Source organism: Nitrosomonas sp. Nm132, assembly GCF_900100485.1.
Classification (GTDB): domain Bacteria; phylum Pseudomonadota; class Gammaproteobacteria; order Burkholderiales; family Nitrosomonadaceae; genus Nitrosomonas.
The window spans coordinates 1-44,196 of record NZ_FNDH01000021.1 but is presented as its reverse complement, the minus strand read 5'-3'; the positions used below and the strand labels follow the sequence as shown (position 1 = coordinate 44,196).

At 46.3% G+C, this 44,196-nt stretch carries 37 protein-coding genes and 4 pseudogenes; 21 read left to right on the top strand and 20 right to left on the bottom strand.

Annotated features, from left to right (window positions below; genetic code table 11):
- Positions 1-219 precede the first annotated feature (219 nt).
- Both BLP80_RS09095 and BLP80_RS09090 read left to right on the top strand, forming a co-directional pair.
- Entirely contained in the window at positions 220-1,179 is a 960-nt protein-coding gene (locus BLP80_RS09095) for a 2-hydroxyacid dehydrogenase (RefSeq protein ID WP_090542491.1), read from the top strand.
- A gap of 259 nt (positions 1,180-1,438) precedes the next feature.
- On the top strand, positions 1,439-2,170 hold the full coding sequence (locus tag BLP80_RS09090) for a hypothetical protein (protein ID WP_090542489.1): 732 nt from the start codon (positions 1,439-1,441) through the stop codon (positions 2,168-2,170).
- A gap of 33 nt (positions 2,171-2,203) precedes the next feature.
- Here BLP80_RS09090 and BLP80_RS16520 read toward each other — a convergent pair.
- From BLP80_RS16520 to BLP80_RS15660, 3 genes and pseudogenes are all read right to left on the bottom strand, one after another.
- Positions 2,204-2,306: pseudogene (locus BLP80_RS16520) on the bottom strand (PhnA domain-containing protein); the annotation flags it as partial.
- A gap of 64 nt (positions 2,307-2,370) precedes the next feature.
- Positions 2,371-2,916 (bottom strand): endonuclease V, encoded by a 546-nt coding sequence (locus BLP80_RS09085; RefSeq protein WP_090542487.1) that lies wholly within the window; start codon positions 2,914-2,916, stop codon positions 2,371-2,373.
- Between the two features lie 13 nt (positions 2,917-2,929).
- Positions 2,930-3,079 carry a hypothetical protein gene (locus tag BLP80_RS15660; protein WP_176754325.1) on the bottom strand — a complete coding sequence of 50 codons (150 nt, stop codon included), beginning with the start codon at positions 3,077-3,079 and terminating at the stop codon, positions 2,930-2,932.
- Between BLP80_RS15660 and BLP80_RS15655 the strand changes: the two genes are divergently transcribed.
- A complete protein-coding gene (locus tag BLP80_RS15655; RefSeq protein ID WP_176754324.1) occupies positions 3,078-3,248 on the top strand; it encodes a hypothetical protein in 171 nt (56 codons plus the stop codon). The two genes, BLP80_RS15660 and BLP80_RS15655, sit on opposite strands and share 2 nt — an antisense overlap.
- Here BLP80_RS15655 and BLP80_RS09080 read toward each other — a convergent pair.
- From BLP80_RS09080 to BLP80_RS09065, 4 genes are all read right to left on the bottom strand, one after another.
- On the bottom strand, positions 3,198-4,763 hold the full coding sequence (locus BLP80_RS09080; RefSeq protein ID WP_090542485.1) for a hypothetical protein: 1,566 nt from the start codon (positions 4,761-4,763) through the stop codon (positions 3,198-3,200). The genes BLP80_RS15655 and BLP80_RS09080 overlap by 51 nt on opposite strands.
- A gap of 643 nt (positions 4,764-5,406) precedes the next feature.
- Positions 5,407-6,264: a class I SAM-dependent methyltransferase gene (locus BLP80_RS09075; RefSeq protein WP_090542483.1), complete on the bottom strand. Its 858-nt coding sequence runs from the start codon at positions 6,262-6,264 to the stop codon at positions 5,407-5,409.
- A gap of 3 nt (positions 6,265-6,267) precedes the next feature.
- Positions 6,268-7,437 (bottom strand): dTDP-4-amino-4,6-dideoxygalactose transaminase, encoded by a 1,170-nt coding sequence (gene rffA, locus BLP80_RS09070; protein ID WP_090542481.1) that lies wholly within the window; start codon positions 7,435-7,437, stop codon positions 6,268-6,270.
- On the bottom strand, positions 7,434-7,865 hold the full coding sequence (locus BLP80_RS09065; RefSeq protein WP_218120416.1) for a GtrA family protein: 432 nt from the start codon (positions 7,863-7,865) through the stop codon (positions 7,434-7,436). The genes rffA and BLP80_RS09065 overlap by 4 nt, the downstream gene beginning before the upstream one ends.
- Positions 7,866-9,923: 2,058 nt before the next feature.
- Here BLP80_RS09065 and BLP80_RS09055 point away from each other — a divergent pair.
- The 3 genes from BLP80_RS09055 to BLP80_RS09045 are packed head-to-tail and all read left to right on the top strand — an operon-like array spanning position 9,924 to position 12,153.
- Positions 9,924-10,871, top strand: coding sequence for a glycosyltransferase family 2 protein (locus BLP80_RS09055; RefSeq protein ID WP_090542477.1), 948 nt, complete (start codon positions 9,924-9,926; stop codon positions 10,869-10,871).
- Positions 10,868-11,440 carry a PglD-related sugar-binding protein gene (locus tag BLP80_RS09050; RefSeq protein ID WP_090542474.1) on the top strand — a complete coding sequence of 191 codons (573 nt, stop codon included), beginning with the start codon at positions 10,868-10,870 and terminating at the stop codon, positions 11,438-11,440. Before BLP80_RS09055 ends, BLP80_RS09050 begins: the two co-directional genes overlap by 4 nt.
- Before the next feature lie 2 nt (positions 11,441-11,442).
- Positions 11,443-12,153: a WbqC family protein gene (locus BLP80_RS09045; protein WP_090542472.1), complete on the top strand. Its 711-nt coding sequence runs from the start codon at positions 11,443-11,445 to the stop codon at positions 12,151-12,153.
- Positions 12,154-12,574: 421 nt separating this feature from the next.
- Here the strand turns inward: BLP80_RS09045 and BLP80_RS09040 are convergent, their stop codons facing one another.
- On the bottom strand, positions 12,575-15,292 hold the full coding sequence (locus BLP80_RS09040) for a cation-transporting P-type ATPase (RefSeq protein ID WP_256325028.1): 2,718 nt from the start codon (positions 15,290-15,292) through the stop codon (positions 12,575-12,577).
- Between the two features lie 77 nt (positions 15,293-15,369).
- Between BLP80_RS09040 and BLP80_RS09035 the strand changes: the two genes are divergently transcribed.
- Positions 15,370-15,894: a protein tyrosine phosphatase family protein gene (locus BLP80_RS09035; RefSeq protein WP_090542467.1), complete on the top strand. Its 525-nt coding sequence runs from the start codon at positions 15,370-15,372 to the stop codon at positions 15,892-15,894.
- 141 nt (positions 15,895-16,035) lie between these two features.
- Here BLP80_RS09035 and BLP80_RS09030 read toward each other — a convergent pair whose 3' ends face one another.
- The 4 genes from BLP80_RS09030 to BLP80_RS09015 are packed head-to-tail and all read right to left on the bottom strand — an operon-like array spanning position 16,036 to position 20,423.
- A complete protein-coding gene (locus tag BLP80_RS09030) occupies positions 16,036-16,986 on the bottom strand; it encodes a polysaccharide deacetylase family protein (RefSeq protein ID WP_090542465.1) in 951 nt (316 codons plus the stop codon).
- 10 nt (positions 16,987-16,996) lie between these two features.
- Complete coding sequence (locus BLP80_RS09025) at positions 16,997-17,776, bottom strand: class I SAM-dependent methyltransferase (RefSeq protein WP_090542463.1); 780 nt, start codon at positions 17,774-17,776, stop codon at positions 16,997-16,999.
- The gene (locus BLP80_RS09020) at positions 17,748-19,103 is read right to left on the bottom strand and encodes a putative O-glycosylation ligase, exosortase A system-associated (RefSeq protein WP_090542461.1); all 1,356 of its coding nucleotides are present in this window, start codon (positions 19,101-19,103) and stop codon (positions 17,748-17,750) included. Before BLP80_RS09020 ends, BLP80_RS09025 begins: the two co-directional genes overlap by 29 nt.
- A 54-nt stretch (positions 19,104-19,157) precedes the next feature.
- Positions 19,158-20,423 (bottom strand): prenyltransferase/squalene oxidase repeat-containing protein, encoded by a 1,266-nt coding sequence (locus BLP80_RS09015; protein WP_090542460.1) that lies wholly within the window; start codon positions 20,421-20,423, stop codon positions 19,158-19,160.
- Between the two features lie 418 nt (positions 20,424-20,841).
- Here BLP80_RS09015 and BLP80_RS09005 point away from each other — a divergent pair, with 418 nt between their 5' ends.
- The 4 genes from BLP80_RS09005 (at position 20,842) to BLP80_RS08990 (ending at position 24,544) form a co-directional block, all read left to right on the top strand.
- Positions 20,842-21,807: a GNAT family N-acetyltransferase gene (locus BLP80_RS09005; protein ID WP_090542455.1), complete on the top strand. Its 966-nt coding sequence runs from the start codon at positions 20,842-20,844 to the stop codon at positions 21,805-21,807.
- A gap of 45 nt (positions 21,808-21,852) precedes the next feature.
- Positions 21,853-22,932, top strand: coding sequence for a hypothetical protein (locus tag BLP80_RS15180; RefSeq protein ID WP_176754323.1), 1,080 nt, complete (start codon positions 21,853-21,855; stop codon positions 22,930-22,932).
- Between the two features lie 122 nt (positions 22,933-23,054).
- Positions 23,055-23,702, top strand: a complete 648-nt coding sequence (locus BLP80_RS08995) for a hypothetical protein (RefSeq protein ID WP_090542451.1) — start codon at positions 23,055-23,057, stop codon at positions 23,700-23,702.
- Positions 23,703-23,809: 107 nt separating this feature from the next.
- Complete coding sequence (locus BLP80_RS08990) at positions 23,810-24,544, top strand: class I SAM-dependent methyltransferase (protein WP_090542449.1); 735 nt, start codon at positions 23,810-23,812, stop codon at positions 24,542-24,544.
- 225 nt (positions 24,545-24,769) lie between these two features.
- Here the strand turns inward: BLP80_RS08990 and BLP80_RS08985 are convergent, their stop codons facing one another.
- Both BLP80_RS08985 and BLP80_RS08980 read right to left on the bottom strand, forming a co-directional pair.
- Positions 24,770-26,206: a lipopolysaccharide biosynthesis protein gene (locus BLP80_RS08985; protein WP_090542447.1), complete on the bottom strand. Its 1,437-nt coding sequence runs from the start codon at positions 26,204-26,206 to the stop codon at positions 24,770-24,772.
- Between the two features lie 90 nt (positions 26,207-26,296).
- Positions 26,297-28,501, bottom strand: a complete 2,205-nt coding sequence (locus BLP80_RS08980) for a VanZ family protein (protein ID WP_090542445.1) — start codon at positions 28,499-28,501, stop codon at positions 26,297-26,299.
- Between the two features lie 460 nt (positions 28,502-28,961).
- On the opposite strand from BLP80_RS08980, the gene BLP80_RS08975 reads away from it, so the two are divergent.
- Complete coding sequence (locus BLP80_RS08975) at positions 28,962-29,375, top strand: CopD family protein (protein ID WP_090542443.1); 414 nt, start codon at positions 28,962-28,964, stop codon at positions 29,373-29,375.
- Positions 29,376-29,398: 23 nt separating this feature from the next.
- Here the strand turns inward: BLP80_RS08975 and def are convergent, their stop codons facing one another.
- From def to ligA, 4 genes are read right to left on the bottom strand one after another with little or no spacing between them, the layout of a single operon-like run.
- Positions 29,399-29,932: a peptide deformylase gene (gene def, locus BLP80_RS08970; RefSeq protein ID WP_090542441.1), complete on the bottom strand. Its 534-nt coding sequence runs from the start codon at positions 29,930-29,932 to the stop codon at positions 29,399-29,401.
- Positions 29,922-30,668: an S-methyl-5'-thioinosine phosphorylase gene (locus BLP80_RS08965; RefSeq protein WP_090542439.1), complete on the bottom strand. Its 747-nt coding sequence runs from the start codon at positions 30,666-30,668 to the stop codon at positions 29,922-29,924. The genes def and BLP80_RS08965 overlap by 11 nt, the downstream gene beginning before the upstream one ends.
- A gap of 13 nt (positions 30,669-30,681) precedes the next feature.
- Positions 30,682-31,227, bottom strand: coding sequence for a hypoxanthine-guanine phosphoribosyltransferase (locus tag BLP80_RS08960; RefSeq protein ID WP_090542437.1), 546 nt, complete (start codon positions 31,225-31,227; stop codon positions 30,682-30,684).
- A gap of 7 nt (positions 31,228-31,234) precedes the next feature.
- Positions 31,235-33,277, bottom strand: a complete 2,043-nt coding sequence (gene ligA / locus BLP80_RS08955) for an NAD-dependent DNA ligase LigA (RefSeq protein ID WP_090542435.1) — start codon at positions 33,275-33,277, stop codon at positions 31,235-31,237.
- 286 nt (positions 33,278-33,563) lie between these two features.
- Here ligA and BLP80_RS08950 point away from each other — a divergent pair, with 286 nt between their 5' ends.
- From BLP80_RS08950 to BLP80_RS08935, 4 genes are read left to right on the top strand one after another with little or no spacing between them, the layout of a single operon-like run.
- Entirely contained in the window at positions 33,564-35,765 is a 2,202-nt protein-coding gene (locus tag BLP80_RS08950) for a GMC oxidoreductase (RefSeq protein WP_218120415.1), read from the top strand.
- Positions 35,766-35,801: 36 nt separating this feature from the next.
- Complete coding sequence (locus tag BLP80_RS08945; protein WP_090542433.1) at positions 35,802-36,827, top strand: esterase/lipase family protein; 1,026 nt, start codon at positions 35,802-35,804, stop codon at positions 36,825-36,827.
- 16 nt (positions 36,828-36,843) lie between these two features.
- Positions 36,844-37,743: an acetoacetate decarboxylase family protein gene (locus BLP80_RS08940; RefSeq protein WP_090542431.1), complete on the top strand. Its 900-nt coding sequence runs from the start codon at positions 36,844-36,846 to the stop codon at positions 37,741-37,743.
- An 11-nt stretch (positions 37,744-37,754) separates the two neighbouring features.
- A complete protein-coding gene (locus BLP80_RS08935) occupies positions 37,755-39,263 on the top strand; it encodes a patatin-like phospholipase family protein (RefSeq protein ID WP_090542429.1) in 1,509 nt (502 codons plus the stop codon).
- Between the two features lie 174 nt (positions 39,264-39,437).
- Here the strand turns inward: BLP80_RS08935 and BLP80_RS08930 are convergent.
- Positions 39,438-39,782: pseudogene (locus tag BLP80_RS08930) on the bottom strand (transposase); the annotation flags it as partial.
- A 102-nt stretch (positions 39,783-39,884) separates the two neighbouring features.
- Here BLP80_RS08930 and BLP80_RS08925 point away from each other — a divergent pair.
- From BLP80_RS08925 to BLP80_RS08910, 5 genes and pseudogenes are all read left to right on the top strand, one after another.
- Positions 39,885-40,439, top strand: a complete 555-nt coding sequence (locus BLP80_RS08925; RefSeq protein WP_090542425.1) for an acyloxyacyl hydrolase — start codon at positions 39,885-39,887, stop codon at positions 40,437-40,439.
- A gap of 217 nt (positions 40,440-40,656) precedes the next feature.
- Positions 40,657-41,295: a hypothetical protein gene (locus tag BLP80_RS16300; protein WP_256325027.1), complete on the top strand. Its 639-nt coding sequence runs from the start codon at positions 40,657-40,659 to the stop codon at positions 41,293-41,295.
- A gap of 25 nt (positions 41,296-41,320) precedes the next feature.
- Positions 41,321-41,806 (top strand): annotated as a pseudogene (locus tag BLP80_RS16295) (HD-GYP domain-containing protein).
- Positions 41,758-42,081, top strand: coding sequence for a hypothetical protein (locus BLP80_RS08915; protein WP_143002263.1), 324 nt, complete (start codon positions 41,758-41,760; stop codon positions 42,079-42,081). The pseudogene BLP80_RS16295 and the gene BLP80_RS08915 overlap by 49 nt, the downstream one beginning before the upstream one ends.
- A gap of 254 nt (positions 42,082-42,335) precedes the next feature.
- The gene (locus tag BLP80_RS08910) at positions 42,336-43,409 is read left to right on the top strand and encodes an alkene reductase (protein ID WP_090542421.1); all 1,074 of its coding nucleotides are present in this window, start codon (positions 42,336-42,338) and stop codon (positions 43,407-43,409) included.
- A 231-nt stretch (positions 43,410-43,640) separates the two neighbouring features.
- Here BLP80_RS08910 and BLP80_RS08905 read toward each other — a convergent pair.
- A pseudogene (locus BLP80_RS08905) lies at positions 43,641-43,999 on the bottom strand (Tn3 family transposase); the annotation flags it as partial.
- Positions 44,000-44,196: the final 197 nt, after the last annotated feature.

Genomic DNA, 44,196 nt, shown 5'->3' with positions numbered 1-44,196 from the left:
TCCGCACGTCCCATGGAGTGGCGCTTTACGAATGATGACGCTCGGGTAAAATTGAAGAAACTTTACCCGACTTTAGAAGAATGACTGAGTACTAGATCAGCATGAATTATTTGTTGACTTTAGACCTGCCTCCCACTTCCAAGCGTTTGACAACCCATCGGGCTTTCATTACATTTCATCAAGGCATGAATTATTCCTCTACTCACCAAAGGCAATCATATGAGTGCAGTTTTTCTTGATTTTGGTTCCGTCACCCGTGGTGATATGGATTGTATGATGCTGGAACAGGCTATCTCGCCTTGGCGCTATTATGATGAGACCACCATGGAACAGGTTGCAGAGAGAATTAAGGAAGCAGAGGTGGTGGTCAGCAATAAGATATCACTGGATCGTGCAGCAATATTTGCTGCGAACCGCCTGAAATTAATTTGCATTGCCGCTACTGGCTATAACAATGTTGACCTCATCGCAGCGGCTGAACGCAATATTCCTGTCTGTAATGTACGGGGTTATGCCACAAATTCCGTCGTGCAGCATGTGTTCATGCTCATACTGAATCTTTCGCGCCGTTTTGTAGAATATCAGCAGCTGGTAAAAAATGGCGGCTGGCAGACGAGTATCCATTTTTGTCCCCTCGATTTCGGTATTGAGGAATTATCAGGCAAAACCCTGGGCATCATCGGATACGGCGAGTTGGGTAAAGCAGTGGCTGAAATAGCCAAGGCATTCGGCATGCAATTATTGATTGCCGACCATAAGGGCATGCCCGCTCGCCCTGGGCGAATAGCCTTTGATGAAGTCATCCGACAGGCAGATTTTATTACTCTGCACTGCCCGCTCTCAGAGGAAACCCGCGACCTGATCAGTCAAAGGGAATTTGAGCTGATGAAACCCTCAGCCTATCTCATTAACACTGCACGTGGCGGACTGGTGAATGAAGCGGATCTGCTGCATAGCTTGTCCTCCGGCCGCATCGCCGGGGCTGCCACTGATGTTTTGCAAAAAGAACCGCCTGTTAATGGCAATTTACTATTGGAATACCCGCAACCCAATCTGATTGTTACCCCGCATATCGCCTGGGCCAGCAAGGAATCCAGGCAACGCGTACTTGATCAGACTGCGAACAATATTCAGAATTTTCTCCAGAACCAACCATTCAGCCAAGTCAAGGACGCTTAAATCCGGTCCACTATGCAGACTCAATGGAATAACTGCCCCGCGATAGGGGGCACGTTCATTTCCTTGGTTGATTGATTGATTGCACTAACTGACTGGCTCAATACTCCAAATTAGCATTACGCACTGATCACGGCTGGCTATCGTATCTGCGACCTTATGACCAGGATGCTCCAGCGGTCATATCTGTTGCTATTGCTATTGCTGATCTGTTTCATAACACTGCTCAAACAAATACATCCTTTTTTACAAAAACACTGACATGACAAGCCTCTCGTTAATCAAAACAGAAGCCCAAGAGCTGATCAGGCGATTACCCGAGTCACAACATCAAGCACTGCAAGCTGTGCTGATTGAACTTTGTGAAGCACATTGGCACACACTGCGTGGACCACAGCCGGCAACACGGCTGGCACAGGTACTATGGTCAATCACTCCACCGCTGGCAGATTTGTTTATCGATCTGTATGCCACAGGAAGTGCACGGTTGAATGATGTACTGCCTGGCTGCAATTTGGCAACAAGTCTAGCGCTGCTCGTGCTGGTAGAAATCCGGCACGGCAATGAATTTGGCGTGCACATTGCCCATGAGCCGATGAAGGCATTCGAAACAATCCCGCCACCCATCTCATGGCTTCATCGCATTGCTGCATTGCTGCGTGGAACACTCGACGTACCCTACTTGCATCACCACGACCGGCATAATTCGCTGTGGAAAGCACTGGCTGTAATTGCTTCACACACCAAGCGCCTCGATTTGCCCGCGATGCAGGAAGTGATTCGTTTACTTGCGGAATTTCCGGATCAATCTGCTGCAACCACCGATACTGCATTGGAAAAGCTACGCCATGATGTGGAGGATGCGGGCATTCACTTCCTGGAAATCGAAAATAGCCTTATTCACTTTGAGCAACATCATCATGCACACAAACCTGTACGCATCAGGCAACTGGGCGAGCTGTTGATGGAAATCAGACAGCAGTGGTTAAGGTGACAGAAAAAGAAGTAAAAATCAGGAAACCCTAATCTATATCTTCCTTACAAACTCTGCTTTCAGCTTCATTGCCTCAATACCATCAATCTTTACAGTCTATGTCATGATTACCCTCGATTAGGCGAATGTTTTTGATTTAGCTCCGACGTCACCTGATTGAAGGATGCACTCAGCAGTAAATTAAGCGCTCAGCAAATGATTTATCCGGATGTAGGTGTTGATCCGTTTAAACGGCATAATTGATCAACTTTTTTTAGCATGGTTGGAATTCTATGCACGCCATGCATGGACATAATATGCAATTTTGCGGCAGAGAGTGTTTCACCGGCGCTTGTAATATAGCGTGGTTTCTTGCTGGACCCTCTAAAGATCGCATATTCTTCGCTAATTCCAACATACGACCTCTTTGCGACACCAATAACCTTCACCTTGCCATGCAATGCATCGTACAGCTGCTTACCCAGGCCCGGCTTTGAACAACCATCTAAATAAACGTAACCATCCACCACAATGTACTCTGGTCTCAAACTGTGCTCATTCAACAGCTTGAAAATGCAGGGAAGCTCTCGCTGATAAAACTGCCCAGGAAGGTAGTCATCGACATTCTCAATCTTACTGACGTAAATATTGCTTGGACTGGCATCAGTCCAGCTTTTAAGGGCAACTCCTGCAACCAAGCCATTAGTTTTGTCGTATTGAACATCTATAGCTAATATCAAAGAATAGCCCAATCCTTCAAATTCCATGCAATTTTTACATCTAATCCTCCAGAAGCGATCTACCGGCAAGCTTCCATACTGCCGCCTTGTGCTTGTTCCCATAAAAAAACAGCCCAAGCGTACCTCTGGTTTGACCCACAAAATCTGTGCGAGAGATATTAACCGCGCCATCCTCGGAAGGAATGGCCATGATCAGCATGCATCTGGTTGATGGTCATGCCCCCGGGTTGCCCGAAGCGGTTGATGCAAGCGGTCAGCCTGGCGCCAAGTGGCAAGGTGTTCCGAGTCGCCCTTTGGATGAAATATGCTTAGCGCTTGAGCGAATAAATGTTGATTCCAGGTATCTCATTGCTGTCTGAAAGCTCGTATCTGGAGGTGAGCCATCCGTAAGTTAGCGGGTGCATGCGGCTATATCGAAACTCTGGATTTCCGTCCAAGGCGTGGTCTGATAGAAATACCCGTTCTGGTAGAGATGATTCCAGCCGCCTAATTTCTCTGATTTCAAAATTGCTATCTCTTGGTATTAGCGGATAAATTTCCCAAATTGCCATCTGGGTACGAAAAATTGCGTGAATGCTCGGCATATTGGGCAAGGCCAGAAAACTGACTGAATTGTGCGTTAGCTCTTGTACCTCCCTGGCTATCAACTGCAATTTCTCGGACAGACTTCGTTTTATCCACAGTTGCTCACCAGCAATATCAGTTTTCACATAATCCTCTTTTAATACACTGTGCAGCAGGTACCCTTTGGGAACGGTAACCAACGATACCATGAGCAAGCTAACGGCCAGCACCAGAGGACGCAATTCTTTCATTAATCCACCCGCAGCCAATAGGCCGATCAAGGCTGGATATATCCCTAGCGTGAGGTGGACCAGGTCTGATCGGGAAAAGGCATAGTGCGCATAGGGAATGGCGGCAGCAATCGCTGCCACCAAAACCTTTCGCGCATCGCTGCTCAAATCAAACCGGCTAAATGCCAGCACCAGAATTCCAATCAGAGGAAAAACCAGTAAAAATACAAAACCAATTCCGATCGCCAGTTCTACTACAGACATCAAAATTCCAATTTCCCCCACTCTCACAGACCAAGGCCAGGGAACTGGTAGAGAAATATTGGTCGCTCCATACTTAAACATCAGGGTGATGCTGTCTATGAATGCTGCCGCAAAACCATCAATGGCAAGCATCATAATCAGCGTCGGCGAAAATCCAATCAAAACGCCCAAAATAAAATAACCATACAAGCCAGCCACAGCCTTCCGCGATGGCGCTTTTAACAAAATCACCGATAGAACAAAAATGGATGCTATCGCGCCATATAGACCGTGATTTCGACCTACAATGGCTGCAATGCCAAGACATATGCCAGCGAACAGCCACGCAGCAGGTTTGGTAGTTTTCAGCATGAGCACCAGCATTGCGACTATCGCAATGCTGGTAGCGTGATCGTATGCCTTGTAATACGGTTTCACCCAAATGGTAAGAATACAGGCCGTCAGCAGCGCAAATAGCCATCGTACAGCGCCTTCTCGCTGCAAGGCCAGCAAGCAGATGAATACTCCCAGCAGGACCCCAAAAGCTTGATAGACGGCAGCACTCACACGCGCCGCGAAAATTCCGTCATCTCCCATGAGATACATAAAAGCTGCAGTCCAGTAATATCTACCGATGTCATAGGACATAAAATCGCGTAGCGGCACTTCTCCCTGCAGCACGCGTTGCGCCCCATACCAGTAAAAACCTTCATCGGCCAAATCAAAATCGTATCGCCATGTGAGCCAGAACCATAGCCCTGAAATACCAAGCGCAACCACTGCCGCCAAGGAAAAGTTTGTGCGATACGAATTAACAGTCAATGTCACTGGTTTCATAATATTTTCGGGCTTCAAATAGCAATTGAGCTTAGTTCGTCAAATCAGTCCGGAAAGAATGCCTGGATCAGGTCAGTCTATTAACCCGAATATTTCATAAATTCGCGTGATGATCACGTAGGATTTTGATTAATAGGGAAGTTTTGGGAAGGAGTGGTGTAGTGATTCATACACCCGACTGAGCAAAATCTTTCTTATTAATCAAAAGACAAGTGAGGACACGTGCCAATTTATGAAATATTCGGGTTAATTCGAGAACGGTTTGAATAGCCAAAATCCGAGCTAAGCTAGCTTAGCTGATCAGCTCAAATAATTAGTTCATATGATTAATTTTTTATCATAGCACTTTTTCTTATTGATCCAGCACCATGATATTCGGAATGCGTCACCACAGAAGCAGATGCACTGTAGGTTCATTCACTTCAAACATCACCTTGCCGATTCAACCTAAAAACAGCAGTTGGATAAGATCAAGTGTGCAACGATCCAAGTGCGAGGCAAGGCGCGATGGCGCCAGAGTAACAAAGTGACAGAAGAAACCCGTAAACCCTATTCTAGGTGCTGAATGAAGCATCTGGAGAACGGTAACTATCACCAATAACCAATACGAAATCCTATCGAATCATTCTTTCTGGAAAATCACTCATCGTTTGAACACAGCTAAGATCGATGTGCCCCACGGGAAATCGACGAAATCGACCATGAATGCTTCAATTGAAAGCGCCATGGTAAGCATGTTGTTCAATGGCTTCGCTGGAATTCTGTGAGTTCGCGCCAAGTGGTCACGGAGTTGCTCGGGAGTGGCCAGTGCTGGGGGTCGAAATAAGATACGGCTTAGAAGCAAAGCTGGACTAAGAAAGAACATGAAATACTCAGTCCGTAGGACTTCAAGATCTGTGCACTCACCCAGAGCGAAGAAATCCTGTTTGGAGTAGCGTCGCTGGTGGTGTGCCAATTGATCGTTGTACGTCCAGAAGAAATTCAGCGCCGGTGTTGTCACGAACACCAATCCTCCCGGTTTCACAATCTTGTACACCTGCCGAAGAACCTCGTCATGATCTTTGATATGCTCAAGCACATCAAGCAGAAATACAACGTCCCATTCTCCAATCCAGGAAAGATCTAGCAGATCGATCTGGTAACGTGTTGCAAAGGAGCCAACCACCGGCTCAGCCAGAGTCAGAGCTCGCATTGAACTATCGCCAAGTGCAAGTTCTCGAAACATCGAGGCATCGTGAGTATGGAGGTATTCTAGCCACCCGCCGCACCCGCCGCCCAAGTCGATCGCACGCAGACCAGTTGTTGCTCCAGGATGCTTCGCAATTTCTTCCTTCAAAAGGTTCAGCAGAATCTTGTGGCGTCCACGATACCAGAAGTGCTCACGCTGCATCTGAATGAGCACATCGAATCCACTTTCGTCATACTCATCATCTCGATGATGAGGTCGTCGAGTGGGGATGATGATGCCCTGCTCATAGTTACACTGAATCTTGTCTGTCATGGGTCACTTCACCTTACTTGATATTTCAGCTCGGGTTGACTCGATACTTCGCGCCGCCTCGAACACCGCCTCGACAACTGCGTACTGCTGCTTACCCAGGTCAGGCCACAATGGAAGCCGAACCAACCGGTCGCTCAGCGCATCGGTATACAGCATCGTCCCCGCCGTGCGTCCGTACTTCTGTCCTGCCGGCGCGCGGTGGAGCGGAACATAATGGAACACGGCCTGGATGTCTTTTTCTCGCAACGCCGCAATGAATTTTGTACGCGCATCCAGACTGGGCAGCAGCAGATAATACATGTGTGCATTGTGTTCGCAGTCCTGCGGGACAATCGGACGGCGCACCTTGTCCTGTGCTTCCAGTTCTGCAAAAGCCTCGTGGTAGCGCTCCCACAGCAGCAGGCGCTGCGTGGTAATGGGCGTGGCGTCCTCGAGTTGCGCCCAGAGAAACGCTGCGATGATCTCGCCCGGCAGATACGATGAGCCGACTTCGACCCACGTGTATTTATCCACCTGGCCGCGAAAGAACTGACTCCGATTCGTGCCTTTCTCACGGATGATTTCCGCGCGCTGGACGAACTCCAGGTCGTTGATCAGCAATGCCCCTCCTTCCCCCGAAATGATATTCTTTGTTTCGTGAAAACTTAATGTGGACATCTGCCCAAAGCTCCCGAGAGCTCGGCCCTTATATCGCGCCATCAAGCCTTGCGCGGCATCCTCAATGACGAATAGCTTGTGCCGATCTGCGATCTCCATGATCGTGCCCATTTCACAGCCCACACCTGCGTAATGCACTACAACGATTGCCTTGGTTCGTGGGGTAATCGCCGCCTCGATCCGGGCCTCATCGATGTTGAGCGTGTCCGGCCGGATGTCTATGAACACAGGAATAGCGCCGCGCAGCACGAACGCGTTGGCAGTCGACACAAAGGTGAAGGATGGCATGATCACTTCGTCTCCTGGCCCGATATCCGCAAGCATCGCCGCCATTTCCAGTGCGGCCGTGCAGGAGTGCGTCAGAAGAGCCTTATTTGCGGAAGTGCGCATCTCCAGCCATACATGACATTTCTTAGTAAACGGCCCATCTCCCGCCAGTTGCCCTTCTTGATGCGCCTGGGCGATATACCAGAGTTCCTTGCCGGTCATATGAGGCTTATTGAAGGGAATATTCATGAATGTATCCTCGCAGAAATTGACAAAGATGGGTTCGTGCGGAAAACCCAGAATTTCTGTAGCAGAAACAACATTGCCGCTAGCCAGAAAATCATCGCACCCTGAACGATCTGGTGTGGGTAATGTAGACAATCGACCAGCACATACAAGACCAGCAAGTTGATGAAGTAACCGAGCGCATACGAAATGCAGTAGCGCACAAATGCAGATCTGTGCGAGCCATCATGGCGAAAAGTCCAACGCTTGTTAAAGATGAAGGTTTGCGCAACGCCTACGGCGTAGAGAACAGTCATAGCAAGCTTTGTCTCTACTCCCAAGGCAGTCAAGGCGAGGTAAGCAAGATAGAGAATCGCATTAGACAACAAACCAATAAATGCATAACGAACGAGTTGCCAGGTGGGAGACATAACTATCATCACGTCCGTCACATGATTTTCCACTTACTCACTTAATTGCCTGGAGCGAAGAGTTGAACAAGTTGAGCACCTAAAAAATAGCGATGACAGGTGCTAAGAAGGGAAAGTTGGGAATACTGCTGTCTTGGAGGAGATAATTTTCTAACACATCCAAGCGAATTGAAAAAACCCATACCACCGAGAAATAGCCTTAGAATGCTGGCAATCCGTAATGGCAGCGACACTATGTTCCCAAAAAAGCCACGGATTTCGCTCTTTGGCGACCCGTAGACAATGTCGTAGCCTTCGGTCAGTCTAATCTCGAATGCCGGCTCAACGAACTCCTGGACTGTCACGATGCGACGATGTAACTCGACCAATATCTCCTGAGAACGATATACGGGAATGACTATAGATAAAATAACGGACAAAACAGCACCTCACTTCTCATCTATATGCATGGACTCCCCAAAAAATTGGCTCTCTTCCGTTTTGGGTGGATTAAAACCTCATCATCCTGGAAGCCTATGCGACGCAGCAAGGAATGGGCTGAACGGTAGATGCTTGAGCTTGTCAGCGATCAGTAGCCCATGTCGATGAAATGGGCAGAAATGCCGTTACCGCAATCACCAACCACGCGTGATCAATGGCAGCTCTGACACTCAAACAGCAGCGATAGCGCGCACTCACACTCATAAAAAACAAACATTAATGCTAGAAAATGGCTATCTACGGCTAATATAAAATCAATATAACCGCAATAGTATTTCCGTGTCAATGAGCCTTTAAAGCACACCAGAAAAGTGTCACGTTAACCCCAATAGCCAGCAGCAGATAGCTCGGTGAGACACAACCTTATCGATCTGATAGTCTCGACGCTCTGGATAAGCTCTTGATTGGCGCCAGTGGCACACCAAACGCGCGGCTATGCTGCATCCAAATCTCATGCTTGGTAAAAAATTAAAGAATCGATTTAAAAAAGTCTTGAACAAGTAATTACCCTTAAGTTTCTATTTCCCTTGAATTGCAGTTCTAGACAAGGATTCTCCTAAGAAATCGCCTGGCAGTGCAGAAAGTTATGCAGTATTTTTGACAAGACCACGATGGCGCACTCTGGCATAACCAAATTGCCATTTCAATATTCTAAATGGATGCTCACCGATGGTACGGATTCTGGCAACTGCTTTATTGAACTCTTTTGTCCCTGTATCTACTCCCTTGCCCGAGTTTGCTTTTGCCCTCCAAGTTAGCGTTTATGCCGCCAACCTGGGCAAATACTAAGAGTGATAGCGAAATAGCGGAAGGCGGTGTCGATAAATATCCTTGACTCAATGCGTTCTCAGGGAGTATCGGCTTTCGAGGGACAGTGGTTGAATTAGTAGCTAATGGACTAGGCTTCGCCTTGCATATTTCAGAAAAAATCGAAGGTAAATGAGCTGTTCTGATGAAGCGGTGGATGTCAAGCGCACGTTCTTCTGATTGGATAATTTTCACCATTTATCCAAGGATTCCGAGATTCTGACCAGCCCCCGCCAAAAATATGATTTGAATCGCCATGATCAAAATAACTCTTGCAAAATATATTTAATGTTTTTCCAGGCAGCTTTTTAAACAAAAACAGACCAAAAGTAGGTATTCTTCTGATCGTCCAAAAGCATGTTTGACCAAACATCCTACTTACGTATAATGAACTTTAGCAAAAAGGACGTTTATTTTCCCTACACTTCATCATACTTTGTTCAGACTCATTTCTATATTGGAAAAATTGACTCTAGCGACATTGAGCAAAATGAAAAAAATATCCGGACCTAACATCGCGCTCTATTGCATCCTCCCCTTCATCAGCCTTTGTTATGGCGTTCAGTATCGATTCTCTAATGCGCGATTAGAAAGCCACTTCCGTATCTCGTCCTTATCATTTCTATTCAGTCCAAACTGTAGCGCTCTTGACTGTCATGTTCTAGCTGTACCGCCGCAAAATCGATATTCCTGCTCTTCTTTTAATCACTGGAATAGTCTACGTCTGGGCTGTGTACTTCCCCGGCCTGCTTTTGCTGGCAGTTGGAATGACATTGTGCCTGGGAATATGTAATGCAACCAAAACCTGATAACGTAAGTATCTCTATCGTGGTCCCAGTCTACCGCTCCGCCGGCATGCTGCCAGAACTTCACCGCAGACTGACGGAGGCGCTGACACAACTGAATGAAGACTATGAAATTCTGCTTGTTGAGGACTGTGGAGGTGATAACTCCTGGGAAGTAATTGAAGCAATATCTCAGCGCGACGCTCATGTGCGTGGCATCAAACTGTCACGCAACTTTGGTCAGCATGCAGCAACAATATGTGGAATATCAAAAGCTCAAGGCAAATATATCATCACACTTGATGATGATCTAGAACACCCACCGGAAGCGATTCCACAGCTCATTGCAAAAGCACGCGAAGGCTACGCTTTGGTCTATGGTGTATTCAGGAACCGTACTCATTCAACCTGGCGCAACCTTACTTCGGAATTGGCACGGCGCGCCTTCAATCGTGCCATCCCGACGCTGAATTACGAATACACCTCGTTCCGGATCATCGAATCTGGCATTGCGAAAGCGCTTGCTGAATTCGATTCACCGTTCCCCTTCGTAGATGGTTATCTGTCTTGGCTGACCAATAACTACGCCAAAGTAGAAGTGCCCCATTGCCAGCGCGCCGAAGGAACGAGCAATTATAACTTTCGCAAGCTGCTTATCCATACCATCAATATTTTCGTTACCTTCTCCGATCTACCGCTACGCATGGCCAGTTATATTGGCTTTATTTTTTTCCTGATCGGCATGGCATGGCTAGGTGTGATCCTCTTCGGCAAGTTGTTCGGCATCATCACCGTGAGTGGTTTCGCCTCGATTATGGCCGCCATTGTTTTATTTGGCGGCATCCAGCTACTTATTCTCGGGGTTTTTGGTGAATATATTGGGCGCATGAATTTCAAGTCGTCAAAAAAACCACTGTTCCTAATCTCCCGTGAAGTCGGCGGAGGTAAAGAGTGAGCTCTGCGAAACCGATACTCATCTACGGTGCAAGCGAGTTCGGTAAAGTCGTCAAAGATTTGGCGGGACAGTGCGGTTTCAAAGTCCTCGGCTTCGTCGATGACTGGAATGCAGGTAGCGATATTCTCGGACCGTGGTCGAGAATGCGGGATCGATTCCCTCAAGGCAGCGTTGCGATCGCCTTGGCGGTTGGTTATCGGCACATGGCAGCGCGGCTTACCCTTTTCCGCCAATTAACCAGCGAGGGCTACTCACTGCCAGCTCTTATCCACCCTCGAGCTTATGTACGCGACCCGTCGTGTATCGGTGCGGGAAGCCTGATTATGGCAGGTGCTGTAGTTGATACCTATGTGCAAATCGGTCCTCTATGCGTGCTCTGGCCAGGCGCGGTGATCAATCATGACAGTCAGATTGGTGGCAATTGCTTTATATCGCCCAATGCCACGATCTGTGGGGCAGTGACGATGGGGGAAAGCTGCTTCATTGGCGCCGGCGCGGTCGTTGTCGATCACATCGATATGCCGGCCAGTAGCTTCGTCAAGGCCGGCACGGTCTATCATTTGAAATAAATATGAAAAAAATTGCTATTCTTCAGTCCAGCTATATTCCGTGGAAGGGTTATTTCGACATTATCCATGATGTCGATCTGTTTCTTTACTTCGATGACGTACAATTCACGCCACGCGACTGGCGCAGTCGCAATCGCATCAAGACGCCTCAAGGCCTCTATTGGCTCACTGTTCCCACGGGATCTAATCGCAACCGCCGTATCTGCGACGTGATTCTCACCAATATGGAGTGGGGCCGAAAACATTGGGAAAATCTGCGTCATCATTATGGTAAAGCACCCTATTTTAAGAATTATTGTGGTTTTCTCGAAGACATCTATTTAGGTCGAAACTGGGAATCACTTTCTGAGCTAAACCAATATTTGACAACAAAAATTTCGCAGGATTTTCTTGGGATAAATACTGAATTTCATGATTCACGCAATTACCATGGTGAAGGCCAAAAGCAAGAACTCATTCTGGATCTGGTCAAGAAATCTGGTGCAGGACTCTATTTGAGTGGGCCTTCGGCCAAGAGTTATATTGAGCCGTCTCGCTTCGACGAAATTGGCGTGCAACTCGTTTTTAAATCATACGATGGTTATCCGGAGTACTCCCAGCTTTATCCCCCTTTCGAGCACGCCGTGACTATTCTTGACCTGCTGTTCCAAACAGGACCAGATGCGCCTTGGTATATTTGGGGATGGCGTGAAACCGGTCCTACCATCCTATGAACCTCTACAGGGCAATCTTTTCGTTACGCCATCGCCTGATTAAGCTCAAACGGATTCTCTTCTTGTTTATCTAGCGTTAACTGAAGGCAATATTGGTCATAAGCCCTCATAATATTGCTTCATATTGCTGGAGTATTACCCCGAATATTTCATAAATTGGCACGTGCCCTCACTTGTCTTTTGATTAATAAGAAAGATTTTGCTCAGTCGGGTGTATGAATCACTACACCCCTCTTTCTCAAAACTTCCCTATTAATCAAAATCCTGCGTGATCATCACGCGAATTTATGAAATATTCAGGTTACAAACCTTTCTCTTTAACAGGAGGCGGTCGTTTTCCCATGATGGTGCACATCATGGTTCATTTATTGGTTTTTCCGGAAATTATAGACGTAGGTATGTAAATGCTGCTGGCAAAACATCATAATCGTGCAATTCTGTAGCGTCGAATCAAATATTTTTCAACCTCAATCACCAGAAAAAGCAGTACCCCAAATGACACTATTTTAGTCCATGCAACCGTATCAATCGCCACCGTACCAAACAATTGCTGCATCAAAGGGTTGTAAGTAAACAAAAGCTGAATCACTACCAGTACACTAATGGCAAGCAGTACATAAGGACTTCCCATTAATCCTTTATAGGATAATGCAGGAGACAACAGGTAACGGCAATTGAGTAAATACCAGATCTCCCCCATCACCAGCGCATTGACTGCGATCGTTCGGCAGGCCTGAATACTGCCGCCCTGGGCTTGTTCCCATAAAAATAACCCCAGCGCACCGCTGGTAAGCAGCAGGGACACAAACACAATGCGCCACAGCATAAACCGTGACAGGATAGGCTCACCTGGGTCGCGGGGCGGCCGCTGCATGATGCCTGGTTCTGCCTTCTCAAAGGCAAGTGACAATGAAAGCGTAATCGCAGTAACCATATTGACCCACAAAATCTGCACGGGAGAAATTGGCAGCGTTATCCCCAGGAGAATGGCGATGACCAGCATACCTGCTTCCCCACCGCTGGTTGGCATGACATAAATAATCGTTTTTCTGATGTTATCGTAAACCGTACGGCCTTCCTCCACCGCATGCGTAATCGAGGCAAAATTATCATCAGCAATGACCATTCCAGATGCTTCCTTGGCCACTTCGGTACCTTTCTTACCCATCGCCACACCGATATCCGCTCGTTTCAGGGCAGGTGCATCATTCACGCCATCACCGGTCATGGCAACGATCTCACCATTGGCCTGTAGCGCCTTCACCAATCTCAACTTGTGTTCTGGACTGGCACGTGCGAAGACATCCGTCTTCGTAACTTCCTCTCGCAATTGGACATCATCCATTCGATCCAGGTCAATCCCACTCAGTGCCGCCCGACCATCCTCAATCCCGAGTTGCCTACCAATCGCACGCGCTGTTGCAATATGATCACCCGTAATCATCTTGACGCGTATCCCGGCTGATCGACATCGCAGCACAGCCTCAATCGCTTCCTCCCTCGGCGGATCGATGATTCCGACTAAGCCAAGCAATGTGAAATCAGTACGAACATGATTGAAACTCAAGGTCATCTGACCACTTTCAGCAGCCTTGACCGCAATGGCAAGTATCCGTTGTCCCAATGCAGCCGCTTCCTGCATTTTTGTCAACCAATAGCTGCTATCCAGCGGACGGTCCACAGCTGCACTCCATTCCCTTGTGCACATAGCCAAAACTTCTTCAGGTGCCCCTTTGAGATAAATATAGCCATGCCCTGCATGATCATGATGCAGGGTAGCCATAAAACGATGTTCAGATTCAAAAGGAATGGCATCGGTACGTGGCAGTGATTCATGTTCGAATAATGGATCCAACCCCGCTTTCAAAGCGAGCGTAATCAATGCACCTTCCGTTGGATCCCCCTCAACTATCCAGTTGCCCTCATACTCACGTAATTGAGCATCATTACACAGCACTCCAGCTCGAACGAGATCGAGTATCTCCGCATGCTCATTCATGAGAATCTCACGACCTTGCAAACCGAATCCCCCAATAGGCGCGTAACCTGCCCCACTGACTTCCAATTGGTGATCAGCTGTGATAATGCACTGCACAGTCATCTCGTTACGTGTCAACGTTCCTGTCTTATCGGTACAAATAACCGTTACCGCACCCAAAGTTTCCACTGCTGGCAGGCGGCGAATAATAGCATGCCGCCTGGCCATCTTTTGCACCCCTAGCGCGAGTGTGATAGTCATAATGGCAGGTAATCCTTCCGGAATAGCTGCGACAGCCATACTGACCGCGGACAGAAATATCTCACTCAGGCCATAATTACCCTGAAGCAAACCATAGATCAGCATGCAGACCGCCACAACCATGATCACGCCAGTCAACCAGTGTCCAAATGTCGTCAACTGTCTAAGTAACGGCGTTTCTATGGTATCGACGCGCTCGAGCAACGTGCTGATTCGTCCTATTTCGGTCTGATCACTCGTCGCCACCACAATACCTGTTCCTTGACCATAGACAACCAACGTACTCGAATAAGCCATACAAAGGCGATCCCCAATAGTGACTTGCGCCGACACTGTTTCAATTATTTTTTCTACCGCCTCGGATTCTCCAGTCAGGGCGGCTTCTTCAATACGCAAATTTTTGACACTGAGTAAACGCAGATCGGCAGGTACCTTATGTCCAGATTGCAGCCACACAACATCACCAGGAACCAATTGTTCCGCAGGAATCTGCTGGCGTTTACTATCACGCAAAACAATGGCATCCAGCGAGAGCATCCGGCGGATGGCATTCAATGCTTTTTCTGCCTTACCTTCTTGGATGAAGCCGATCAATGCATTGATGGCTACCACGCCCACGATTACAGCCGTATCGACCCAATGGTCAAGCCATGCAGTAATCATCGCAGAAACTAGCAACACATAAATCAACACATTATGAAATTGCAGCAAAAACCGTATCCATGCGCTGCGCTGCCGAGGAGGCTTCAGCCGGTTAGAACCATACTGTCTGAGCCGCTGCTCCGCTTCTACCTGAGAAAGACCACTACGGTTGGTTTGAAGGATTGCCATCACTTCATCTGCTGATTGGCTATGCCATGCGGTGTCTGAATTAGAATTGGAAGTCGCCAAATGTTTCACCTTTTACAGTTAAATTGCTCTTCAGTTTGTGCTACCTTAAACAATTATTCACTCTAAAACCATTATACGAAGTCATAATGAATTCGACACATTACATCATTGCATGGTTGCTTATCTTGCTCACAAGCATTACCCATGCCGCCAATCAAACGCCATTTGGTAATCAGATAAAAGCCGTCACCAATTACAATCGCGCCACGACACAAGTCGCCACTGCTGGCATATTGAGTGAGGGAGGTGTGCAGGAGCTCGCTGGACAGGGTTTCAGAACGATTATTGATTTACGTACCGAAGCTGAAGGCATACTTGCAGAAAAACTGGCTGTCGAAGCAGCTGGTATGCGTTATATCAATATCCCCATAACCAGCGCCGGTATTAACGATGAGCAGTTGGTTACTTTTACCGGTGCGATTGAGCAAGCTGCCACGCCAGTGTTGCTTCACTGCGCATCAGGTAATCGTGCCGGCGCGATGTGGACGGCTTATCGCCTTAGCAAAGGGGTTGCGCCAGATATTGCTTTTGAGGAAGGCCGTACCGCCGGCATGCAAATCAGTATGGAAGAAAAAATCAAAACCATGTGTCGTATGAAAAACCTGTGCTAAAGATCAGATTAATTAATCTTGACGGGGTTTTCAATCCCAACCGAATTACTTGGATGCTCCCGGCTCATGCATCTGCCAGTGACGATCACTTAACCCGAATATTTCATAAATTGGCACGTGCCAATTTATGAAATATTCGGGTTAAGCGACTTCAATCTTGTGGAATATATTTCGTACCATACGTGACACATAAAAGAATTCACTTTTGTCCCATGGTGTAAAGCGCGGCAGTTGAAAGCAATCATCACTATCTCTTGCAGCACCCCATGCTGTAGAAACAGCTGCATCGAATCCCAACTGTCTGACCATGTTGACATGATCTACCTGATAATCTTTACCTGGCTTACCATTCGGGTAGGCAAAGAGTCGAACAGGGGCGCGTATAATTCCTTCGAGTATTTCTTTACCCTCAGCAATTTCAGTACGCGCGACAGCATTTCCAATGCTGGTCAGAATGGGGTGATTGATAGTATGTCCTCCTATTCCCATTCCAGCATGATGTAATTGTCTAACCTGATCTGAAGTCATCATAAGATTGTCAGGCAAATCTGCAGAAATCAAAGCCCTTACTTTCTCTACCTGGGATTGCCTTGCTTCTTGCGGCAAATACTTGAGTGCTCCAATCAGGAAAGAAAGAGCCCGTCTACGCTCATCAAGTGAGGTCATTGCATGAGTACCCAGGTCAATTTCATTAAGATCAAGCACTTCCCCCTGCACCTGACGTATTGACTCAATCACTGTGTCATTCCACATTCTTCCACCATCAAGAAAGCCAGAAGCCACAAAAAATGTTGCCGTAATCCCGTATTTCAGAAGAATCGGCAGAGCGATTTCGGCATTATCTGCATAACCATCGTCAAAAGTAATGCTGACAGCGCGACTTGGCAGCGTGCCGCTACGCAACCTTTTCACGGCCTCAGATAAGGGAAGAATATTGAAGTTTCTGGTCAAATACTTTAGCTCTGTCTCAAAGCTTTCCACATCACTTCCACCCAGCAAAGGATCCGGCTTAGGTAAGACACGATGGTAAATAACGATGGATAATCTTGCGTTCTTACCAGCAGGGGAAAACAACAGAGGCAGCATCTTCATAGAATTGGCATTAACGTTTTTGTAAAGGCCGTTCGCCATACACTATAAATGAATGACTAAACAAAAGGCCTATCCCTGGTAGATAGTAAAAAATCCATCTGGCTAACGAAGTTTCCAACAACCATTGGAAGCGAACCCAACGCGAAGGCAGTATCGGCAACCAATATAATTGAATATTAACCAAACCATTAGCTTTCATAATCGCTTTGATGCGACGCCATGATTCATAACGCAAATGCATAGGACGGTCACTAAGCCTGCGGTAACATCGCTCCCAAAGATGAGGTATACAGGCCCCATTCAATGCATCGATCCATATCTGCCCTCCGGGCATTACTACATTCACAAGCTCATTAGTGACTGCCGATGAATTCTCAAGCGCCTGCGTCACACCGAAACAAATAGCGCCATTAAAAGATTCTGGCTTTATAGGAAGCCTAGAAGCGTCGGCTGCACACCAGTTTATTGAGGAATTTCCTCTCACTTTAGCTTTTTGTAAAGTTGGAAAAGAATAATCCAGGCCGATCACGCGCATACCTCGTTCAGCAATAAACCTTGAGTAGGTACCCGCACCACATCCCAGATCTAGCCACAAGCCAGGATCATGATGATTCTTATCCCAGAAATGGATGAAATAGCGTAATCGCGTTTCCAGTCCAGTAGATGACCAACCTGCTATCCCTGCATCATCATCTGAACAAACCGCAAATTTCTCAAAATTTTTGCGCCAATTTTCCTCAAATCGATGTCTGGTGTTTAGTTTAGGTATTTTGTGCTTTTCTTGCCTCATTAACCATTCGTCTTCTAGGATTGATAGCTGCTTGATAAGCGATTCCAGATATCCGGCTTTGTTGATGATTTGTAGCAAACTGTTGCTGCACAATCCGCGATGTCAGGATAAGTATAACCAAAAAATGATAAGGAAGATCGAAGTACGACAAACCTAGAAATGCTCCGCCTACAGCATAACCTACCAGGCCTACCTGAATCATTGAAGCAAGATCATATGCCCATCTGTGATCGGCAGATTGCTTAGTTAATCCCATTATTTTGTTGGCAGTTCTCCAGGCAATCAATCCCAAAATCAGAAAAATGGCCAGACCAACAAAGCCTTGCTCACCCAGCATTTCAAAATAAATACTATGTACATCAGGATAGTGTAAACTCACACTGGTATTCACTAAACCAGGTGCATAATATTCATAATTCGCTTCGTTAAAACTTTCGAACCCTCCCCCAGTTAATGGCCGTGCACTGGCCAGTTTATAGGCAAACGTCCAGGCCGTAATTCTCCCCATTGCGGAGCCATCCTCTTCATAATTCTTAATTGTCTCCATGCGTTCATGCCATTGCTGGGGCATGAACATGAAAACAAAGGGGATCATGAAAAGTATTGCCATCAGTGGAACAAGCTTCTTCCGGCTTTTCAACCAAAGAAAAAAAGCAATAGCCGCAATAGCCAAAAGCGCACCGCGCGATTGTGTACCCAAAATAGCTATTGATATAAGCAGCATAGCGACAATTAATCCAAAACGAATCCATTTATTGGCGGTATGAAGGAACAAGTACCAAACCAAAGGGACAATCATGACTAATGCCAAACCAATCTCAGTATTGCCTGAGATGAAGCTCGTTGCCGGACCCAGTACGTGATGAGCGCCTCCGGTAGCAAGTGTAAAAGCTCCCCCCTTTACGCCATAGAAACCGATTGAAATCACGATAATCCATATCAAACTTTCGATCTTTTTTCTATCGCCCATCACCCACAAAGTAACAAAAACGAAGAATTGAATTTTTATTACCTTATTCCACTGAACCCATGATTCCTCAGGTTGTAGAGAAAAAATCGTGGTAATGAGAAACCAAATATTTAGCAATAAAAGCCAGCCAATAGCAGGGGTCCAGAAAAAATCCAGTTTCTTTCTGGAAACAAGCAAGGACACTATGACCGTTCCTGCGATAATCAGGGCAAAAGGAAAATTATAGGCAAATCCCCATCCCAGCCGATGGGGATTCATGTAGCCAATCCATGACCAAAGAAGCACACCGATATGAGGATTAGAAAGCACAAATGGTAGCGCACCAAAGACTATGCCAGCGACCAACAAATCTCTCATGTGGAATGATCTCCTAATTCTTAATAAGAAATCGAACTGATATGTTAGTACTCATTAACTACATTGATGCTGCAATAACAAGGCATCAATAAAATACTTGGTGGCCCAGTTTGGATAGCCTGCTCGCATGTATCCGCCAAAAATGGGAAATGAACCGGCAATTGCACCATTGAATGCTGAATTGGGTGAATTAATCACTTGTAGCGCTTTTAGAGCATTTACGAGCAAATCTGCAGCTTGCTTATAGTGCATCAGGCCAGTCACCTCATAAAGACGGAAGCAGACAACTGCTATCTGAGCATTGCCTGTCAAGCAAGATGATCGTACTGCAGGCACCCAATCAGCATAAAAGCGGCCTGACAGCAGGCCACAACGATCAATACGTACTATCAACGGATCAACCCCGGCTTTTGCTGCAGCAATGAAATCTGAGCATTGGGCAAGTATCCCTACCTCAAGTATGCCCTGCAAGGTATAGCCTATTGTATGGGTAAGTGGCGCTGTAGATCTCGTCAGGCAATTATGTGCAAACCAACCATTTGAATGTTGTTGACTTACTGCCGCTTCAATTACCTTTACTGCAGCCTGCTGATAGCGCTGCTTCCCTGAGAGGGTCCCAAAACGATACATTGCCCAAGCACACAAGCAAGTATAGGTTTTAATTTCATCAGTACTTACATAATGACCATTAGTTCGAAAGTAACCTGCTTCGTTAATATCGGCCATCAAAAAATCAGCCGCTCGACCGGCAGCTTCCAGAAAAATTTTATTACCTGTTGCACTATACGCAGAACACCACCCGTCTAGCACCATACCAGTATTAAATGCTGCCGGAGTTTGTTGCTCCGGTGGACAAACCGGCCCACCCTGCACTGCTCCCGATGGCATTTGAATCGCGACTTCCCAATACGCCATTCTAAGCGCAGCGTCTCGAACACGGCTATCCTCAAAACGCTCGGCATAGGACAGTAGCGTGCTAATAATATAACCTGTTGTTTCAGGATAAGACGGCATCCACTTTTCTGGTTCACTACGGCAAGGAAAATAGCCAAGCGACACGCCATCATCAGGCGTTTCCCGCTGCGCTCGCAGCAGCCAATCAACTGCCGACTGAATTCGAAGAGGGGATTCATCACTGTCAGAACGAATCGAGGAGGTAATATAACGCCATAAATCTTGTAAAACATGTTGCATAAATTCTCGATTGCTGCGCTCAAATAATCGCAGCACCTCACTTGCCAGGCTCCTGATCTCCCAGTATTTTTGACGTGGACCTGCTTTGCTATCACGCAAAAAACGTATGGCTGTAGTAAACTTCAATTTCTCACCTTCTTTCCATTATGTAGAGCTCAAGCCTGAATCATCCTAACCTAAAGAAATCCGACAAAACACTAAGCATAGATCTATTTCGCTTCATCATTTGATCGAATTCAATCAACTGGAATATATACTTTTGGGCCTCATGGGCGCAAACAAATAAAAAATTGATGCTTCTTTAATTGCACTCTATCGTCTCGTAATAGTAAGCGCGCACTTCAAGCTCCAATTTTTTGATGCGATGAGAGCACCCTTTCATTTAGTAACAGCCTACCATAAACAAACTTAAAATCTTTATCTAAAAAAATAAGCAAGATTAGGTTTGTTTTCTCTTTGGTTTTGAAAAAGATTGATTGATACTTCTTGATTTTCCGTAAAATATTATTTGGTGACACTCTCGAATCCATCTTTTATAAATAAAATGACTGAAATATTTGCAGCGGCAATCGATACAACATCACCTCAGATTCAAGAAGTAGTCACGCTTAATTCACATAATCCATTCTATACAAGCGAATATATTGCCTATCGGCGCCTCCAGGGATTTACACCCTGGTTACTAAGCAATAATTTTACCCAATCAAAAACTTACTGCCTTGCATTTATGAAAACCGGGCGGTTGAGACGCTCAGTAGAAATTCCCTCTGTGCCCGATATCCCGGCTGATGAACCATTCTGGCAGAATCTAATAAATTTTTGTCACAATAATGGGGTTACTGCTTTATCAGTAAACAGCTTTTGCTCCCCGGGTGGAATAATTCCAAATCTAGTGCATGAAATAGAACGTAAAACCAGATGGGAGTTTGCATTAAGCCTAAAGCATCCAGACATACTGAAAAAAATGTCTAAAGGGCACGCTTACAGGATAAAACGCGCAAAAAAAACAGGCGTAGAAATGCAACGCAGAAAAGATCAAGAAGCGATTGCAACACATGCCCGTTTAATTAGCGCTTCTATGCATCGACGCAAAGAACGTGGAGAGAATGTCCATACCTCGGTCTCAATAGAAAATTTTTCTAAGCTCATTGATTCTGGTGCTGCTGAAATTTTTTGCGCAGTCGCTGCCGATCAAATACTTTCCTCGAACATCATATTGTTAGCTGAAAAAACCGGCTACAGTCATACCCAGGGAACCAGTCTGGAAGGAATGGAATGTGGCGCAGCTCACTTTCTCATTCATGAAATTGCTTCTACGCTTCGTGATGAAGGTAAGGAATCATTCAATCTAGGAGGAACTGATGATCCCAATCCTGAATCAGGATTAGTCAAGTTTAAAACGGGTTTTGGTGCCGCAACAGAGCAGATAGAACTTCAAGCAGCTAGATTTATACCAAATGGCGTTATCTCCGGCTTTCTCCAACGCATGTTATCCTCCATGAGGAAATAAAACTTGCATTCACTCAAATCCTTACTTCGGGAATTGCATGCTGCCTTGCCAGCCAATTTTCGCTATCCGATAGATGTTGCAACAATAAGCATTCAGGATACCCTGCAAAATTGGTCCATACCCGCTTACCGCATACACGCGCCTATCCCATCTAACGCAGGAGAAGGTACTGTCATTTATTATGGAAATAAACCTCAGTATGCATCTTGGACACACAAACTATTGGGTCATGTGATTGAACCCCTTCCAGTAGGTAAATTTTCACTTCTCCAGATACTGAGAGGGAGAAATAAAGCATTAGCTGCTGATATATCACTATGCCCTCTGAATCCCCTGACTCTACCATTATATGCCTCCCGCGGATGGCATATTATTCCCTTATTTGTAAATTGCCGTATTAACTTGAATAAACCAATTACGGAAATCATTACCAGCAAAGGAGCAAAGGATGATTTGCGTATAGCACGCCGTATAGGATATCAATTTACACTATTGAGAAACGACAAAGCGATTCACGAATTTTTTCATCAAATGCTTATTCCAACTGTCAAAACACGGCATGAAGATCGGGCATTCTTATCGAAATGGGAAAATATCGAACATACATACCAGAATGGTTTTCTTATAGGTGCATATCTGGGAGATCATTGGATTGGCGCTATTTTGCTTGCGCTGGAAAGTGCGGATACTGTTCGCATAGCTAATATTGGCTGGCGAAATGGTGATGTTACTTGGCTAAAAAAAGGTGTTGTAACAGCTTTGTACAATCAATCTTTCATTTGGGCGCAAGAAAATAATTTTAAATATGTCAATTTAGGTTCAAGTAATCCATTTGTAAACGATGGCCCGCTTAATTTCAAACTTAAATTAGGCGCCAACCTAGTCACGCCGGCTTCTGAAATTGAACGCGGTCAGACCCATATGATGAATTATTTCGTGGGGGTAAAAATCAACTTAGCATCACCGATAGCTCAATCTATGCTGGCATCCACGCCACTACTTGCGTATAGAGAAAACAAATTAAGGGCCATTGGCTGGAATGCTGAAATTCCACCCCTATTTCGCCGACAAATTGACTTAGGTATTGAGTGGATTAATCTTGCTGATACCCCGATCACAGATTAAGTATCCATTAAGAACCAGTAAAATCTAATGAAGATTTCCATTTCTGTTCAAATTATCTAGCGTAAACTGCTTCGTTATGATTCTTGATGCCAAGCATATTCCTATTTCCACTAGGTAATCCTATGTTGACAGTACAGGCGCTCCCCAAAAAGGTAATTACCCTTACCAAATCCGCTTTAGGGTATCTTATGCGGGCAAAACAAAACTTTTCTGGCTTTATTATTGACTTTAACAGATTAGAGCTATTCGGTTGCAACTATAGTGAGATGATACCTTTTAATCCCCGATCCGATCTGAATGTTAAAAAGCTAACCGGTAAAGATTTAATAGCGCTCACACTTGATACTGGGAGATTCTCGGAGCAGGCAAAGCTATATTATGTAACGCGTGGAATTGAAACTGCCTATGGCGCTTACAAGGATGGAGAATTGGTCCATATCAGCTGGGTATATACCGCCAGCGAATATTCAAAAGAGCCTTTTCAACGATTGGTTCTCAAAGATCATGAAGTAGAAATTGTTAATTGCTTTACGTTAGAAAAATGCAGAGGTCTTGGAGTGTATCCTTATATGATCCAATTTTTATCACATTTACTCTTTCAAAGCGGGATAGAGCGTATTTACATGATGGCGGACCATAAAAACCTTGCATCGCAACGTGGAATAATCAAGGCCGGATTAAAACATCTGGGTCAGGTCATCTACATCCGCATTCCGGCAACGTCAAGTAAGAGCATTTATTATCGGCGGTATCAAAACAAAAACATCTAGCTTATTTTATAAGATCAAAAAAGTGAAAATGAAATCAGGTGCAATCCAATCTATAAATTGCAAAATAGATGTAGATCTTTTCTGAGAAATAACCACGGAGTAACGATATGATCCCCTGGCGTATCAAAGCCTTTTTCTCTGAACATTTCCCGCTTGGTTACCACTTGTTGGCAAACATGCATGCTGAGCATAAATCAGAAGAATACTGGGATTATGCTTTTGATGTGAGCTGGCAAGCTGGAAGTCGTGACTGGCCAACCAAGAACAGGTTAATAAAAGCGCTGACATCACCAGCAGACCGCATACTGGATGTTGGTTGCGGTACCGGCACACTACTTCAATATCTAAAAGAGCACGACTATAGAAATCTTGAAGGTCTCGAGATTTCAAGACGGGCTGTCGAAGTTCTCGGTAAACATGGGATTACGATGCATCATGCCAAACTACCTCATCTCCCGCCCCTTGATCAACAGTACGATGTTGTAATTGCATCTCAGGTACTTGAACATATCATTAGGCGGCAAAAATTCCTGCGTGGATTGCAGCAAATTCTTAAGCCTTCGGGCTCATTAATCATTTTTGTTCCTGACAATTGTCTGGGGCCAATAGACGAGCCCAGCCATGTGATTAAATTTACCAGGAAGAGTCTGATGAGGGAGCTTTCATCTTGTTTCCAATCGGTATTTGTAGAAAGCATGAAAGATGAAAATTTCGATATGCCTGTTTTATTTGCATACGCTCGAAATAAAATTGGAAAATATTCTCATGAGGAACTTACCGATATACTTTCTCTAGCTACTCTTGACAGTCCTCCTCGCCTAAAGGCGGGAGATTCCTACTAAGGCAAGACGCAAGCCTTACGTACTTCGGTGGATTCCTGGCTCCTGGAAGAATCTGACCGCACCGCTTCTCCACAGGCTAATACGCGGCCGCTCCGACTACATCTCCATGGTTTGTATCGCCACATTCGACACCTTCAAACTCCTTTTGTATCTAGTGATTCTCCCTGGCTGGGTAACCGCAGCATAGACATGTCCGATGCATTCTGATAAGGAATATCACGCACACTATTTCTGCCAAACCAAGTTCATCACTTCTTGATAGCCCTGCCTGTTAAAAAATAAGGTAAGACCGCCATATGCCATCACACCCGTAGCAATCATGATTAACAGTTTTGCCCATTGATTGATATCTTCTCCAAGTAATAAACCCATCATCCAGACGGCCAGATACATTCCTGTTGCTGAACTTACTGCTGGCGTAATGGCATGAAAAAGATCGCGTAATTGTAATTCCATAGCACGCAGCATGCGATGAATATTAATGGCAAGTACTACTGGGTATACTGTAACCCAAGCCAGCGCCACCCCAACTATCCCCCATTGACTCCCAATCAAGAAAGCAATTGGCATAACAATCGAAGCCAAAAACGCATTCTTCACACCAATGTCAGGCCGACTCAGTGCATTGATAGCAGAAGGCAGGAAATTTGCAATCATGCGGAATGGCATCATCAATGTCAGCAGCTGCAACGGCAAGACCGCGCTTTGCCATTTTTGCCCTAGAAACAGGAGAACTATTTCATTGGCTATACTGGAAATTCCCCATAGCACTGGAAAAGCGATTAGGCTTAATACCCGTATAGCCTTGAGCACGAAACTGCGAAATTGCTCGCGATCATTTTGAATCTTACTAAATACCGGAAATGCAACCTCGCTTACGATAACTGAAACCCGCTGCACCGGCAGTGAGGCCAAGTGCATCGCGACCGAATAAAAGCCAAGCATCTCCTTGCCAAGCAACTTACCGACAATGATCACATCGATCTGGGTTAAGAAGAACCAGAGCAAGCGCGATAGCGTAATATTTCCTCCAAAGGATAAAAAATTTCGCATACCTCGTAAGGAGAATTTGGGGAGCAAATGAAATGGCGCCAACGCATTAAGCACGACCGCCTTCCAAATAGCCCCAAAAAGATTACCGAAAACGAGTGCCCATACTCCATAACCGGCAAAAGCCATGGCAAGCGTTAATACGCTACCAGCAATCGAGGCTGTCAGTTGAATCAGCGAAAGATTTTTGAATTTAAGCTCACGATAAAGCAATACTTCCGGAATGGTAGCCGCAGTCGTGATCAGAAACTGCAACGATAAAACGTGCAGGATCGGAATCAAGCGCTCATCGCCAAAAAAACCGGCAATGGCAGGCGCAAGCAAGTTCAATATCGCCAGGAGAATCAGGTTAACCAAAATAATAATGGCAAAAACCTGCCGTAATGAAGCTTCATCTAGCTCCTGTTTCTGAACAAGCGCTGGCGCAAGTCCCGCTTCAGCCAATAAGAGCATGAAAGCAACAAATACTGTCGCCATTGCTAGCAGGCCATAATCCTCAGGTGTCAGTAAACGTATTACGATAAGAGTGATACCCCAGGTAATGATTTGCCCAGCCAGTTTTCCACCTGCTGTCCACTTGAGACCTGTTAATGCTTGTTCCCGTATTGTCATGAAAGTGTTGATTACCGCTTAGCGTTTTATGTATTTATATATACTTGATGTAGGAAGTAGCAGGAAGTATGAACCGAGCCCTGGCTTTTTTCACTTATTCAGTCTCTTCATAGTGCTAGATCCGGATTCTCGGAATCTGAGCTGCTGGAAACAGCGTATCCCGATACTCGTCATTATGACGAAGCTTGTCTGGACCAGGCACCATCGCAAGAATAATTCGATTTCTGATAACAGATGCTGGCGGTCAGGTCCGAGCAGAAATTGCGTACCCGAGAATACATGCCCATACTTTTCCACTTCAGACTCCAGTCCCTGAGACAACAGCCACCATCCCATCGGCAGCATCGCAATAGAGAATAATACGACAAACGCTAGCTGTTTAATATGGCTAAGGGCATTCGCCAGAATGACCGCATTGAAACAAACGATTGCCAGCAGACCATAGAGATACCCACCACCGCCCCAGCCCATTGGCCCGTCACGAGCAATCAATTCGTTCAGATTATCAGTGGATGACCAGTCAAAGACAATTGCTTTTGCCAGCCACAACCAGGGCAAAGCGCCGATGATAAGCGGAAAAATATGGCGAATAGCCAGTCTATTATGTTCATAAAAATTAAAGAAGCTTACGATCCATGTCAGAAAAACGATCAATGGCGTATATAGGGCAGCATAACGCACTGGCCGCTCCAGTATCATGACCATATTCGGTCCAATCCATTCAAAAATGTGTCGCCAGCTCTCGCCCCAGATATCACGGTTGATAACATACCAGTATAAATTGTTAGAACCGGCAATATCGGCAATACTCTCTTGAGTTACACTCATAGAAAGTAATACAAGACTAATAAGACTCGCAGCAAATATCCATGCAGGAAACACTAAATAAGGTACTCTGCTGGATACAATTTTATTACTTACCCATACTGCCCCAGCACCAACCCAGAGCAAGGCCAACACAAAAATAAATATGATCAAGAAATGACCATCACCTAAAAATAATTCTCTAAGGTTATAAGGAATGCCAGGCAAACGGAGCATCAACCAAAGTAATCCCGTCATCCCTATCATGAGTAATAGTGGAATAACCCAGCTTGCTCTAAGGGTACTGATATCCCTGGTCGCTAATGGCGCCGCCTCAATAGATGGTTTATGCTTTTCCGAGGCAGATTGTGATTGGGTGTGCTGCAAGTAGCTTTGAGTTTCTGATAATGCCCACGCAACCAGGAGAACGAGCAATGGCTCGGTAATATCAGCTGTGCGGCCCAAGAGGATCATTTGCGTCAATTCGAGTAGAATCGACCAGACAATCACCCCTGTTGCTATCCCTCTCAAATTACCCCCCATTCCCTGCGCAAGCCATAGTAAAGCAGTATAAATAAAGAGCGATTGAGCCAAGCCAGTTACATTGGTTTGCATTGACCCCTCCAGCATGGTGGCAAAGGGAATCAGGTTGATAGCTCCATCTGATGCGACTATAAAAGGTGTTATCCTCTCGATCGTCCAAGCCAAGAGCAGTGACCAGAAGCTTACATCAAATAATTTCTCCGCATTCTGTCGCAGTAAAAATACACAAGTTAAATAACCTGCCAATAACCCCAATATAACCGTTGTATCTAATACCAGATTAACTATGGCGACTTTGCCGGCAAGAACAACCAATATCAGGCTTGTTAGCCAAATTAATGGCTTTTTACTCAACACGTAAACAACAGCGCCGGCAGCCACAACACCTGCAGCATGTAATATTAGGCCAGAAAGGGAAAAATCGAACTGCAATAAAAGTGGCTTTATGGCATCTTTGAGTTTTTGCAAATCCAATGTAGGAACTAACGGCAATAACTCGGTCAGCAGCCACAAAACCAGTATTGCAGAAGGAACAATTAGTTTGGAATCAAATGATGGCAGCACGCCTGCTCGCAAACATTTCTTCATCAAAAGTGCTATTACAATCCCCAATAGCATACCAACCACGTTCCAGACAACGTCAGCGAGTGCTGCTGATCGAGAAGGTAACCATACTTGTGCTAGCTGAAGGATAAAAGCAAGCAATAAACCGAAAACAAATAACCCAAGCATACGAACGATCGTATCGCGGCCGCTTCCCGTAACCAATCCGCTGGCAAGACCAAATGGGATAAACAACACAACGTTGCCAAGCATATCACTTAGAGAAGTCATCCAACGCCAATCAGAAAAAAAGTTCTCCAATACCCCTGGTTCAGGTTGAGAAAAATTTCCTGGGTAAAGTGACCCATAAATGATGAGCAGGGCTATCACCAAGAGTATGCGCATTTCATTCCATCAAAATTTTATACTTTTATCAGTTAGTGAAGATGATCACCAGGTTAAACGCATTCTTAACTTTGCGCAGTAAGTACTTAAGTTTTCTATATAGATTTCTTTTCCAGCAAAAACGGTAGACATAACCAATAATATGAAAAGTCCTATGCCCAGCCAGTTAAATCTGGCTAACCAATGGTTATATTATAATTACACAAGAATGCGATCATTTTTCAAATAGCCTGATCGCATCTATTAACCCGAATATTTCATAAATTCGCGTGATGATCACGCAGGATTTTGATTAATAGGGAAGTTTTGAGAAAGAGGGGTGTAGTGACTCATACACCCGACTGAGCAAAATCTTTCTTATTAATCAATAAGACAAGTGAGGGCACGTGCCAATTTATGAAATATTCGGGTTAATGGTGCCTCGCCAGCTTTTATTTTTCTCAAAAATAAGGATCACCCTATGCTCTGGATAAAATCATTACATATTATTTTTATGGTTACCTGGTTTGCCGGCCTATTTTATTTACCCCGGTTGTTTGTTTACCACGCCATGTGCACTGATCAAGCTGGGATTGATCGTTTCAAAGTGATGGAACGTAAACTCTTCTACGGTATCATGACACCTGGCGCGCTATTGACGCTGCTATTTGGAATCTGGTTATGGCTCGGTTACGGTTTCTCTGGGATCTGGCTGCATGCTAAATTAGCTCTGGTCATCCTGTTGATTGCCTACCATATATACTGCGGCAAATTACTGATCGATTTCAAACATGATCGCAATCAACACGGTCATGTTTATTATCGCTGGTTCAATGAGATCCCCGTCATTATTTTATTTGCAGTAGTCATGCTCGTCGTGGTCAAACCCTGGTAATGTCACCCATTTTCGGGCGTAATTTACTCATCCATGACTTCTTCACCAGGAAACAGCACTTCTGTAAAGCCAAACTTGCGAAGATCAGTAATACGCATTGGGTAGAGTATTCCTTGCAGGTGGTCACATTCATGTTGCACCACACGCGCATGAAAACCGTCCACACTCCGATCGATTACATTACCGAACTGATCGACCCCCTGATAACGTAGCTGGGTATAGCGCGGTACTATACCGCGCAGCCCGGGAACACTTAAACACCCTTCCCAGTCTTCTTCCATTCTTTTTGTCAATGGCGTCAAAACAGGATTGATCAATACAGTGAAAGGGACTGTTTCCGCCCTTGGATAGCGTGGATTATATTCCACGCCAAATATAACCACTTGCTGATCAACACCAATTTGCGGTGCAGCCAAGCCCGCACCATTGAGCGCTGCCATCGTATCCTGCATATCCTGAATCAGTGCTTCAAGTTCGGGTGTATTGAATTTGCCCACTTTCTTCGCTACTTGCAGCAGACGTGGATCACCCATTTTCAAAACAGTTCTAATCGTCATTTATTTTTACCAAATGTTCTAATATGTTTCGTACGCTTATCATGGTTTCTTCCAAAACAGCGTAAACTTCCTTTAGTGGAATTGCATGTGCGCTTGCACCACGCCCTGCCGCATAGTTCGCAACAGCCGCAATCGCAGCATAAGGCAGCCCTAGTTCCTTGGCGAGCACAGCTTCCGGCATACCCGTCATGCCTATCATATCTGCCCCATCTCGCTCCAATCGATTCACTTCTGCAGCCGTTTCAAGCCGCGGCCCTTGAGTCACCGCATAAACTCCCCCATCGATAATGTTCTCGTTCGCCTGTTTTGCTGCTGACAAAAGATGGCTGCGCGTTTCCAGACAAAAGGGATGGGTAAAATCAGTATACGTAATGGGTCTATCGGTTTTATCAAAATAAGTGAATTTCCGATCATAGGTATAATCAATGATTTGATCCGGCACAACCAACCTGCCAGGTATCAAATCTGCACGGATGCCACCTACCGATACGACCGCGATAATTCGTTTTGGTTTAAATAAATGCAGTGCCCAAAGATTAGCTTGGTAATTGACAGCATGAGGTGGAATGGTATGGCCATGACCATGTCGTGCCAGGAACACGATCTCCTGATCCTGGATTTTGCCAAAGGTTAAGGGTCCAGATGGTTCACCATAAGGCGTTCTCACGATCTGGCGATGTGATATTTCCAGGCAAGCAAGCTTAGTCATTCCGCTTCCACCAATAATTGCGAGCATATTTCTTTCTACCTCATTCCTTAATGGCATAGATTGCGGGTAAATTTCGCCATAACCCCTGTATATCCATGCCATAACCAAATACATACCGATTTGGCAATGTCATGCCTATAAAATCTGCACGAATCGGTTTTGCTTGACCAATAGCTTTATCTGCGAGTACGGCACTATAAAATGCTTTTGCTTTTCCTTCCATCATGCGCTCACGAATCGCGGCAAGTGTAACACCTTCATCCAGCACATCATCCAGAACCAGCACGACTCTTTCCTTTAAATCAATTTGGGGCGGCACTTTCCAGTCAATGCGCCCGCCTCGAAGGGTACGATTATAGCGACTCACGTGCAGATAATCGAAATCCAGCGGAAAATGAAGCAAGGGCAGTAATTGCCCAGTAAAGACCACGGCACCGCCCATCACACAGAATACCAATGGATATTGACCCGATAATGCCAGCGTAATCTCTTTAGCCATACGTTCTATCGTTTCCATCAGCACTTGAGCGGAAACGATCAGTTCTGCATTCTTCAGGAGTTGTTCTGCTTCGTTAGCGGTTAACATGTAAATATCAAATACTGAATCCGGCGCTATCCTGCAGCAATTTCACCAGCCCTGCTTCATCCAGTATCATGATATCCAACTCGACAGCCTTGTCATATTTGCTGCCTGGATCGACACCCACCACTACATAATCGGTTTTTGAGGAAACACTACTCGTGACTTTACCCCCCAGATGCTCGATTTTTTCCTTTGCTTGCTCGCGTGCCATGTTGGGTAATGTCCCAGTCAGAACAAAAGTCTTGCCATGAATGGAGCTACTAACAGGTGTAACCACTTCTGAGCTTTCTTCCCATCTGACGCCACAGCTACGTAATTGCTCGATCACTTCGCGATTGTGTTGTTCGGCAAAAAAGTCGGCAATACTCTGAGCAACCACTGGACCGATATCGGATACCTGCTGCAATTGTTCCCTATTGGTAGTCATTAATCGATCGAGTTGACCAAAATGACGTGCCAGTTCTTTGGCCGTAGACTCGCCCACATGACGAATACCCAGTGCGTAAATAAAGCGGGCGAGCGTGGTCTGCTTACTTTTTTCAATCGCCAGCAGTACATTATTCGCAGATTTTTCGGCCATACGCTCCAAATTGACCAACGCTGTAATACCCAACTTATAAAGATCAGCAGGGGTACGCACGACAGAGTGATCCACCAATTGATCTACCAGTTTTTCACCCAACCCCTCGATATCCATGGCGCGGCGCGAAGCAAAATGTAAAACCGCTTGCTTTCGCTGCGCAGGACAAAACAACCCGCCGGTACAACGCATGACTGTTTCTCCCGGCAGGCGCACTGCACGGGCACCGCAAACTGGACAGTGATCAGGCATTAAAAAAGATTTTACGTGAAGTGGCCGTTGCTCAGGGATAACCGCCACCACCTCTGGAATGACATCTCCCGCTCGACGCACGATGACCTTGTCGCCAATCATAATTTGCTTACGCTTGATTTCATCTTCGTTATGCAAGGTTGCATTGGTCACGGTTACGCCGCCAACAAAAACCGGCGCCAATCGCGCAACCGGTGTTAATGCCCCTGTTCTGCCGACTTGCACATCGATTCCCAGTAACTCGGTCATCGCTTCCTGCGCAGGGAATTTATGCGCAATTGCAAAACGAGGAGCGCGCGAAACGAAACCCAGTTTTTCCTGTTGCGCTAAATCGTTCACTTTATAAACGATACCATCGGTATCGTAAGGCAGCTTATCACGCAAAATGGCCATCTGGCGGTAGTAAGCCAGTAATGCTGTGACACCGGTAACCACTTTATGCTCTCGCGCTACCGGGAAATGCAATGAAGTCAGGTAGGCGATAATTTCACTGTGTCGGGTATAAGGAGTAACTCCACCTTCATGAACACCCACACCATAAGCAAAAAAAGTCAGCCTGCGCTTCGCTGTAATACCCGGGTCTAGTTGTCTGAGCGAACCCGCAGCGGCATTGCGTGAATTGGCAAAGATCTTCTCACCTTTTTTCTGCTGTTCCAGATTAAGCTTCTCAAAATCCACCTTCAATATCAGCACTTCGCCCCGCACCTCGAGCAGCGCAGGAGAATGCTCAATGGGCAACCGCAATGGAATCGATTTAATGGTACGCAAATTGCGCGTGATATCTTCACCTGTGTAACCATCGCCCCGCGTCGCGCCACTCGTCAATACGCCATTCTCGTAGGTTAAACCAACAGCTAGCCCATCGAATTTAGGTTCTACCGTATATTCGACGCTATCGGCCTTGAGTTCCTCTCGTATCCGGCGGTCAAATGCTTCCACTTCGGTATCTTCAAACGCATTATTAAGTGAAAGCATGGGAGTACGGTGCGTCACCTGGATAAACTCTTTCAGAGGCGCGGCGCCCACACGCTGAGTAGGCGAATCAGGTGTGACCAGCTGAGGATAATGCTGCTCGAACTGCTGCAATTCGCGAAACATCCGGTCGTATTCAACATCCGGGATGATCGGTGCATCCAGGACATAATAACGATAATTGTGCATATCAATCGCTTCACGCAATGCTTTCACTTGTTGCTGAATTGTTTCGGGCGGCTGATTCATATCAATTCTGAGATATTCGCGTGTAATAGTATTTTCTGTATCAAGTCAAGTTACAAATAGCAGTACGAATTATATTTATTTGAAGCATTTTCCCATTAATCATAAGCCTAGAATAGCGATTTTCTCTGGAATGCCTAAGTACTTCTAGCAAGCTTATGTTTTCGTTATTGGAATAAACCATCACTTGATAGCAATTTATTCGAAAAGCACTATTTGGCGAGAATCTGTTATTAAACTCATTGAAATTTAAATCTTTTAATTCCCAAGCTGGAAAAGGGTTATCAATATGTCTTTGACGTTCAAAGAAACGATGTCGGGTTATTTTGCCCTCGGGGTAACTGATCCGGTTGAAGGAGCCAATGTAGGTAAACAAAACAGTACTCAGCTGGCGATGCACGCCAAGGTCAGCCTAGATAACCTGGATCGCTTCTTAAGTGACCCGAACCATCTAGGATCATTGACTGGCACCATAGATTTCCTCCCCTTTGGAGCCGGAATCGCAGCGAGCGCCGGGGTATTCAACCTGTTCAAACCTACCGATGACCCCGACATGACCTATATGGTCTATGAGCTAGCGTTTCAGCATAAAGGGCAAGATTATTATTTAGCTGGTCACAAAAATGTCAAGGACGATCATGGTTTTGATCTCTGGTCTGATACCACCACTTTGTATACTTGCCTGCATCAGGGCAAAGACAAAAGTGGTCCCATCGTGGGTGCGGGAATTTTGACACTTGGAGTTAAACAACTGGCTGATCTACTTTCCACCATTGAAGTCCCTGGAGCCACCAGCCTGGCTGAGAAAGCCCGCGCCATTGAAAAATTCGGTGCCTTCTTTGCAGGAAAGCTATGGGATAGCTATATCATTCCTAAATTCGGCAAACAGTTACTGGATAAATCTCATGATGAGACGCTGCATTATGATGTCATTGTGATTGGCAGCGGCTTTGGCGGAGCCATAACGGGTTGCAGATTGGCAGAAAAAGGACTGAAAGTTTGTATTCTCGAACGTGGTCGGCGCTGGGAAGTCAAGGATTATCCACGCGACCCCAAGGATGCCTGGTGGTGGTCCAATGAGAAACCCGCCGAATTGAATGGCTGGATTGATATTCGTACCTATCCTGACATGGCAGTTGCACAGTGCAGCGGTGTGGGCGGCGGTTCGCTGATTTACGCGAATATTTTCGTCGAGGCTGAGCCCTTTGTTTTCGATTCCGGCTGGCCTAAGGAAATCACTTACGAATCCTTAAAGCCGTATTATGAAAAAACCGGCAAGATGCTCAACGTTCAGGAAGTACCCGATAATCAGTGGCCGGCCAAGACCAAACTGATGAAAGAAGCAGCCGAGAAAAGTGGTTTCGGTGATCGTTTTCGTAAAATGCCCCTCGCAGTCACCTTTGATCCCGATTTCAGTTATGATCGTCCGGATGCTTTTGGCGATCAGCATACCAAATATCACACCAACGCATTCGGTCAGGAGCAAGGTACTTGCGTTCATTGCGGTAATTGCGACATCGGTTGCCAGGTCAAAGCCCGCAATACCCTGGATTTGAATTATATTCCTCTGGCCGAGCAGCATGGCGCCGCAGTCAAGCCATTGCACCTCGTGCAACGCATCACGCCGCTCCATAGCGGTGAAGGTTATCGCGTCGATTTCAACGTGATTGATACCAACAAACAAAAACTGACTCCTGGTTTTCTGAACGCTAAAAAAGTGATTGTGGCAGCCGGTACGATGGGAACCAATGACCTGCTCATTCGCTGCCGTGATCAATATGGAACCCTGCCCAATCTCAGCCCGGTCCTCGGTACAGGGTGGAGTTCCAATGGCGATTTCCTGACCCCGGCAGTTTATCACCATCGTGATATCTCACCGACCTATGGCCCGACGATCACCAGTGCCATTGATTTTCTGGATGGATCCTTCAAAGGACAGCGATTCTGGGTGCAGGACGGCGGCTTTCCCAATCTGATGAAAGATGCCGTCACTGGTTTAAGTAAGGATCATCACTTTGGACATTTTTTCAGTGCCTTGCAGTCCCTGGTCCAAAATAAGAGCCCTTTATCTTCGGTCATGCCGTGGTTTGGACAGGCAGTGGATGCCTCAGATGGCGTATTGAAACTTTCTCGCAGCTGGATACCCCCCTTTCGCCACAAAGTACAATTGGATTGGAATATCAAAAAATCCGAGGGTGCTGTCCAGGCATTGGTCGACATGCATGAAAAACTCTCAAAAGCGACAAAAGGCGAAGCCAAGGTTCCTTTGACCTGGTCCGTCCTGAAAAATTTGATCACACCGCATCCCTTGGGAGGCTGCCGAATGGGCACCCATAGCGCAGACGGCGTTGTCGATCATAAGGGAGAAGTGTTTGGTTACCCAGGTCTTTACATTGCCGATGGATCCATTTTTCCGAAAGCAGTTGGCTTAAATCCTTCCCGCACGATCGCTGCTCTGGCAGAGCGTATCGCGGAACTGATCGAGCCTTGATTCCAGCTAACCACACCATACCGAAAGGATGACATCATGGATCTGACGGAACGTATCGTTCCCTTCACGGCTGGCGACGGCATGGCATTGAACCTGATCAATGTTCGCTCCTCCAGCCGGCCGCCCACGCAAGAACCCGTTATCCTGGTTCACGGCGCAGGAGTACGGGCAAATATCTTCCGTGCACCGGAAAAAGAAACCATCGTCGATGCGCTTATAGAAGCTGGCTATGATGTCTGGCTGGAGAACTGGCGTGCCAGTATCGATTTTCCTGCCAACACCTGGACCCTCGATCAAGCAGCACTTTACGATCACCCCTACGCAGTGCGAAGAATCTGCGAGGAAACGGGTCATGAAACCATGAAGGCGATTATCCATTGCCAAGGTTCTACCAGTTTTATGATGTCCGCCATGGCGGGCCTTGTGCCCCAAGTATCGACTATTATTGCGAACGCTGTCACTTTGCATCCGGTTGTACCTGCCTGGTCGGCATTTAAGCTAAATTTTGTCGTCCCGTTAGTAAATACGCTCACTCCTTATGTCAATCCCCACTGGGGAGTGGATGCGCCAACCTGGATCGCCAAGTTAATGACGGCCATGGTCAAACTGACTCATCATGAATGCAATAACACCGTCTGCAAGCTGGTGAGTTTTACCTATGGCAGCGGTTTTCCAGCTTTATGGCAGCATGAAAACCTCAACGAAAATACCCATGAATGGCTTAAGGAAGAATTCGGTAACGTGCCCCTGAGATTTTTCCAGCAGATGGCTCGCTGCGTCCACAAGGGAAATCTGGTTTCCGTAGAAAGTTACTCCGAATTACCAGCAGATTTCGGTGCTACGCCACCCAAAACAGCAGCACGTTTTTCATTTTTTTGCGGCGGAAAGAATCGCTGTTTTTTACCGGAGAGCCAAGAAAAATCATGGACCTATTTTGACAAGCTGCAGCCTAATTTCCATACACTGCATAGACTGCCGGAATACAGTCACTTGGATATCTTCATGGGCAAGAATGCTGCTCGTGACGTCTTTCCCCTCATGATCAAAGAACTCGCCAAATAATCAGGAGATAACAAATATGGGTCTTCCCAAGCGAATCAAAGTCACTTCCGGCCAGTATTCCCTGGTCGACGGCATTCCTTTTCAGCTACCTGTGCAATGCGCCCCATCCCCTACATTGATGGCGGTGTTCCCCATCAATGCAGACAAGGCTGAGGCTGCATTACCGGCAGAGGTTCATCCGCTAAGACTCCGTAACAATAAAGGCCTGCTGGTGGTGACCGTCATCAACTACCTGGGGACCAACATCGGCAAATATATTGAATATAGTATCGGCATCGCCTGTACCCATGGACTTAAACCTGCCCCCCCTTTGCTTCCATTGCTATTGATGAATACTTTCGGCACGGGTCAATATGTACTCGAATTACCGGTATCCACAAAAATTTCCGTCAAGGGTGGCAAAGGCATCTGGGGTATGCCCAAGCATCAAGGCAATCTTGACTTTAAGATCGGAGATAACACTGTCAGCAGCCAATATGATCTGGATGGTCAATTGGTAACTTATATAGAAATAGCTCGCCCCTCATTCTCTTTTCTGCCTTTGCTGAATATCCCCGCTGTCAATTACTGCGCTTTCCGTGGCATGCTGATGAAGTCCAGCATCTACATTAAAGGCTGGGCAGGCATGAAGCTGTTCAAGTTCGCCAAAGCCAAGCTGGTATTAGGCGATCATCCCCACGCTGATGTTCTGAAAACCCTGGAAATTGAAAACCAGCCGTTGGTGACCGCCTTCATACCAGGCGTTGTCGGCACACTCGATGACCATATCGAATCCTGGTTTCTTCACCAGGCTGAACCGCCATCAACGCCACCGGAAGGATTCGAAAGTGTCATTGATTTGCCGCAGGATGAAACGTGGCCGCCGTCACCAAGCGCCCCGATCATTGGTGAAACATTTGGCAATCTCAACCGTTAAAATTCACTAACATGAGTATAAGCAAATCTGTCCACCTCGCGGCACCCCAAAAATCCGGTGAACCCAGACGAGCCTTGGTACTGCCAGGTGGTGGCTTGCGCCTGTCTTACCAGGCCGGTATTTTGGCTGCTCTGGAGGAAGCTGGTATGGTTTTTCAGTTCATGGACGGCACCTCGGGTGGTAGCCTGAATTTGTCCATGCTGCTATCCGGACTCTCACCAACAGAAATATGTCGGCGCTGGCGTACTTTGCGTCTGATCGACACCATTTCATTTCTACCAATCGAGGATTGCCTTAAAGTTGAGAATTTGCAAGGCGTTGGCGATGCCGATGGTTTCCGCAGTAAGGTACTGCCTCATTTCGGTATCGATTTTGCAGCCATCCACCAAGTGGATGCAGTTAACGCCAACTATAACGTCCTGGATTACGCCAACAAAACCGTTAAAACTATTTCTCATCAGAATATTGACGAAGACATGATCATTGCCGGTATGTCTTTGCCAGGCGTCTTTCCGCCAGTGCGTAAGGAGGGAGGTATTTATCTGGATACCGGTTTTGTCCAGGATGCCAATCTCATCGAGGCAGTCAGGAATGCTGCCGAGGAGATCTGGGTACTTTGGGGATTAGGCAATACAGGGGTATACCGTGGAGGCATATTACACCTCTATGTGCAAATGCTGGAAGTTAGCGCCAATACCGCTTTGAACAACCAGCTGGAAATCATACGGGAACTTAATCACCGCATCGAGAAAGGTGACAGTCCTTATGGTCAAACTCGCCCAATCCAGGTCCATGTCATTCGACCTGACCACCCTCTACCCTTGGACCCAGATTTGTATCTTGGTAAAATCGACCATGCCACTTTAATCGAAATGGGCTATGCCGATGGCAAAGCCTATTTGCAAAATCTTACCCAAGCACCAGGCCAGATCAATCCTACCAACCCCTCCCGCATGAAAGATCCCGCGCCGGGAATCCGCTTTTCGCAGCACCTGGCAGGCTACTTAAATTTTCAGGAACGTCCTGGCACAAGAGAAGATTTAAAGCTGAGCCTGACCGTTCATATTGATCATCTCGAAGCTTTTGTTAATGATCCACAGCATACCGCAAGAGTGACGGGTCATCTGAGCAATCCCACTATCGGCACTTTTAGGATGCTCACTGACGGTCGCTTTACTTTGGAAAAAAATGCATCAAAGAAAACACGAAAAATTACTTATGAATTTGGTATAGAAAAAGATAATCAAGGTTACAGTTTTATCCTCGAGCAAGTCCTTCATGACGACCTTGGTCTCGACCTGTGGCGTGATTTATCGAATCTGAGTCTAAAATTATTCAAAGGGCGTGTGGAGGATGGGAATCTCGTCGCTATCGGCACTTTATGCCTACCCTTGGCAGGTATCAAGGATTTAATCAAGAGTTTCCATGCCACGGAAGCGGCATCGTTCACAGAAGAAATTGCAATTAAGGGGCGTTTCGCCCGCTTTTTCCTCGGTGAATTGTATGACGTTTATGGCTAATACGCTTGATCGAAGACATTCTTGATTTCATGCTGGAGTAATCATGCCTACCTCACCTTTACTTCCAGAAAATCTGAGCCTTGCTCCATAATATAACGTGAGTTCGACATAAGGATTACATCAACGCGACTGGAAGAGCTTGAGAGGGTCTGATATTAAGTGAGGTTTTTTCTTCTAGAATGCGTAAGCTACCAGCTCGGCTATCAGATTAACAAAAAAGTTAAATGGGCTACGATGGCGGGAATGCTCGATTTGCGAGATGTTTTTCAGTTGATCGTTGACAGTCTCCATGATCGAGCGTTTACGCAACAAAAGTTTGTCAAACAGCGGCAGCAGCTTGCTTCTTATGTTTTTACGCAGCTTGGTGACGAGTTGCACGCTTTCCTCCCAGAGTTGCTCAAAGAGCGGCTGAGAGATGTAGCCCCGGTCACCAAAGAGTTTTTCAAATAAGGAACGTGCCAGCTCTGGCGCCGGGTCACGATCATCGACATTACCTGCCGTTATTCTCACGCTCAGTAATGAATTCCGATTCCTTTTACAGCTTTTCTTGCGTCGAACTCACGTTATGTTATTAAATACACCTATATGGGAATATGAATTTGAGGGAAGATCGATTTGATCATGCGCACTCGAATTATTGAAGTATGGGTTTTCAGCCTTGCTTGTGTTATTTCGTCTGCTGGATATGCAGATAAGCAAAGGGCGCTCGCATGGTTGCATGAGATCAAGTTCGGTGTACTTCACCATGACACCGACGATTTGTGGAGTGGTTTCCGCCGCGAGGGCGGTGTTGATCTCAATCTGGAAGCTATCTTCTCGCCTCATATCAAATTTATCGGTGGAACCATTCGTCCCGCCTTTGGCGGGTCGGTAAATACTGTCGGCGATACTTCCAAGTTGTACATGGATATTCGTTGGCAATACGAGCATACCAGCGGTATGTTTTTTGGTATTGGGCTGGGTGGGGCGATACACGATGGCAAACTTCATCTTCAACACGATGACCGCAAGGCCCTGGGATCACGAGTACTGTTTCATATTCCGATCGAAATTGGCTATCACTTCGGTGCCAGAACTTCGTTGTCAGTATACTTTGATCATATTTCCAATGCCTATCTTGCTAACGACAACGAGGGGATGGACACTTTAGGCGGACGTTTGGGTTACCGATTTTAGTGGATCGTTCCAGTAAAACCATTACCGTTCGTGGTAAGCTTGTCAAACCGCTAAGCAACTGACATCGACCCTCGACAGGCTCAGGCCGAACGGCGTTTTCTGTAACTGTTATGCTGGAACGGTCTATTAGGTTGGTATCTCGATAATGTCATTATTAACGCAATCTATCAGATCTCTCGCTGCATGAGTAGTCCAGAAGTGCCGGCGAGAGAAGGTGATGACGCCAGGACAGATTCGAAAGCTGCACTTGCCCACGAGTCGTTTCATTCACCGGAGAATCCTGGTTCGGCTGTTTCTGGGATGGCTGTTTCTCAGTATATTGATTGGCGGGGTTGTCCCGTGGCTGGAGCTCGGTCGAATTCAGCAGTTCGTCCACGACCTTGCACTGAGGGAGTCTGCGACGTTTAGTGGAGAGCCCGCTCATAATCTGGAAAAACTTGACTCCGTAGCTTATCAACAGTTGACAGATTTAGCACAGCAACTGGTCAATCAGCATTTCCTGGTTGTCGAATTGTATGATCGCAACAAGCAAATCAGGCTTGAAATCATTCGTCCAGAGCAAGACACCGACCGCTATCGCCACCAATTTCCCAAAGCAAGTGAGCTCCCGTATGAATTTCACTATGTGCAAGGTGAATTGCTGCTAATCATCCTGGCGCCACTGCATGATGCCCGGGATTCGCTGGTTGGTTATTTCGAGGGTATCTATCAGGTCGATCGCGAGACGTGTGATTCAATTAGAGAAGATTTAGCTCGCAAGCTGTTTTTTGTTGCGCTTGGCATTACATTTACTACTCTGCTGATGTACCCGATTGTGTTGACGGCTCAACCGGGGATTAATCAAACTGTCCGGTGATCTGCTCAAAGGCAACCTGGAATTGATGAATGTACTCGGTTGCGCCATTGCCGAACGTGATTCCACTACCAATAGCCATAACTACCGGGTTACGTTTTATGCACTGAGGTTAGGCGAAGCGATCGGACTCTCGCGTGAAAAAATTCACGATCTGATTACTGGTGCTTTTTTACATGACGTTGGCAAAATTGGCATCCGCGATCCCATCCTGCTCAAGCCTGGCAAGCTGACATCGGAATAGCTTGAAGTCATGAAAACTCACGTATCGCTGGGGATGGAAATTCTAAGCAAATCGAGTTGGCTGAACAGGACAAGAGAGGTGGTTGAATTTCACCATGAAAGATACGATGGTAGCGGTTATCCGCTAGGACTCCAGGGCAAGGCTATTTCGCTGAATACACGGATCTTTGCCATCGCAGATATATTCGATGCGATGACTACCAAGCGGCCCTACAAGGAATCATGGCCACATCACTGTGCCCGGGTACCAAGATTACCGGTAGCAAAGTAATGAGCGGCAAGACTAAACGGGTAACGAACCGCGCGGCCCAAGCCTTGAAGCTGGCCGCGGCGGCATTGCCTAGCAGTCAATCTGCGCTGGGCACGCACTTCCAAAGAATGTGTGCCCGCATGGACAAGCCCAAAGCCGTGACTGCGGCTGCACACAAGCTGGCGCGGCTAATTTACACGATGCTCACCCGCGGCGAGGAATACACCGATCGGGGTCAAGACTGCTATGAGGAACGATACCGCCAGCGTGCTGCGGAATCTGGCTCAGTGCGCTGAAAAAATGGGCATGAAACTCGTCGTTAATGAAAGTCCTTTTGAATATGTCATATTAAATCAGTTACTTGGGAGGTGTTTCTTGAGAGAGATCGAATATCAGCGGCATCAATATAAACAGGTAGGGTTTTGAATCAGTTCAAGTTTGCATGTTCAGGTTCAATTGATGCCGTGTTCCTGGCCGCAGCATTTCAATATCGACTATCCTTTTATTTTGGCTAAAATGACAGTTATTCAATTTCAAGAGATTTAAGCGGATGACTACGTTGTTTACTCCTCTAAAGCTTGGTGCAATCACTGTACCCAATCGCATCTTCATGGCTCCACTTACTCGCTGTCGAGCGGATGCTGAGCACATTCCAAATGCTTTGATGGCTGAATATTATGTTCAGAGAGCAAGTGCAGGGCTGATTATCGCGGAAGCTACCATGGTGATCGAAGGGAATTCCGCATTCTGGATGGAACCAGGTATCTATTCCCCTGATCAGATCACTGGCTGGAAACGGATTACCGATGCGGTGCATGCTGCCGATGGCAAGATTTTCCTTCAACTCTGGCATGGTGGAAGAGCGTGCCACCCGCTTCTCAACCAGGGTGTTCAGCCTGTTGCTCCCAGCCCTATTGCCATTACAGGAGATGAAGTGTTGACACCCGACGGAAAGAAACCTTATGTTATTCCACAGGAACTTCGTGATGATGAGCTGCCCGGTATTGTTGCTGGATTTAAGAAAGCTGCCGAGAATGCCAAAGTAGCAGGTTTTGATGGTATTGAAGTACATGGCGCAAACGGCTACCTGCTGGACGAATTCTTGCGTGACGGCACAAACAAGCGCCCAGGCCCCTATGGGGGCTCCCTGGAAAACCGGGCGCGTTTGACGCTCGAAGTGCTCGAGGCCATTAGCCTGGTATGGGGCAGCGAGCGAGTCGGACTGCGCATCTCGCCGCTTAACAGCTATAACAGTATGATTGACAGCGATCCTATTGGATTATCTACTTGGCTGGCTGGGCGACTTAACGAGTTTCATCTTGCTTATCTTCATGTCATCCGAGGGGATCTTTTTCAGCAGCAAAGTGGCGACATTATGACGCCTATTCGTAGGCATTACAGAGGCGTGCTCATTGGCAATATGGATTACACGGCCGAGGAAGCAAACAAAGATATTACTGAAGAAAAAATCGATGCGATTGCTTTCGGCACCAGTTTTTTGGCTAACCCCGACTTGCCAGCCCGGATCAAAGCCGGCGCTGCGTTGAATCAACCTAATCCAGCCACGTTCTATACTCCAGGCTCGAAGGGTTATACCGATTATCCAGCATTAAACCCTTTGTGATCGCCAAGATCGTGTTTTGGGAACAGGCAAATTTAAAAAATACTTAACGTGAGTTCGATATAAGAAAAGCAGCAAAAGGAACCTGAATTCCTTATGATGGAGCGATTTTCGAAAAGAGTTTCATCATTAGAGAAATCAGATTCCAACGGAGATTATAGTAGTGATTTTTTGTGCGAGTGACGATTTTTGTAAAGGGTTTGAGCCGTGTTGGGAGCAGTGCTTGTCGGAGTGAGATGTGCTGCGATACCAGATATCGAACACATGGTGGCCTTTGTACTTATGTGCACCTATAAGGTAGCCATTGAGCAGCACGTGATTGCACAACAGCGTGTAGGCAACCACGCCTTTGCCGCGTCCAAAGTATTTACGCGATTAGCGTTCCTTCACGGTTGGACGCTCAACGCCGAATTTCTGGCCATCGACGGCGCCGTATAGGGCATCCAGATCAAACGCATAATGCGGGAAGATCGGCAGCTCCGCGATGGCATTGCTGATACGGTCATTGGCGGCTTGTAGCGATGCTTGGCGCAGGTACTGCTGGTAAGTTGTCTCAAGCAATGGTAAAAGATGTCGCTGGTGCGTGCCATGACCTAGTGCTTAATTGCATTATTAAGCGATAAGGTGCATGCTATCTTCCAGGGAGGAAGGATATGCAGCTATTAAATTGCGATGAACAGACGCGGAAAACATTAGAGCGGCGGGCGAATAGCCAAACGGAGCCCTACAAAGCGGTGTTTCGGGCACGAATTATTTTGGGATATTTGGATGAGCAAGGCGTCATGGCTGT

What these genes read in the sequence shown, in the direction of transcription:
- BLP80_RS08985 (WP_090542447.1), bottom strand. Translation starts at nt 26,206, where the DNA reads ATGACAATACGGGAACAAGCATTAACAGGTCTCAAGTGGACAGCAGGT.
- BLP80_RS15660 (WP_176754325.1), bottom strand. Translation starts at nt 3,079, where the DNA reads ATGGCCATTCCTTCCGAGGATGGCGCGGTTAATATCTCTCGCACAGAT.
- BLP80_RS09085 (WP_090542487.1), bottom strand. Translation starts at nt 2,916, where the DNA reads ATGGAATTTGAAGGATTGGGCTATTCTTTGATATTAGCTATAGATGTT.
- BLP80_RS08980 (WP_090542445.1), bottom strand. Translation starts at nt 28,501, where the DNA reads ATGCGCATACTCTTGGTGATAGCCCTGCTCATCATTTATGGGTCACTT.
- BLP80_RS09020 (WP_090542461.1), bottom strand. Translation starts at nt 19,103, where the DNA reads ATGAGAGATTTGTTGGTCGCTGGCATAGTCTTTGGTGCGCTACCATTT.
- BLP80_RS09075 (WP_090542483.1), bottom strand. Translation starts at nt 6,264, where the DNA reads ATGACAGACAAGATTCAGTGTAACTATGAGCAGGGCATCATCATCCCC.
- BLP80_RS08915 (WP_143002263.1), top strand. Translation starts at nt 41,758, where the DNA reads ATGGCCACATCACTGTGCCCGGGTACCAAGATTACCGGTAGCAAAGTA.
- BLP80_RS08950 (WP_218120415.1), top strand. Translation starts at nt 33,564, where the DNA reads ATGTCTTTGACGTTCAAAGAAACGATGTCGGGTTATTTTGCCCTCGGG.
- BLP80_RS09045 (WP_090542472.1), top strand. Translation starts at nt 11,443, where the DNA reads ATGAAAAAAATTGCTATTCTTCAGTCCAGCTATATTCCGTGGAAGGGT.
- rffA (WP_090542481.1), bottom strand. Translation starts at nt 7,437, where the DNA reads ATGAATATTCCCTTCAATAAGCCTCATATGACCGGCAAGGAACTCTGG.
- BLP80_RS09095 (WP_090542491.1), top strand. Translation starts at nt 220, where the DNA reads ATGAGTGCAGTTTTTCTTGATTTTGGTTCCGTCACCCGTGGTGATATG.
- ligA (WP_090542435.1), bottom strand. Translation starts at nt 33,277, where the DNA reads ATGAATCAGCCGCCCGAAACAATTCAGCAACAAGTGAAAGCATTGCGT.
- BLP80_RS08995 (WP_090542451.1), top strand. Translation starts at nt 23,055, where the DNA reads ATGTTGACAGTACAGGCGCTCCCCAAAAAGGTAATTACCCTTACCAAA.
- BLP80_RS09005 (WP_090542455.1), top strand. Translation starts at nt 20,842, where the DNA reads ATGACTGAAATATTTGCAGCGGCAATCGATACAACATCACCTCAGATT.
- def (WP_090542441.1), bottom strand. Translation starts at nt 29,932, where the DNA reads ATGACGATTAGAACTGTTTTGAAAATGGGTGATCCACGTCTGCTGCAA.
- BLP80_RS09025 (WP_090542463.1), bottom strand. Translation starts at nt 17,776, where the DNA reads ATGAGGCAAGAAAAGCACAAAATACCTAAACTAAACACCAGACATCGA.
- BLP80_RS08935 (WP_090542429.1), top strand. Translation starts at nt 37,755, where the DNA reads ATGAGTATAAGCAAATCTGTCCACCTCGCGGCACCCCAAAAATCCGGT.
- BLP80_RS15655 (WP_176754324.1), top strand. Translation starts at nt 3,078, where the DNA reads ATGATCAGCATGCATCTGGTTGATGGTCATGCCCCCGGGTTGCCCGAA.
- BLP80_RS16300 (WP_256325027.1), top strand. Translation starts at nt 40,657, where the DNA reads ATGACGCCAGGACAGATTCGAAAGCTGCACTTGCCCACGAGTCGTTTC.
- BLP80_RS08990 (WP_090542449.1), top strand. Translation starts at nt 23,810, where the DNA reads ATGATCCCCTGGCGTATCAAAGCCTTTTTCTCTGAACATTTCCCGCTT.
- BLP80_RS09030 (WP_090542465.1), bottom strand. Translation starts at nt 16,986, where the DNA reads ATGAAGATGCTGCCTCTGTTGTTTTCCCCTGCTGGTAAGAACGCAAGA.
- BLP80_RS09090 (WP_090542489.1), top strand. Translation starts at nt 1,439, where the DNA reads ATGACAAGCCTCTCGTTAATCAAAACAGAAGCCCAAGAGCTGATCAGG.
- BLP80_RS08975 (WP_090542443.1), top strand. Translation starts at nt 28,962, where the DNA reads ATGCTCTGGATAAAATCATTACATATTATTTTTATGGTTACCTGGTTT.
- BLP80_RS08910 (WP_090542421.1), top strand. Translation starts at nt 42,336, where the DNA reads ATGACTACGTTGTTTACTCCTCTAAAGCTTGGTGCAATCACTGTACCC.
- BLP80_RS08960 (WP_090542437.1), bottom strand. Translation starts at nt 31,227, where the DNA reads ATGTTAACCGCTAACGAAGCAGAACAACTCCTGAAGAATGCAGAACTG.
- BLP80_RS09035 (WP_090542467.1), top strand. Translation starts at nt 15,370, where the DNA reads ATGAATTCGACACATTACATCATTGCATGGTTGCTTATCTTGCTCACA.
- BLP80_RS08940 (WP_090542431.1), top strand. Translation starts at nt 36,844, where the DNA reads ATGGGTCTTCCCAAGCGAATCAAAGTCACTTCCGGCCAGTATTCCCTG.
- BLP80_RS08965 (WP_090542439.1), bottom strand. Translation starts at nt 30,668, where the DNA reads ATGCTCGCAATTATTGGTGGAAGCGGAATGACTAAGCTTGCTTGCCTG.
- BLP80_RS09080 (WP_090542485.1), bottom strand. Translation starts at nt 4,763, where the DNA reads ATGAAACCAGTGACATTGACTGTTAATTCGTATCGCACAAACTTTTCC.
- BLP80_RS08945 (WP_090542433.1), top strand. Translation starts at nt 35,802, where the DNA reads ATGGATCTGACGGAACGTATCGTTCCCTTCACGGCTGGCGACGGCATG.
- BLP80_RS09055 (WP_090542477.1), top strand. Translation starts at nt 9,924, where the DNA reads ATGCAACCAAAACCTGATAACGTAAGTATCTCTATCGTGGTCCCAGTC.
- BLP80_RS08925 (WP_090542425.1), top strand. Translation starts at nt 39,885, where the DNA reads ATGCGCACTCGAATTATTGAAGTATGGGTTTTCAGCCTTGCTTGTGTT.